Here is a 57,671-nt window from a genome sequence, read left to right on the forward strand (position 1 = left end):
GGTTTCAGGTGCCGGTAAGCCATCAAGCGGTTTGGCACTGCCATCCAAGACCCGACCTAATAACTCGGGGCCAAGGGGTAATTGTTTACTGGCAGATGCGCCGCCCGTGGTGACTCTGGCATACACTCTGGCACCGGGGACGATACCTTCCACATCTTCTAAAGGCATAAGAAACAGATGCTGACCGTTAAAACCGACCACTTCGCTTTCGACTTCCTGCACTTCACCGCCATTATGGCGCTCAATCAGGCAGGTCGCCCCTAAAGGCAATTGCAGGCCGGTGGCTTCCAGCACTAAACCAGTGGCGCGGGTCAAGCGGCCATAACGGCGGATTGTTGTCGATTGGTTGATACGCTCTTCAAATTTATCTAAAGAGGTGAGCCAGCGGCCGAGGCGGGTGGTCATCACAGTTCTCCCGGCGCGGCCAGACGGCACAGCTCATGCCAACGGGTCGCCAGACTGGCATCCAGATCGCCTTCTTCCGCGCTGACTTTACAGCCGCCAGCATGAATCTGGCTGTCGCCCAATAAGCGCCAGCCATGCAAGCTCAGGGTGGAACCTAAGCGCTGCTCAACAATGGCTAAATCATCTGGGTTTACCCGTAACTGCGGTTTGCCAGCAAACATGGGTTCTTGCTGGATCATCTGCTGGATTTGCGTCAATAGGGCCGTGCCATCACAAATCGCAGGCTGTCCGAGAATTTGTTTCGCCGCGGCCAGCGCTATTTGCACTAAGCGTGAGGCAATGACGCTATCCAAGGTATCGAGCGTATTTTGAAAATCGGTCACCATAACTTGCCAGTGGGCGGTCATTGGTGCTAATTGTTGCTGCGCATCGGCCAACGCTTGCTGGTGGCCTTCTTCCAGCCCGGTTTGGTAACCCTTATCCAACCCTTCTTGTAAGCCTTTGGCAAACCCCTGCTGGCGGCCCTGTTTTTCGGCTTCCAATTGCAGGTTTACCAACACCTGTTGCTCATCAACGGCGGTTGGGGTTGCCAAAGGTTCATCAGTAAATAACAGACTGATATCCGGCATAGACTCGGACAGAGGTGCCTCGGACTGGCTGGCAAAATCTTTCAATGACCAAGGTTGCCAGGGCAGGGCGTTAATCCGATCAGACATAGATATCCTCGCCGCCGCCAATCACAATTTCGCCGCTTTCGGCCAAACGACGAACGATAAGCAAGATGGCTTTCTGTTCGTTTTCGACCAGTGACATCCGCACCGGCCCACGGGTGGCCAGATCGTCGCGTAGAATTTCTGCTGCCCGCAGGGACATATTGCTGAGGAAGCGCTCGCGCAAGGCCTGATCGGCCCCTTTCAAGGCAATCAGCAACGATTCGTTGTCGATCTCTTGCAGCAAACGCTGAATGCTGCGGTCATCAACACTGACCAAATTCTCGAACAGGAACATTTCATCGATGATTTTCTGCGCCAATTCACCATCGTATTCACGTACCGCATCCATAACGGTTTCTTCCTGTTGTGTTTTCATCAGGTTAATAATCTCTGCCGCTGTACGGATCCCGCCCATTTTGCTGCGTTTGAGATTTTGGCCATCAAGCAGGTTATTTAACACTTCGGTCAATTCAGCCAGTGCGGCGGGCTGAACACCGCCAAAGGTGGCGATACGCAGCATGACATCGTTACGCAGGCGCTCATCGAACAGGGCCAGAATATCGGCGGCTTGAGCACGTTTTAGATGAACCAATATGGTGGCGATAATCTGTGGATGCTCGTCGCGGATCAGATCCGCCGCCATCTGCGGTTCCATAAAGTTGAGGGTTTCCATCCCACTGGTGGTTTCGCGAGATTCGAGAATGTCTTCCAACAAACTGGAGGCTCGCTCTTCTCCCAGTGCTTTTATCAATACGCTACGCAGATAGTCGCTGGCGTTAACACTCAATGCAGCATATTGCTCTGCATCATCTTCAAACTCAGCCAAGACATCGACCAATTGCTGATGAGAAACCTGACGCATGCTGGCCATAGTGGTACTGAGTTGCTGTACCTCACGGGAGGAGAGGTGCTTGAAAACCTCAGCGGCGTGGTCTTCACCCAACGTCATCAGCATAATGGCGCTCTTTTCAGTTCCGGTCAGACTCATTGGTCATTACTCATCCATTGACGGATCACCAACGCCACAACACGTGGGTCTTTATCCGCAAGTTCGCGTATACGCTGGGCCTGAACTTCAGCACTTACCCGCTGCTGATTCTTCTTACGTAGGGCCAGCTCTTCTTTACTTTGTTTTACCGTCTCAGCCGCTTGTGCGGTTTGAACTATGTCATTCACTGAGGCGGCGGCTTTATCTGCGACCTGTTTTTTGGCGAGCATTGGGCGCACCATTTTGCGCCACAAAATCCAGGCGACCAGTAGGATCAGCAGGTAGCGGCCTGCATTCAGCAACTGATCAAAGAAAGATTGCTGTTGCCAGAATGGTAGGCTGCTACCACTGGTGTCGTCACTGGCCGTAAAGGGAGTATTGACTACGTTCAGCGTGTCACCACGAACGGTAGAGAAGCCCATAGCTTCACGCGTCAGTGACTCCACCTGGGCTAACTGATCTTTGCTCAGTGCAATCGGCTTACCGGCTTTATCACTGGTGTAGTTCACCACTACCGCGACGGATAAACGCTGCACCATACCTGCTTGCTGTTGGGTATGGCGGATGGTGCGGTCCACTTCGAAGTTTGTCGTTTGGTCGTGGCGACTATTGCTGGAACTGGCTTTCGCAGCGGTCGAAGTTGCCGCTGTGGTTGCGTTCGCTGGAGCGGCATTATTGGCCGCGGCTCCCGCAGGTTGTGGGGTTTCAATCGGAGCTATCGGTGCTACTGGCGGTTGGTTCGATAACGCACCCGGCACACCGCCTACGTTAGTTCCGCCCAGTTGTTCGCTGGTACTCACCTGTTGAGAGCGGACAGCGCCTTGGTTGGCGGCCTGATTCGGCTTGTACTCTTCATCTGTTTGTTCACGGCTGGCAAAATCAACCTGCGCAGTCACCTGAGCATGAACATTACCGTTGCCGACCATCGGTGCCAAAATATTCTCAATACGGCGCTGATAGCGGTTTTCAACTTCGCTGGTGAATTTCAATTGCGAAGCATTTAAATCGCGGCCTGCACTGTCTGATTGCGTCAACAGACGGCCCGTTTGGTCAACTACGGTGACGTTACCCGGCGGTAAGCCTGCCACGCTACTGGAAACCATATAAACGATGGCGTTGATCTGACCATCATCTAATGCGCGACCCGGTTGTAAGGCTAGCGTGACCGATGCGGTCGGGGATTTTTGTTCACGGACAAATAACGAGGGTTTGGGCATCGCCAAATGCACTCGTACATTCAACACTGGCCCAAGTGTGCCGATGGTCCGGGATAATTCGCCTTCCAATGCCCGTTGGTAATTTATTTGCTCACTGAATTGACTGATGCCGAATTTTTCCTGATCCAGCAATTCAAAACCCACAGCGCCGCCTTTTGGTAACCCTTGTTGTGCCAACCGCAGGCGGGTTTCATGCACTTTCTCCGCGGGGATCAACAATGCGCCACCATTATCAGCGAAACGATAAGGGATATTCAGTTGTGTCAGTTGGGTGACGATATCACCACCGTCACGATCACTAAGATTGCTGTAAAGAACGCGATAATCCGGGCTTTTAGCCCAGAGCATCAATGCGACAATGATGGCAATAGCGGCAGCGGCAGCAATCAGCAGGGGAATTTTAGGGTTCGCGCGCAGGCGTGCCAATGTCATCGTAAAAGCGTTCTCACGATTTTCACCGCCAGTTATCGAGGCGTTCATACACGTCCTTGCCCAATCTGAACAACGTTTGAGTTAATATTCTTCATATAAATAGTGTGTTGAAACAAAACAGACTCCCAGGTGCTGTGAGCGGTACCGCATCAATAGCTGTTCATCCCTTATTATGGGCATGCCATTATTTGCTGGAAGTGAACAATTCGATGGCTCAATAAGCCGGTACTTTTGTATCTAATTAGCCGCTTTAGCGCAAAAATGATGTGTTAGGGTGTCATCCTGAAAAGAGTGATACGTGTGTGCTTGTGGTTAAGAATGAGGGTGTTTAAACACCTTCGTGAATAAAAACCGCCCAGACGTCTGCATTGATCGCAGTGTTTATATCCTGAGGGTGAATATGTCTGTTCAAGGTATCGAAGGGGTTTTACAGCAGTTACAGGTGACCGCATTACAGGCCTCGGGGTCAGCAAAAACCCTGCCCGCAGAGGCGGGCTTCGCCAGCGAACTGAAAGCGGCGATCGGCAAAATCAGTGAAAACCAACAAGTTGCCCGGACATCAGCACAGAATTTTGAACTGGGTGTTCCCGGTGTCGGTTTGAATGATGTGATGGTTAATGCGCAAAAGTCATCGGTTTCGTTACAGCTTGGTATTCAGGTGCGTAATAAGCTGGTTGCCGCCTACCAAGAAGTGATGAATATGGGCGTGTGAGTCAGTCAGGTTATTAATTTTAATGAAAAATATGATAATCCTTTTTTCTATGGGGCATGGGTGGGGCAGATGGCGATAACTTTGCGTTCAGTAAAGCTATTCATATGCCGTAGTAGTCATTCCTGACTCACCACATCCCAAAACTCATTCGCTTTGGTTGTTTTGCACTTTTCAGCGCCGTTATCTTAAAGAGCATGGTATCCGTTTCGTACTGCTTTGGCGTCCGGCTGTATTGATGGAGTGAGAATGCAAGAAATATTGCATGCTCGATAAAGCACGATTGCCACGGATAGCGGCGTTATAAAAACAAAATTTTGTCTTTTCCGGAAAAATGACTAGATTCATCTCTAACGGTAGTAATTGCATCCGTTGAGTTGGTAAACAAGAATTCAAAGCCTTGGTTAATCGCTGGGGCTTTTGCATTTCTACATTCGCATGGGTACTGAAAGAACCTAAATCTTGCCATCCTCCGAGGTCTGGACGAGGCAGCACCCAGCCGAATGTGGTAGGCGGAGCAATTAAAGGTTGCATGTTGCGACATATTGTTTCATATTGTCAGTGCGCTATCGCTATCGCTATCGCTATCGCTATCGCTATCGCTATCGCTATCGCCAGCGCATGCGTTTCATGTCGCATGAAATACAAATCCCGAGAGAGGTTCGCACAATGGCTACCAGTATTCGTTTAGACGACGACTTTGTTAGCGACGTAAAGGTTCATGCTGATGCTGCAAGCCGCAGTGTTCCAAAGCAGATTGAACATTGGGCGAGGATAGGGCGTATCGCTGAAGATAACCCTGACTTGCCTTACAGTTTCATTCTAGAATCTCTACTGGCGCAAAGCGAGGTCGATAACCACAAGGTTACGCGCTATGTCAGAAGAACAGCACGGAAGTGAGATTGACGTTTATGAAACCCGTCGATTCACAAAGGCATTAGCAAAACTACCAGAGGCTCACTTGGTGATGGTGGAAGATGAAATCGAAAAGATTATCAAGAATCCCATTATAGGTGAGCAGAAAAAGGGGGATCTCAGTTATCTCCGCGTCCATAAGTTTCAGTTTAATAACCAACTTACTTTGCTGGGATATAGCTGGGTAGAAGATAAAATCGAGCTTTACTTATTAAGTTTAGGATCGCACGAAAACTTCTATCAGGCACAAAAGCAGCAACGCCAAGCCGATCTCAAGTTAATTAGCTAGTCGGCATAAAATTTTAAGGCTCACTTCGATGGGCCTTTTCTATTTTGAACTATGCCAATCATAGACAAGACACCTTGCGGTAATGCACTGCCATACGTGAAGTTACTAGCACTTACGCGAATTTAAAACCGACCACAGCACATGATGAATATGGGCGTGTGATCAAGGACGGCGATAAAATACAGAGCCGGGCTTTCTTACCCGGAGTAAACAAGATCTCCTATCACGGTTTAAACCTACCTCGCTCTTTCGACTGACTCATAACCATTCGACCGTATGTTCATAATGGTATAAAGGGTTTGCCAAATGTGGTGAATGGATAATCGCCGTTTAATCGGATGGATAATCGACGCAGGCAACGCCAAGGTACAGCAAGGTTTCCGGGGGGAGAGGTAGGGCAAAGAATTACCGTTGATTAATTCGAACGTAAACTTGTTAATCAGATGTATGGTTTACTACGTAATTTATTGGTCCTTCATAGGTTCGTGTGACAACGCCCATAAATAAAGAGAGGCAGTTGTTCCGTATGGGGTATATCGGCGGCGATAGCGCTCAAAACGCTCACGGGGCAGGGTTTTATGGCGATATAAATTCATCATACCGCGGCGGATGGCTAAATCTCCCCAACTGACAATATCGGGCCGTGACAATGAGGAGATCAACAGCATTTCCGCTGTCCAAACCCCTACGCCATCAAGATGTGAAAGCTGTGTAATAACCTCGTTATCAGGCAATTGCGCAATAACAGATAAATTCAGTGAACCATTAATGACCGCATTGGCTGCCCCTTTAATATAGCCAGCTTTCCTCATGGTCATACCACAGCGTTGAATCGCCCCGGCTGAGGTTGCAGCAACGCTGGTGGGTGTGACGATACCCAATAATAGGGTTAAGCGTGTATTGACGGTGTGCGCCGCTTTAACTGAAATTTGCTGATCAACAATATTTCTGATCAACGCGGCGAATAAGTCCGGCGATGATGGGCGCTCTAACATCCCCAAGCGCTCAATAGCCGCGGCCATTTTTTTATCCCGCCGTTTCAGATGATTTATTTCTGTTTCGCCGTAGGTATAGAACACCAGCCCACTCCTTCCTGCAACTTGAATGATGACGGATATATTTAGGCCAATTCAGACAGCGGGATAGCTTGATAACCCACTCTTTGTAGTAGAATAGTGATATCAATACTATCAACTTTCTCGGCGTGTAAATAAGCTGCAGCATAGTCACGCCAGATACCTGATTGCAGAAATAAGATAAACAGATCCCGATCCAGATGGCTTTCATTCACCATATTCACCATGATATTAAGGGCTTCTGATAACATTTTTCCTGGTTTATAAGGCCGGTCGGCTGCGGTGAGAGCCTCGAAAACATCAGCTATTGCCATCATACGGACAGGAATACTCATTTGGCTACGGGTGAGCTGATAAGGATAACCTTTACCATCCATACGCTCATGATGGCCGCCAGCAATAACCGGGACATTCGCCATAGAGCGAGGGAACGGCAGCTTTTTGAGCATCACGATGGTCTGCATAATATGTTCATTAATCTTATAGCGATCTTCTTCGGTAAGTGTGCCGCGCCGGATACTGAGGTTGTAAATTTCTCCTCGGTTATAAAGGAAGGTCGGTTCTTTAACTTTAAAATCATCATATTCTGAACGTTTATTTTTATTATCTCGATAAATAATATGTTCTTCTTTATCCGCTAACATGGGTTCTTGCACCGGTAAGGCACTGATTGGCTGCCTGTCTTTACGTACCCGTTCTTCATTCGAAATGCCTGCGGTATCATCCAATGTTCTGGTCCAATTATAGTGGGCAATATGCTGGATCCGGGCTATCGCCTCATCAGACATAAATTCGCCACCGACATTGCAGTGAGCGATAAAATAGAAATCATCATCTAATTGTTGTAATTCATCAGCCAGTTGTTGTTGCTCCGCCTCATTGGCAATAACCGTGCTATAACGACGTAAGAAAGCAATTTCTTTTTCACGCTTTAGCACTTCAAACCTCATGCGTATTTCGTGAATACGGTCATAGATTAACTCCAATTTAGTCGATTTATCGACGACAAACTCTGGCGTGGTTATTTTTCCGCAGTCATGTAACCAGCAGGCGGTATGCAGTTCTTCCCACTCACTCTCAGATAAATTAAAGTCGGAGAATGGCCCCTCTTTACTCTCCACCGCTGCTCTGGCGAGCATTTTTGTTATTTCAGGCACGCGCTGGCAGTGTCCTCCGGTATAGGCACTCTTGGCATCTATTGCTCCGGCAATAAGCTCAATAAAGGCATTAAGTAGATTTTTTTGTTCTTGCAGCAAGCGCTGAGTTTCTACTGAAATAGATAAGCTGCCCACTAAAGCATTAACCAGTTGAATTTTTGAACGCTCACGTGCTGCATTTAACTCATAAGGGTTGAATAACAGCAAGAAACCTAACAATTGATCATCATGGGTTCGCATGGGAACGGCGACAAAGCGTAGTGGTAAGTAAGGGTGTAAAAAATCGCGCAATTGGCTGAGTATATTTTCTTTATTTAACGTTCCCGTAATGGTATTTCCTTCCAGTACAGGGTTAAAAATGTTGAAGTTATCTTCATTAACCTGCAACGATGACATTCCTGATACTGGGATATTTTCACTGTTCCAACGAAAGGCGGTTGGGGTAAATGTCCCCACCTCTTTATCGGCCAAAAATATAATTCCCCCAGTCATGGAGGCGATTTCGGTTGTCTCACTCAGCAGTCCCTGCATTTGACGGAAAAAATTGCTTTCTGCGGTCAGCATATTGCCCATTGAAATAAATTGCTTCAGGGTCAGTTTCATTTTAGACATTGATTTATGTAACTCATCAACTTCTTCAATAGCTGAGTGTTCTAATTCATTCTCCTCAAAATGCAGATGACTGATGGCATCAGCATCTTGTCGTAAGCGAATAAGAGGTTTAGATATTCTTAGTGAGAAATACCAGATAATAGGCAAACTGAGCATTAATAGAATAAAAGCAATTAATGTTGAGCGGTTACGGATAGCATTTGCATCCGCCGTCAGATAGGCTGCTGGAGTCGCAATAACGAGTTGATATTGATTACCATTATTATTGATATCAACAATAGATCCATACCAAGACTGATTCTGTGCCTCAAATATAACACTGTTATTATGGCCTTTAGTATGAGGCTCATCGGAGGGGGGGGCCGGAGAGTCTATCAATACCTGTAGTATCGGTACTTTTTTGCCCGTAATAGGACTTTGTGCCGCCTCATTTTTTTCCTTCGGTAGACTGGCGATCACTTCATCGTGGGAGTTAATAATAATTGCCTGACTACCTGGTGGTAGGTTTTGTTTGGTCAAAAATTGGGATAACGAGGCTAAAGAAACGTCCAATCCAATGATCGCCTGCTTATTCTCCGCGCGACGACTATAGGTAAAGCCTATTTCTCCTGTCCCTTTGAAAATATAGGTCGGTGAGGTATTCAGTGACGCATTCTGTGACGCTAAAATAAACCAATCTCGCTGTCGGGGGTCGTAGCTATCATTATCTCGCGGCATGACAGCAATAATCTTTTGGTCACGATTGAGATAAATAAATCGCTTCTCAGGCATGCTATCGAGATAGCGATTACTTTGAATCATCCACTCTGCGTTTTCAGGCGCATGAAATAACACACGGTTAGCCTCGGTCATTGGCCGCAACATAAAAAAATCCCCATTGGGGTAAGCGCTGTATACGGCACTGGCGTAGCTATTCTGCTGTAGGATCTCAATAAACTTATCGATAAAAGTAATGCGTTGCTCAAGGGTCGGTAATTCGGTGATTTGCATACTGGCAAGAATATTGACTGACATCATCATCGGGCGGGTAACGGCATCTAACTCGGCAGCAATGGCCTCGCCGGTTTTTTGGTACTGTTGATGAGTGCTAATTTCAGTGAGTTTAGTCAACTGGTTGTGGTTATAAATAATAATAACCGTACCGATTGAGACAATCAGTAGCGTAAAGAGAACGGCAATTTGAATGTGCAAAGGATAGCGGCTTTTTAATCCTAACCAGTTACTGAACATAATAGCAGTCCCAGCAGTCTATTTTTTAATCGTGCTTAATAATAGGCGGTGCCACGATAATTGCTATATCTCTCTAAATTTCAGTAATTTATACTTAACATTATGATTTAAAATGTTTTAATCGATAGCGCGCAAATATTACCGGATGAATACGCTAATGGCGGCCTTAAAAAGAATGCTTTAAAGTGCAAAATATCTAAAAGCAGTATTTAGCAGCCCTCAATGTTGCTGGCAAGGTAGGGGATGGCCGGGTTTATGGGGATGAATTACATAAGCTACATGAATTAAGGGGGATTGAGTTGTGGAATAAATGAGCATTCAGACAACATTCAAACGCCTTCTGTCGTAATAAGTCAGGAATATGAGGGCTTAAGATAACGATTAACTGGGTTTATCAGTGGTTCACTCTCTACCGGTTGCAAGCGATGATGGCCGCGAATAGCGGTTGGCGCAAAACCAAAGCGCTTACGAAAACGTTCGGCAAAACGTGATGAACTTTCATAACCGATTTGATTGGCAATTAATGAGATCGGCCAATCCGTACCTTGTAATAGGCGAAGTGCACTGGTCATGCGGACATCGATCATTAAATCACGTAAGAGTATATTTTCTGCTGCTAACTTTCGCCGTAATACCACTTCACTCATTATCATATGATCGGCCACTTCAGAAGCGGACCATATTCTGTGTGGATCGTTGGCCAAGCATCGGCGCACTTTTTCACTCAAGCTGTTACCGTCATTTAATATAAATTTAACATCACGCTGCGCCAGCCAAAGTAATAACTCAAGCATACGGTGCTTGATGATTACCGTTGGAATATCACTATTTTCTGATATTGCGTTAAATATATTGCCAAACGTATTGATGAATTCAGGTGCTAAGTTACGTATTGCCATCACGCCGGGAATAAACCCCAACTCTGCTGAAGTAGGGTGATTAGCAAAGGTCGCGATCAAACTCGGGTCACAATGAAGTTGTTGGCTGAAGAACAGGTCATCATTAGATAGCCCATTAATAACATCAATAGTTTGCCCGCTATTTATAGCTGCAATTTCGCCCGGCAGGATAACGCACTCCTGGCTATCCCAACGGATAATTTTATACCCACGATTAACCATAATGAGCAACGGGTGCTCAATATAGACTGAAGTGAGAAGCAACTCGGAATGTTGAATAATATGCGCTGTGCTACCCACACCGGGACAGACGCTGATTTTATGTTTCATCAATATTTATTTCATAGTTTGACTTGATAATATTTTTACGCTTTGAATAGCAGGCTGGCAAACTATTTTAATAGAAAACTTACCATAGCATGCTACTCCGACTATAAAGCAAGCTATTTCGATGATAAAAAAACATCAGAGCGATAATACCATTCAATACGGCATGAGTGAACGCTATTAACACAATGGCAACATTCAGCGGAGCGGATATATACCCTAAATAATTCGAGTTATTGAATGTGGTCAACGCACATGCAGCTTGCAGTATGACGGGTATAACATGACGTTGATAACCCGTGTTCTATTGTGTTTCACCCAGCAGCAGTGCCCGATCGGGGAACTGACCATAAGTACGATTAACCGCCCGTTGGCGGGTAGATTGCCCCACCAACTCACTTAATTTATCTAAACGGTGTTGCAGTAATCGCTTAACTTCTATCTCATTCTCCAATATAGATCTTAATTTTTGGCGCAGTAATTCTTGCAATACTGGCGATGAACAAGAGGAAATAGTGATATTGGCTGTGTTTTCAACGGCTTTGAGATAAGTCATTTCCAGATCAACCAACGCATCCCAGTCTTCCTCAGTAGCCAACAGAAGCATTTGCTCGCTGAGAGTTAGGATTTGTTGATATTCGGACAAAAGATGCTGGTGACGTTCCATTAAATGGGTCCTAATTGGGTTGATAATTCGGGCCGATCTGCCGCCACGCATCTGCAATATTTTCGAGCAAGGCAGACACTTCATTAATTGCCTGCTCGTCATTATGCAAATTAGCATACAGTAAGCGCCGCGACATATAGTCATATAAGGCTGATAAATTTTCAGCCATTTCGCCGCCTTTCTCCAAATCAAGCCCTGCACTCAGGCCGTTATTAATAATATCGATTGCTTTGGATATTGCGGCACCTTTAGCGGGAACATTACCTTGGCTCATCAAAATACGTGCACGAATCAGGGCGCTATGCGCCCCGTCGAATAGCATCACGATCAATTGGTGTGGACTGGCACTCATTACGCCACTTTCCAGACCTACCTGTTCGTAAGCCTGACTTCCAGATCGCTTATACATGTCCTATCCCTTATGAAGAAAATTGTTGCGTTAAGAAACTGGAAGTGTTGTTTAACGAACTCATCATCTTATCCAGTTGGGTAAATTGGGTTTTATAACGCTCAATATTGGCATTAATACTGTTAGTGGTGGAAATAACCTGCTTATCCAGACTTTTTAAGGTGTTATTGATACCGTCAGTCACTGTTTTTAATGTGCCCGATGTTGTATCCAGTGCGGTATTGAGTAATTTTTCAGTCTGAGTGGCAAAACCAGAGTTTTTCCCGTCACCCACAAGAAATGCAGTGACGCTATTAGGTTTATCCTTTAATGCTGCATCTAATTTAATGGAATCTACAACCAGCTTACCGTCGAGATCTTGTGTGATCCCCATGCTGGCTAAGGTTTTTAAATCTCCTGGCTGAGCCGCAGCTAATTGACTTTTTAATTGTGTTTGAATAGTCCGTAATGTGCCATCCCCGACCAATGCACCATTGCTACCGGATTGATCGCTGCCTGATTCTACGGCGGTATATTTGGTCAGTGAACCGAAAGTTGTCTGTAATGAGTTATAGGCATCAACAAAGTTTTGGATCGCCGCTTTTGATGCGCTGCTGTCACGGACAATGGTTAATTGCTCTGGTGTATCCGCTTTAGTCACTGCTTTCAGATTGATGGTGACACCCTGAGGTGCATCGGTAATGGTATTGCTTTGGCGCGTAATCGCGACACCATTGACGGCCAGTTCAGCATTTTCCGCTTTGACTTTCTGCGTCATTGCACCACTACCACCAGTGCTGCTGGGGGTGTAGTTCAGAAAATCATTTAAGGTTTCATCACCGCTGACGCTGATGGTCATTTCTGACTGAGTGCCTGTATCTCGGGCTGTTAATGCTAAATAGTAGGTATCATCACTCGCCTTCATAATACTGGCATTGACGTTTCCTTCTTTTTTATTGATGGCATCCCGGATATCGGCTAATGAGGTTTGCTCATTGGTTAACGTCACTTCCAACGGTTTTTCTTGCCCTGGCTGGCTGATAGTAATGATGCGGGTCGCATTATCATTACCTAATTTGTCTGTCGCATTAGGCACATCTTTAGATAATAAAGACTGTGCTTTAGCCAAATTGGTGACTTCAATCGAATAACTGCCTGCCGTCGCTTTACTGTCGGTGGTGGCGCTAAATGCCGTATTAGCACCACTGACAGCCGTTGAATTTAATGTGTCGGCTTTTTTGAGTGTCGCAGAGGCAGTTTCTAATTTTGCCAGAGCACTTTGCAACACACTAAATGCGGTTAATTTACTTTTATAACTGGACTGTTGATTAGTCAGCGGAGTTAAGCGTGTCATCTCTGATGCAGTGAGTTTACCCAGTACATCGTTTAAATCCAGGCCTGAACCACTCCCCAGAGAACTAATACTTGCCATGTTTAATCCTTAATATTCAAGTGTCGTTACCGGGTTATCGGCCTGAGGGAGGAAAAGTTTACACATAGAGTAGAAATAATGATGGCTGGAATAACAGGGGGCTATTTGCTCTATTGAATGGAATGGTAATTAAAAGAAGAGATAAGAATAATTTTCAGCGAGTTTTAAAAATTATTTCGTTGAATGGCTAAAGGTTCATTAAAAAACGCCGATACAAGTTGGGACGGTGATGAAGCCGTGGGCAGTAAGCCCAAATCATAACCCAACAGTATTTGAGGAATAACACTATGGCGGTAATTAACACAAACAGCTTGTCCCTGCTGACTCAGAACAACCTGAACAAATCTCAGTCTTCTTTAGGCACCGCCATTGAGCGTTTGTCTTCCGGTCTGCGTATCAACAGCGCGAAAGATGATGCTGCTGGTCAAGCAATCGCTAACCGTTTCACCTCTAACATCCGTGGCCTGACCCAGGCAGCACGTAACGCCAACGACGGTATCTCTATCGCTCAGACCACTGAAGGCGCACTGAACGAAATCAACAACAACTTGCAACGTGTGCGTGAGTTGACTGTTCAGGCCTCTTCTGAAGGCAACAAACAAACTGACTTAGATTCAATCCAAGACGAAATTCAACAGCGTTTAGATGAAATCGACCGTGTATCCAGCCAAACCCAGTTTAACGGCGTGAAAGTGTTGGCTTCAACAGACAGCCTGAAAATTCAGGTTGGCGCTAACGACGGCGAAACAATCTCTCTGGACCTGAAAGAAATTAACTCGAAGACTTTGGGTCTTGATGGTTTCAATGTCAACGGTAAAGGCGGCGTAACGAATACTGCGGCTTCTGCGGCTGATTTGAAAACTGCTGGTTTTGTACAGCAAACGGGTACAAACGAATACCAGGGTTCAGCTGGCTTGAAAGATGCCACCGGCGCTAATGTGTTAGCTAATTTGGCTGACACTGCGGTTGTTACGAGTACTGCGCCTATTGATGCAGGCTTTGGGGCAACATCTACAGCAACAAGTTTTACTTATAACAAAGCAAGCAATTCATTTACCTTTGGTGCCACCGGGGTTGCATCTGCTGATGTGGCTAATTATCTGAACCCTAAAGCCGGTGACTCCACTAAAGCCTCTGTTGACATTGGTGGTACTAAGCAAGATGTTCTTATTGCTAAAGATGGTTCAATCACTGCGGCAGATGATGGCGCAGCCCTGTATTTGGATACAACCGGTAACCTGACTAAAAACAGTGCGGGTGGCCCAGCTGCTGCGACACTTGATGGGTTAATGACCAACGGCGCTGGTACTCCGATCTCTGCGACTATCACTACTGCGGATGGCGTGACGCTGACTGCTGCTGGTGGTACTACGGGTAAATTCGACGTAGCTGGTGCGACTATCAGTGCTGATGCGCTGAATGCTGCCACTAAAGCTGCAGGATTCACTACCACGACTCAAACTGTTGCCGCTGACGGTAAAGTGACTGTAACTGCGGGGGGCGCAGAGTCATTTGTTGCTAAAGACGGCACGTTAACGACTAACAATAAAGTGAGTTATTTCGCACAAGCGGATGGCTCTATCACCAACGGCTCAGGTAAAGCTGTCTTTAAACAAGCTGATGGCACCATCACTACTGATGCTAAAACAGCAACAGCTAAAACGGCTGACCCATTAGCCACGCTGGATGGCGCGGTTAACAAAATTGACTCCCTGCGTAGCTCATTGGGTGCGATTCAAAACCGTTTCAACTCCACCATCACCAACTTGAATAACACAGTAAACAACCTGACCGAAGCCCGTAGCCGTATCGAAGATGCTGATTACGCGACTGAAGTGTCTAACATGAGCCGTGCTCAGATCCTGCAACAAGCCGGGACTTCTGTATTGTCTCAAGCTAACCAGGTTCCACAGACTGTTCTGTCTTTGCTACGTTAATTCGACTGCACTAATACCCTTATTCCAACCCCGCTTTGGCGGGGTTTTTATCGCTAGTGCATTTGAGATTTTGCTGGTGTTAGCGGTTTTCACATCGATAGTGCTGGGGATATATCACCCTATGGAAATGATTTCGGGGTTATTTCCATAGGGAACAGATAAAAATCAGACGCTGAGAATGCGCTTCAATGGTGTCTCAGCCAATTTATCGCTCTATCGACAATGGGTTAACAGTAAAAATCATGGCATAAGCCAAATAGCCACCCTTTTATAGGTCTATTCCGGCGATTGGCTGACTTACCTGACAGGATAATGGGACGACTCTCTTACCCTTAGGTGCCTGTCTCGTGAGTGATTTGTATACCGCCGAAGGCGTGATGGATAAGAATTCCCTCTGGAAACGCTATGTTCCTTTGGTTCGCCATGAAGCATTGCGTCTACAGGTGCGTTTACCCGCCAGTGTGGAGTTGGACGATTTGTTGCAGGCCGGGGGTATTGGCCTGCTGAATGCTGTCGAGCGCTATGATGCTTTACAAGGCACCGCGTTTACTACGTATGCGGTACAGCGGATACGGGGGGCGATGTTGGATGAACTGCGTAGCCGTGATTGGGCACCTCGCAGTGTGCGCCGTAATGCACGGGAAGTAGCCAGTGCCATGCAGCAAGTCGAACAGCGAGTGGGACGCCCGGCGACTGAACAGGAAGTCGCGCAGGTTCTTGATATTGGCTTGGTTGAGTACCGCCAGATCCTATTGGACACCAACAATAGCCAACTTTTCTCCTACGACGAATGGCGTGAAGAGCACGGTGAAAATGTCGAACCCCTGCTGGAAGGGCATGAAGATGCCAATCCACTAAAACACTTGTTGGACGGTAATCTGCGTCAGCGCGTAATTGAAGCGATAGAGGCATTGCCAGAACGTGAAAAAATGGTGCTTACGTTGTATTACCAGGAAGAACTGAATTTGAAAGAAATTGGCGCGGTGCTTGAAGTTGGGGAATCCCGCGTTAGTCAACTTCACAGCCAAGCGATAAAACGCTTACGTGCCCGCCTGAATAATGACGCTTAATTCACGTTCAATCTGTTCTCGACGGATTCATTCACCCGAATGACTGACGTGTCGTTAGCGTTACTTGGATAGGTTCATTGGGACGATGAACCTATCTAGAGGCTCACCCATTTGTTGTTGGCTTGTTACCTACAACGCCAATGATTTGGGGCATACATTACGTTGTCTTACTTTATTAATGCAGGTCTTCTAATGTCAGGACTCCAGTTAAAAAAGCGGCCGCTGAGCCGTTACTTAAAAGATTATAAACACAGCCAAACGCATTGCTCACATTGTCATAAACAGCTTGATCGCATGGTATTAGTTTTTCGTGGGCAAATCATCAATAAAGAGACCATCGCTGGCATGGACCAACCTATCGACGATCCGCTCTGGTCGAAACTTCAGGATGAACTAACGGCATTATGCCGTTTTTGTAGTGAAATATACTGTAATAATTCGCTCGGCTATTTCGATATCATGCCGTTTAAACAGTATTTATTTGAGCAAACGGAGATGAGTCACAGCACCGTTCGTGAATATGTTGTGCGTTTACGCCGTTTAGATGAAATGCTTGTCGCCACTAATTATCCTGCCGAAAAGTTTGCCAGTGAAGCGTTGTACCAGCGCATTATTGATGATATTCCCAATGCGGTTCATAACAACTACCGCATTGCTTTGCGTAAATATGATCAATATCTGGCATGGCAGAAGAACTACTGAGTATGGCTGTAACTCGAATTATTTAGGGTATATACCCGGCATCCTTCGAGATGCTGGGGGTTAGTTGTCCTTGCTCACGCCAGTCACTTAGTTATCTAAGCTTCTGGTGATTTACCCGGTTACCGCCTACCTATATCTCGAAGTAACTTGGGTATAGGGAGTCAATCTCTTATCCAAATGTACGTCTGAACAATAACCATTATTGCTTCACGCCTGGCAAGTTCTCTCTTCGCCGGGCGTTTACGCTCTCCTGCTGTCAAATGATTCTCGTTAAGTTATCCCCTGCGATATTGGTCACTGACATCACTCATAAAATCAGTGATTATTAATGCCACATCTGATAAATCTATGTAAAAGCCATAATTCATCAATTCCTTGGGGGGCACGTGACGCTTCAACAAAAACTGACGCAATTCCCGCGTCTGGATCTGGTCGGTAATGCGACGCCATTAGAGAAGTTGTCTCGCCTATCTGATTATCTGGGACGTGAAATTTACATTAAACGTGATGATGTTACGCCTGTGGCTCTTGGAGGGAATAAACTGCGCAAGCTAGAATTTTTAGCCGCAGATGCCTTGAGACAGGGAGCCGATACGCTGATTACGGCTGGCGCTATTCAATCTAATCATGTCCGCCAAACCGCCGCTGTAGCCGCAAAACTGGGTCTGCATTGCGTTGCACTGTTGGAGAACCCCATCGCTACTGAGCAGGCGAATTATCTGACTAACGGTAATCGGCTGTTACTGGATCTATTCAATGTTGATGTTGTGATGTGTGAGGCATTGCACGATCCAAATCAGCAATTAGCAGAATTGGCTACCCGCGTGGAAGCGCAGGGCTTCCGCCCATACGTAGTACCAATTGGCGGTTCTAATGCCTTGGGGGCGCTGGGTTATGTGCAGTGCTCACTGGAAATTGCTGCTCAAGCCGCGAGCAATGTTGCGTTCAGCTCTGTCGTCGTGGCCTCTGGTAGTGCGGGAACACATGCAGGACTGGCGGTTGGCCTACAGCAGTTGCTACCCGATGCGGAATTAATCGGTGTGACGGTATCACGTAGCGCCGATGAACAGCGGTCCAAAGTGACACATATTCAACGAGCATTGGCGACATTATTAGGGATGAAGGACCCATTGGCAAAAATCACCTTGTGGGATGGCTATTTTTCTCCGCAATACGGGATGCCAAACGAAGAGGGGATAGCGGCTATTAAGCTCTTGGCAAGACTAGAAGGAATATTGTTGGACCCTGTGTATACCGGTAAGGCGATGGCGGGTTTACTTGATGGTATTGAACAAAAAAAATTCTGTGACAAAGGGCCAATTTTATTTATCCACACTGGTGGGGCGCCTGCATTATTTGCTTATCATCCGCAGGTGTAGCCTAAGCTTTTATTATTACTTATTCCATTTTTAACTATATTTATCATTTTATATTTCTTCACTTCATTAATAACACTGGTAAAGTGTTGAATATCAAAAATAAACATGACAGTCGGAGTCTTTATGAGTTTTTCAATTGTACGTCGCCACATTGTTCTGGGCATGGTGGCGGTCGCACTGGCAACCGGCTTGAACGTGAAGTCTTACGCTGCTGGTGACCTGTTGGATCAGGTAAAACAACGCGGCACCCTGATTGTTGGGTTAGAGGGGACTTATCCGCCATTCAGTTTTCAGGGCGAAGATGGCAAACTCACTGGTTTTGAAGTGGATTTTGCCAACGCATTGGCAGAACACATGGGGGTCAAAGCTAAAATCACCCCAACCAAATGGGATGGGATGCTGGCCTCGCTGGAGTCTAAACGTATCGATGTGGCAATTAACCAGGTCACTATCTCAGATGAACGTAAGAAAAAATATGATTTCTCAACACCTTACACCATTTCTGGTATTCAGGTACTGACTAAAAAAGGTAACGAAGGCCAGTTTACTAAGCCAGAAGATTTACAAGGTAAGAAGGTTGGCGTGGGTTTAGGCAGTAACTACGAACAGTGGTTACGTGAAAACCTGAAAGGCGTTGATATTCGCACCTATGATGATGATCCAACGAAATATCAGGATCTGCGTGTTGGCCGTACCGACGCCATTTTGGTTGATCGCTTAGCGGCATTGGATTTGGTGAAGAAAACTAACGATGCACTTGCGGTTGCAGGCCCCGCGTTTGCCCGCCAAGAGTCGGGTGTGGCGATGCGCAAAAATAACCCTGAATTGTTAGCCGCAGTCAATAATGCCATCGCTGAGATGCAAAAAGATGGCACGCTAGCCAAGATCTCTGATAAATACTTTGGTGCGGACGTAACTAAATAATGCCAGAAAGTATGCAATTGGTGCTGGATTCAGCACCATTTTTATTGAAGGGAGCTTGGCTAACTCTCCAGCTTAGTCTTGGGGGGATGTTTTTCGGGCTGCTCTTAGGGTTTATGCTAGCGATGATGCGGTTATCGCACTTCTTGCCTTTTTCACTTATTTCCCGCTTTTATGTCTCTATCTTCCGTGGTACGCCACTGATTGCTCAGTTATTCATGATTTACTATGGCCTGCCTCAGTTTGGCATTGAACTGGATCCGATGCCTGCGGCCTTGATTGGTTTATCGCTGAATACTGCCGCTTATACCTCAGAAACATTGCGGGCGGCGATTTCATCTATTGAGAAAGGGCAGTGGGAAGCGGCAGCCAGTATCGGCATGACACGCTGGCAGGCACTGTATCGTGTTATTTTGCCACAGGCAGGGCGCACCGCCTTGCCCCCACTGGGCAACAGCTTTATTGGCTTGGTAAAGGATACCTCTCTGGCAGCGACCATCCAGGTACCGGAACTTTTCCGTCAAGCACAGTTGATCACATCGCGTACGATGGAAGTTTTCACTATGTATCTGGCGGCATCATTGATTTACTGGATAATTGCAACACTGTTATCGGCATTACAAAATCGGCTGGAAGCACATGTTAACCGCCAGGATCAGGAGTAACCATGAGTACCATTGATATTAAAAAATTGACCAAGCAGTTTAAGGGTCAACAGGTGCTGCACGGTATCGATCTTGAAGTGAATAGCGGTGAAGTGGTGGCGATTATTGGCCCCAGTGGGTCAGGGAAAACCACTTTATTGCGTTGTATCAATCTACTGGAGATCCCCGATTCAGGGATAATTCGGGTAGGCAATATGGAGATTAATGGCAGTATCCACATCAGTAAGCAGCAACGTCAGGTCCGTGCCTTGCGGCAACAAGTGGGATTTGTTTTTCAGGGTTTCAATTTATTCCCTCATCGCACAGTGCTGGAAAATATCATTGAAGGGCCAGTGATTGTTAAGGGGGAAGATCGGGGTTCGGCAGAAAAACGCGGCCGTGAGTTACTGGCAAAGGTAGGATTAAGTGGTAAAGAGGATACCTATCCGCGTCGTTTATCTGGTGGGCAACAACAACGGGTGGCAATAGCGCGTGCGTTGGCCATGCAGCCTCAGGTTATCCTGTTTGATGAACCCACCTCTGCATTGGATCCCGAGCTGGTGGGGGAGGTACTCAGTACCATACGTGCGTTAGCCGAAGAGAAACGCACAATGGTTATTGTGACCCATGAAATGAGCTTTGCCCGCGATGTGGCAGACAGGGCTATTTTTATGGATCACGGGCAGATTGTCGAGCAAGGCCCTGCGAAAGCACTGTTTTCGCACCCGCAGCATGACCGTACCAAACAGTTCCTTGATAAGTTCCTGAATAACCACTGATCCAGCGTTTTTAGGTAGCAAAATTTAATATATTGAGGTTTTTTAATATATTGAAACCTTTTAATCTGCCAGGTGGAATTTTTAATATGTTGGGGGCCACTGTATAGCCCCCAATTTGCTAGATAATTTTACAAAAAGGCTTCAAGCTTGAGGCGATGCGCTATTGTTCTTACTTCTTTCATGCGGCCATGCCCAGGTAATATTTTTTGCTCAACAGTGACTAGCCCGGCTTTCTTTAGAATAGCGACATCACGGGTTACCGTGCTGCGATCCCGCTTTAACCGGGTAGACAGTGACGTAATAGAGCCCGGATACATTTTTACTGTCCGTAGCAGAATAATACGTGCAGCACTTAATACCCTGACCATCTCCAGAGGGTCTTCAAAGGTGATGATGTGTTCTTCTGGCAGTGATTTCCCCGCATCTGCGAGCGTTGCGAGTTGTTGACCCCGTGTAAAAAAATCATCTTCTGTTGCCGTTTTGATAACTAACTTGCTCATTAACTTCTCCTTAGCGCAGTCCAATCCTTCTGAAAGCAACTCTCTATATGTTCAAAGCTGATAAAATCAATCGCTTCAACCCCCCCGAGATAATGGCGGTGATGGAAGCCATGTGCATTGTCATAACCGATCACTCGCCCGTTATCACCTTTTGATAAGTGGTGATTGATATAAGCCAAATTATAACGGGTAATTATTCCGCATGAGTTGGCCCAGATTTCACGGCGTAACTGGCCGTTACCTCGCCGGTTAGCAATTTTATGGACTTCATCGATAATTTTTTTATCAGCCATGGTTATTATTACCACCTCTGTTGGTTGTTGTACACAGTTCATTCACTAAGAAAAAATCCAAGAGTAAAAAAGGTATTTATTTCTGTTGAATTAATAATGGGTTAGCCATAAACGCTGGGCAAGCACTCAACATAAGCTCTGAGGGAGGCGACTAAAAGAGATGGGTGATACCGACAGAATTACATTTGATAATGCGAAGCATCTCGAGGGGATGAACGCTTGTCTGATTTTCACTTTACATCTCGGTGCTGGGGCAAGAGACTACGGCCCAAGGTTGGGGACTGATAAGCAAATCAGTTCATGAACAAATCGATTCAGGAACAAATCGACTTATAAACAAGGCAAGGGTGATTATAAGAGCGAGTGATCAAGATAAGGCGGTGTCATTGCCATCAGGGGGTATTGGCAAAAAATAAGGCCCGAAGGGCCTCAGACTGCTGACAAACCCCGATGACGCGATCTTGAACGGTGAGGATAGGCAGAGGAGTAAAGAGTCCGCGCCAAGGATGGCGCGGCTCGAGCCTACATGGATGTATTTACGGCGTCTTTACGATCTGCCTGTTCTCTCCGTCGCGGGCACTTTGTCAATAACCTCAGGCCCCGAAGGGCCTTAACCGAAAGTCGTTGTGTGGCATGGCCTTTTTTGACAGAAATAAATCTAGCCGATAGTCATCAGACTGGCGTTTCCGCCGGCGGCAGCTGTATTGATACTCAATGAGTGCTCAATCAATAAGCGTTCCAGCAGGATGTTGGTTTCACCACGAGCGAAGCCTTGTACAGAGACAATGGGGCCGTCAATTTGGGCTACCTGCTCGCATAGCGTGCGTAGTTGATCAGCATCGCCGTGATAGATAACGGCATCGAAGGCGATGTCAGCGGTTTGCCAATCATGGGTAAGGGTGATCCGCGATTGCACTTCAGTAGGTAATTGAGATAACAGTGCTTTCTGTACGTCATTCTCCGGCCATAGAACTTGGCTCCCGGTCGCCAGCACCGCAGCCAACTGCGTAAGGATGTCGCTTTCGGTATCGGCAAGACAAAGAACTCGCTCACGAGGCAGGAGGGCATAGGTATTGCGCTCACCAGTTGGCCCCGGTAATAACCGCACGGTTCCACCTTGTGCCAGCGAGACATAGCGCTGGCAAAGCGCGGCCAGCGTATCGTGTTGCTGTTCCGTGGCCCATTGAGTGAACGCGCGGTGAGCGGTCAGCAGCGGTTCACGACCTGCAACATTCTGTTGCTGCTCGCCATCCTGATGCGCCAGTGTATTGACCAGTGCATCATCTGGGCGGCTACTCAGTAAGCGATACAAATACAATGGGCCGCCAGCTTTGGGACCGGTACCTGATAACCCCTCGCCACCAAAAGGTTGTACACCGACAACGGCTCCGACCATATTACGGTTAACATAGAGGTTGCCTACTTTTGCTTTTTCAGTGACGCGGGCAATAGTTTCATCAATACGGGTGTGAATACCCAGGGTTAAGCCATAGCCAGATGCATTAATTTGATCGACTAACTCATTAAGATGCTGACGTTGGAAGCGTACGACATGCAGCACTGGGCCAAAGACTTCTTTTTGCAACTCATCAAAACTGTCCAATTCAATCAAGGTCGGTTTGATAAATGTTCCACGTTGCCACTCTTTTTCATCCAAGCTATTGGTACGGACTGCCTGATAAACCTTACGCCCTTTGGCACGCATCGCTTGAATATGGCGCTCAATGCCCGTTTTTGCTTCAGCGTCGATAACGGGGCCAATATCCGTAGACAGACGTTCTGGATTACCCATCCGGCATTCCGCCATGGCACCACGTAACATTTGCAGCGTATGTTCGGCGACATCATCCTGAATACAGAGAATACGCAGGGCAGAACAACGCTGGCCTGCACTGTCAAAGGCAGAGGCGACAACATCGGTCACGACTTGTTCAGTCAGTGCCGAAGAGTCAACAATCATCGCATTCAGGCCACCGGTTTCAGCGATCAGCGGTGTTGGACGTCCTTGTGGATCGAGGCGGCCTGCGATACTGCGTTGTAAAATAGTCGCTACCTCGGTAGAGCCGGTAAACATCACTGCGCGTACACGGGCATCATTAACCAGTAGTGCGCCAACACTGTCACCGCGGCCCGGTAATAATTGCAGAACCCCCTGTGGGATGCCTGCATCTAGCAGAATGCGCACGGCCTGTGCGGCAATTAACGGTGTCTGTTCTGCTGGTTTTGCCAGAACGCTGTTGCCAGCCGCCAACGCGGCGGCAACCTGACCGGTAAAGATTGCCAGTGGGAAGTTCCACGGGCTGATACAAACAACCGGGCCAAGTGGGCGATGACTATCATTGGTGAAGTTATCCCTGACGATCCCTGCATAATAGTGCAAGAAGTCAACAGCTTCACGGACTTCAGCAATGGCATTACTGAAGGTTTTACCCGCTTCACGTACCAGTATTCCCATCAGCGTTTGCATCTGATTTTCCATCAACTCAGCGGCGCGGATTAAGATAGCGGCCCGTTCAGCGGGGGGAGTAGCAAACCAGATAGCTCCGGCACGGGCGGCAGCATCCAAGGCACGGCTAACTTCACCTTCGGTTGCCTCGCGAACATAGCCGACCACATCGGCAGGTTCTGCCGGGTTGATAACCGGTAGGGCGTCACCGTTGTCCAGCTCTGCATTGATGACGGGTTCAGCACGCCATATCTGGCTGGCACTGGTCAGTAGTGCGCTAGAGAGCGACGCGAGGCGATGTTCGTTAGCAAGATCCAACCCGCTGGAGTTGGCGCGAACTTTACCAAACAGGTCACGCGGTAAGGGGATCCGCGGATGAGGTAAGCCAAGTTGACCTTCAGCCGCCGCCATGGCTTCTACCGCACTGACCGGGTCCGCAACCAGTTCATCAAGGGGTAATGTGGCATCAGCGATACGATTAACAAACGAGGTGTTGGCACCGTTTTCCAACAGACGGCGCACAAGGTAAGCCAGTAATGTTTCATGGGTACCGACCGGAGCATAAATACGGCATGGGCGGTTGAGTTTACCCTCGGCCACTTTCCCGACCACTTGCTCATACAGTGGCTCCCCCATGCCGTGTAGGCATTGGAACTCATACTGGCCGGGGTAGTAATTCTGCCCGGCAAGGTGGTAAATCGCTGACAGAGTATGCGCATTATGCGTCGCAAATTGCGGATAGATCAGGTTTGGAACAGCCAATAATTTGCGGGCGCAGGCCAGGTAGGACACATCGGTATAAACCTTACGAGTATAAACCGGGTATCCTTCCAGCCCGTCAATTTGGGCGCGTTTAATTTCGCTGTCCCAATAGGCCCCTTTGACGAGGCGAATCATCAGGCGGCGGCGGCTACGTTGTGCCATATCAATCACGGCATCAATAGTGGCAGGGCAACGCTTTTGGTATGCCTGAATAACAAAACCAATACCATTCCAACCCGCCAATTTAGGTTCGAAGCACAGCCTCTCCAACAGGTCGAGAGAGATTTCCAGACGGTCGGCTTCCTCGGCATCAATGTTGATACCGATATCGTACTGACGGGCTTGTAACGTTAGCGATAACAGGCGCGGATATAACTCGTCCATCACTCGCTCATATTGCGCACGGCTATAGCGGGGGTGTAGGGCGGAAAGTTTGATTGAAATCCCCGGCCCTTCGTAAATACCCCGGCCATTTGAGGCCTTACCAATGGCATGAATTGCCTGTTGATAAGAGAGCAGGTAAGCCTGTGCATCTACTTCGGTTAACGCCGCTTCGCCCAACATATCGTAAGAGTAGCGGAACCCTTTATCTTCTAATTTACGGGCATTTGCCAATGCTTCCGAAATGGTTTCACCGGTGACAAATTGTTCGCCCATCAAGCGCATCGCCATATCGACGCCTTTGCGAATCAAGGGTTCGCCCCCTTTACCGATAATCCGGTTCAGCGAGCCGGAGAGTTTGGCTTCGTTATGGGTAGAGACTAGGCGGCCAGTAAACAGCAGGCCCCAAGTGGCAGCATTGACAAACATTGATGGGCTACGGCCCAGATGGGAATGCCAGTTGCCGTTGCTAATTTTATCGCGGATCAGCGCATCGCGGGTTGGCTTGTCAGGAATACGTAGCAGCGCTTCAGCCAGACACATCAATGCCACGCCTTCTTGTGAAGAGAGTGAGAACTCTTGCAGCAACCCCTGAACCATGCCCGCGCGGCCATGGGCACTTTTTTGATTACGCAGTTTTTCAGCAATGGAATAGGCCAGTTTATGTGTTGCTTGCGCTAAATCTGCGGGTAAGCGCGCTTGTTCCAATAACATGGGGATCGCTTCGGTTTCCGGGCGACGATAGGCCGCAGTAATGGCGGCACGAGTAACCGACTGCGGGAGCACGTGTTCCGCAAAATCCAAGAATGGCTGATGAGTGTTTTCAGTGAGTTGCGGTATAGCATCTTCTGTGTCTTGCAGAGAGAGTGAACTTGTTGTTGCCAGTTCTGGCAATTCACTGTTACTTTCCAGCCTTTCTAAGTAGTTGAAAATAGCCTGTTTAATGAGCCAATGTGGTGTGCGATCAATACGTTGTGCTGCACTCTTGATGCGATCTCGTGTTGCTTCATCAAGCTTTACGCCCATTGTGGTACTCGCCATGTCGCCCGTCTCCTTTGGTAAGGGGAATTATGATTTTATTCCTGACAATATCAGGTATGTTGCAACTTTGTGCAACCACGTTAAATCAGGCGGTGATTGAAGTGTGAATTCAGTCTGATTTTTTAACAATTTCGGTAAGGATAATTCAGGGTTAACAATTATGTGCAATAGCTTCAAACCCTAACAAATATAGGGTTTATAACGAATTTACCTTAGGTGCAACTCACTTTACATTGCTAGGTGTAACTGCATCTCAGCATTTAATGTGATGCGGCGTGAGTTTTTTGTAAATTTTTTGTTGAAATTGTTGTGACTAAAGAAAAGACTCATCTAGGATAGCAACCATGAGACAGTCGTCGATTAGTCAATGGGGGGCTGGTGGTTCATCTGTTACTGACGGGTATTTCATCTTTTGCTAATGGTTATCTTTGGTGCAACCCATTGTCTCGTTCCGACAATGGGCAGAGAAAAAGCATAGAGAAGCAATCGCTGAATGTCTTAAAAATGACGAAATGTATTAAAGATGGCGAAATATATTAAAACGATAATATGCACAATGGAGACGTAGCATGACCATGAATACGCCGATGCTGGTGACATTTTTAGTTTACATTTTGGGGATGATATTAATCGGTTTGATCGCCTATCGGGCGACCAATAACTTCGATGACTACATCTTGGGGGGCCGGCGCTTAGGCAGTGTCGTCACCGCGTTATCCGCGGGTGCTTCCGATATGAGTGGCTGGCTATTAATGGGCCTGCCAGGTGCGATTTTCTTGTCCGGTATTTCCGAAAGTTGGATAGCCATAGGCCTGACGATCGGGGCTTATCTCAATTGGAAATGGGTGGCAGGCCGTTTACGGGTTCATACCGAAGCCAATAATAATGCCCTGACATTACCCGATTATTTCACCAGTCGCTTTGAAGATAAAAGTAAATTACTGCGGGTCATATCCGCTGTGGTTATCTTAGTCTTCTTTACTATTTACTGTGCTTCAGGGATTGTGGCCGGTGCGCGTTTGTTCGAAAGTACTTTCGGTATGGACTACGGAACCGCATTATGGGCAGGGGCTGCCGCGACCATCGTCTATACCTTTATTGGGGGGTTCCTGGCCGTAAGCTGGACAGATACCGTACAGGCAACATTAATGATTTTCGCCCTGATCCTGACACCGATTATCGTGATTCTTGCCGTTGGGGGGATAGATACCTCAATGATGGTGATTGCGGCGAAAAACCCCGCTAACATTGATATGTTCAAAGGGTTGAATCTGGTGGCGATCCTCTCGCTGCTAGGATGGGGGTTGGGCTACTTTGGTCAGCCTCATATTTTGGCTCGCTTCATGGCGGCAGACTCTCACCGTACTATTCGTAGTGCACGTCGTATCAGTATGACCTGGATGATTCTTTGTCTGGCGGGGACTATCGCCGTAGGCTTCTTTGGCATTGCTTATTTTGAAAATAACCCTGAGCAAGCAGGGAATGTGAGCCAAAATGGTGAGCGGGTATTTATCGAATTAGCTAAGCTGCTGTTCAACCCGTGGATTGCCGGTATCCTGTTGTCAGCCATTCTGGCTGCGGTTATGAGTACCTTGAGTTGTCAATTATTGGTGTGCTCTAGCGCACTAACCGAAGATTTATATAAAGCGTTCTTGCGTAAAAAAGCCAGCCAGAAAGAACTCGTCTGGGTGGGCCGTGCCATGGTGTTATTGGTCGCATTGATAGCTATTACACTGGCGTCAGATCCTGATAATCGGGTCCTCGGGTTAGTCAGCTATGCATGGGCAGGCTTCGGTGCAGCCTTTGGGCCAGTCGTCCTTATCTCGGTGCTGTGGCCACGAATGACACGTAATGGTGCGTTGGTGGGAATGTTGGTCGGTGCCATCACGGTACTTGTCTGGAAACAGTATGGCTGGTTGGATCTGTATGAAATTATTCCAGGCTTTTTGTTTGCCAGTTTGGCTATTTTTGTTGTCAGCCTGATGGGCCGCGAGCCAAGTAATGCCATCACCGAACGTTTCCACAAAGCCGAGGCGGAGTTTAAAACAGTTTAATCGCCTGGTGTTCTGACCTATCAATACGTTTTACTACACATAGCCTCCTGCCATAACAGGGGGCTATCTTGTATGTAAAAACATCTTTGTATATAAAAAAATTGATGCTCCCTTGTATGCCATTGCGGCATTAAAAATTACTATCCTAATGAATTAACTTGTTATTTAACTCGGTAGAAACAACTTGCCACAGTTTGCTTAACAATAATCTTGTTATACCTCTTGAATTTCTTTTTATCAGAATGATAATCACAATCATTTTACTTTTCTTTACGAAAACTGACATGGTCCGCATTTATAAATTTAATTACCCACATTAGGGGTGTTTAGCATGTTCGTCCCATTTCTTATTATGTTTCGTGAAGGGCTGGAGGCGGCACTGATTGTCAGCCTGATTGCCAGTTACCTCAAGCGTACTCAACGCGGTCAGTGGATGGGCGCAGTCTGGATTGGTGTGGTGGTGGCAGCGGCGCTTTGCCTCGCTATTGGCATCTTTATCAATGAAACTACCGGTGAGTTTCCACAGAAACAGCAAGAACTGTTCGAAGGCATTATCGCTGTAGCCGCGGTTTGCATATTAACTTATATGGTTTTCTGGATGCGTAAAGTCTCCAAGTCCGTCAAAGTTCACTTGGAAGGGGCGATTGATAATGCGCTTAACTCTGGGCGCGGCCAAGGTTGGGCATTAGTAGCTATGGTCTTCTTTGCAGTGGCCCGAGAAGGTCTTGAATCTGTCTTCTTCTTGTTAGCCGCCTTTCAACAGGATGTCGGTATCGGGGCGCCTATTGGCGCGATACTCGGGTTGGTCTGCGCTATTTTGGTCGGAATGGCCATCTATTGGGGTGGTGTTAAATTACATTTAGCCAAATTTTTCAAATGGACTAGCCTGTTTATTCTGTTCGTTGCCGCAGGGCTTGCTGCCGGTGCTATCAGAGCCTTTCACGACGCTGGCTTATGGAACCATTTCCAAGACATTGCTTTTGACCTGACCGATGTGCTCTCTACTCACTCATTACTGGGGACGTTCCTTGAAGGGATGTTTGGCTATCAAGAAGCACCAACGGTGAGTGAAGTGGCTGTCTACTTTATCTATCTTATTCCGGCGTTGATTCTGTTTTTTCTTCCACCACGATCCACTGTGGATTCAACTATCGCTGTGGCTCGGAAAATTAATCCATAACTAAAATGATCAGTTCAGGGAGTTATTACATGTCTATTCGGTTCTTCCGTCGCACAGCGTTACACGCCGCACTGTTGGCACTGCCTGCTTTCGCTATCAGCGCACAGGCTGCTGATATTCCACAGGTTAAAATCACTGTCAATGATAAACAATGTGAGCCGATGGCGCTGACGGTTCCTGCCGGTAAAACACAGTTTATTGTGCATAATGTTAGCCAGAAAGGGCTGGAGTGGGAGATTTTAAAAGGGGTGATGGTGGTGGAAGAGCGAGAGAATATCGCGCCAGGCTTTACCCAAAAAATGACGGCGAATCTGGAACCTGGTGAATATGACATGACCTGCGGCTTGTTAAGTAATCCAAAAGGTAAATTAACCGTAACTGCGGCAGCCGGTGAACAGGCTTCGGTGAAACCCGATGCGATGGCATTAGTCGGGCCGATTGCTGAATATAAGGTTTATGTCACACAAGAAGTGGCTCAGTTAGTCAGCCAAACCAAAGCTTTCACCGATGCAGTGAAGGCAGGGGATCTGGCACTGGCACGTAAATTGTATGCGCCGACACGCCAGCATTATGAGCGTATCGAGCCGATTGCCGAACTGTTCTCTGATTTGGACGGCAGTATTGATGCTCGTGAAGATGATTTTGAACAGAAATCGGCAGACCCTAAATTTACCGGCTTCCACCGTTTAGAAAAAATCTTGTTCGGTGATAACACAACCAAGGGGGCAGATAAGTTTGCAGACCTGCTGTATCAGGACACATTGGAACTGCAAAAACGCATTACTGGTCTGATATTTGCGCCTAATAAAGTCGTGGGCGGGGCGGCAGGGTTAATTGAGGAAGTTGCAGCCAGTAAAATTAGCGGGGAAGAAGACCGCTATAGCCGTACTGATTTGTGGGACTTTCAAGCCAACGTCGATGGCGCACAGAAAATTGTCAATCTGCTGCGACCCTTGCTGGAAAAATCAGATAAGCCATTACTGCAAAAAATTGATGCGAATTTTAAAACGGTTGATAGCGTGCTGGCGAAATATCGTACCAAAGAGGGTTATGAATCCTACGAGAAGCTAACCGATGCGGATCGTAATGCGATGAAAGGGCCGATCACTACACTGGCGGAAGACCTTGCTCAACTGCGTGGTGTATTAGGTCTGGATTGAGGTTGTTAACATGGGTGACAAAACCGGTCCGAAATTCGGGCCGTATCAACAGGATGATGAGGCGGTGTCGCCGTCACGTCGGCGTTTAATTTTAGGTATGGGCATGGTGAGTGGTGCTCTGGTATTGGGCGGGGCGAAAATTGCCCAAGCCGCAGATTGTCCAACACCTGATGTTGCTGCAACCCAAGATGAGCGTTGGCAAAAACAGCCGTTTTATGGTCAACATCAAGCGGGGGTGTTAACGCCACAACAAGCGGCAATGATATTGGTGGCTTTTGATGTACTGGCTACTGATAAAGCGTCATTAATTCGGTTATTCAAATTACTGACCGAACGGCTGGCCTTTCTGACGACAGGCGGGCGGGCGCCGTCAGTGAATGCCAAACTACCACCACTAGATTCGGGGATCATGGGGCCTGAAATTTATCCTGATAATCTGACCGTTACTGTTTCTGTCGGTGATGCATTATTTGATGAGCGCTTTGGTTTACAGGGGCAGAAACCGCTGCGACTACAGCGAATGGCCCGCTTTCCTAATGACTCTTTGGATGCGAGGCTATGTCATGGTGATGTGATGTTGCAAATCTGCGCCAATACCAATGAAACAGTGATCCATGCGCTGCGCGATATTATTAAGCACACACCCGATCTACTCAGTGTCCGTTGGAAGCGTGAGGGATTTATTTCTGCCCATGCGGCTCGCAGCAAAGGTCAGGAAACCCCCATTAACTTATTGGGTTTTAAAGATGGGACCGCGAATCCAAAAGTCAGTAATAAACCGCTGATCAATAGTGTGGTCTGGGTATCAAATAATGCAGGCGAACCCACATGGGCGGTAGGAGGAAGCTATCAGGTGGTGCGGATAATCCGCTTCAAAGTGGAGTTCTGGGATCGCACACCGTTGCAAGAACAGCAAACCATTTTTGGCCGTGATAAGAACAGTGGCGCACCTTTGGGGATGCAACATGAGCATGATGAACCCAATTACGCCAAAGATCCTGAAGGGAAGGTTATCCCGATGGATGCCCATATTAGGTTAGCCAATCCACGAACAATCGAAACGCAGCGTAACCTAATGTTGCGCCGTGGGTACAGCTACTCATTGGGGGTCTCAAACTCCGGGCAACTGGATATGGGGTTACTGTTTGTTTGCTATCAGTCGGATTTGGCGCAAGCGTTCTTAACGGTACAAGCGCGCCTAAATGGTGAAGCGTTGGAAGAGTATGTCAAACCGATTGGTGGGGGGTATTTCTTTACCTTACCCGGTGTTGCAGATGCTAATCACTATTTGGCACAAAGCCTACTTGAAGCTTGAAATACAGCACCGCGATCATCGCGCGGTGCTTTTTATGACATCTACGTTCTTTTATGGCGTCTATGTTCGTTGTAATTTCTTTATGTTGAACTCTTCAGCTTGGCCGTAATTTTTGCCACATGTTCACCTTGGAAACGGGCTATCGCCAATTCTTCAGCGCTTGGCTGACGGGAGCCGTCGCCTCCGGCAATCGTCGTTGCGCCATAAGGCGTACCACCGCGAGTCTGCGAGATATCAAATAACTCTTTGGCACCATAACCGATAGGTACAATGATAAAACCGTGATGGGCCAGAGTGGTCCAGGTTGAGGTGATGGTGTGTTCTTGTCCGCCACCTGTCCCGGTGGAGGCGAATACGCTGGCCACTTTGCCATACAGCGCACCCGATGCCCATAACCCGCCCGTTTGATCGAGGAAGGTCCGCATCTGCCCAGACATATTGCCAAAGCGAGTAGGTGTACCGAAAATAATGCCATCATAATCGGCCAGCTCTTGTGGTGTTGCGACTGGCGCTTGTTGGTTTGTTTTACCACCGGCTTTAGCGAAAGCTTCGGCTGGCATGGTTTCAGGTACTCGTTTTATGGTGACTTCAACGCCACTGACTTTTTTGGCACCTTCGGCAATCGCACCGGCAAGCGTTTCGATATGCCCATACATGGAATAATAGAGTACTAAAATTTTCGCCATCTCGCGTTGCTCCAATCAAATTTATTGAATAAGGCTGATGATGTCATTAATAGTTGCGGCTAATGACACCTATTAACCATAAGCTAATCAGCACAGGCTGCAACTTTTAATCCACGAAAGGCAAAATAAGGCAGGTGACCAGGCTCGGGCTAACCGCAATTCACGAATACGATAAAGATTTATCGTCGATTCCCCATAGGGATGGAAGATGGATGAGCAAATGTATACGCAGGTGGTTAAGGCTGCCGCGGCAGCAACCAGACAGTAGAATGATATCTGCCTGGCACCTTGCCGACAGTATTATTGATGTGATTTTTCTAATAGCATAATGTACTTTTCGGATAAAAGTCTGATGATTTCAGCCTTAAATATAAATCATGCTTCTGGGTGTTTATCACCGTTGTTTATCAATCCATATTGACAGCATGTGACGCAGTTAATATCTTCAATGACACTATGACTCCATAATTAATTTATTAGTGGAGCTTTACTCTTTTTAGAAGCTATGCTGCCAACATTATGGTTCCACCACGATGAATTAATGAGGAACACTGCTGATGACCCAGTCATACCCACAATATAAGAAACAATTGACCACAAAAATAGTACTGTTTAGTGCGTTATCTCTATTGATGATGGCATCGCTACCCAATACCTATGCGGAGCAATATCCTGACGTTCCGGTACCATTTAAACACGGCACGGGTGGCAAAGTGGATAACAGCTTATATGTGGGGCTGGGGAGTGCAGGTGTGTCGTGGTTCCGTCTGGATACAGATAAAACGGGGGCTGGGTGGCAGAAAGTGGCTAATTTCCCAGGCCAGCCTCGTGAACAGGCCGTGACGGTGGTATTGGCAGGGAAACTGTACGTGTTCGGTGGGGTGGGGAAAACGAACGCCAACGATACCCAAGTACGGGCGCTGGATGATGTGTATCGTTTCGATCCACAAACTAATCAATGGCAGCAACTGGCTACCCGCGCTCCTCGAGGTCTGGTGGGGACCGTGGCCACAGCACTGGATGGTTCTCAGGCAGTACTGTTAGGCGGTGTAAATAAAGCAATTTTTGACGGTTATTTTACTGATCTGGCGTCAGCCGGAAGTGATGAAGCACACAAGAGTGCGGTAATAAACGCCTATTTTAATCAGGCTCCGGCTGATTATTTCTACAACCGCGATGTCCTTATCTATGAGCCGCAAAAAAATCAGTGGAAAAGCGGCGGTTTGTTGCCATTTTTAGGAACAGCCGGGTCAGCCATCAGCCGCATGGATAATCGCTTGATATTAATCAATGGTGAAATTAAACCCGGTTTACGCACCGCGGCTGTATGGCAGGGGCTAATGCGGGGGAATGTACTGGAGTGGCAGCCACAACCGAACTTAATCGGGGCTGAAACGGGACCCGTGCAGGAAGGATTGGCTGGCGCATTTTCTGGCATCAGTCACAAAACAGTATTAGTCGCCGGAGGCGCTAATTTCCCTGGTGCCTGGAAGCAATTTAATAGTGGTCACCTATATGCTCACCAAGGGCTGGAAAAACAGTGGCATCAGCAGGTCTATGCGTTGGTCGATAATCAGTGGAGAATCGTCGGGAAGTTGCCTCAACCGCTGGGTTATGGTGTTTCTATCCAAGGGCCAGATAAAGTCATTTTGATTGGTGGCGAAACCATCGGGGGTACGGCCATTTCAGCAGTTACACAGCTATCCTGGCAGGGAGGGCAACTGCACATTGAGTAAATTGAGGTTGAAATAAATGAAAGAACTTCATTCAGTAGCGGGTTATCGGCGTTATGGAGGAAGTGATTAGAGGGGGAAAGAAACGGTACCAGAACACCTCTGGCACCGTTTTATCACATCGTGGTTATTTACTGTTGTACAAATTATTTACTGTTGTACAAACGGGCTCTGCGTTTTTTCAGGAAGATATAGCTGGCAGTCAAAATGACAAACCATAGCGGTGTAACAATTAACGCCTGACGGGTATCACTTTCCAATGTCAGCAGTACTAGAACAAAGGCGAAGAACGCCATGCAAACCCATGACATAAAAATACCGGCTGGCATTTTGTAGATGGATTTTTTATGTAGCGCTGGGCGTCTTTTGCGATACACCAAATAAGAGCAAAGGATGATGCTCCAGACGAACATAAACAGAATGGCCGAAACAGTGGTAACCAAGGTAAAGACCGTCATCACGTTCGGGATAAGATAAATCAGCACCACCCCACCTAACAGACAGATACAAGAGAATGTCAGGCCAGTGGCAGGCACTGAACGGCGTGATAGCTTGCCAAATTGCTTGGGCGCATCGCCTTCTTTCGCCAACCCGAACAACATCCGGCTGGTGGAGAACACACCACTGTTAGCCGAGGAGGCCGCAGAGGTTAATACCACAAAGTTAATGACACTGGCCGCTGCGGGCAGCCCGACCAAGACGAATAACTCAACAAACGGGCTTTTATCCGCGACGACTGAACTCCATGGCGTTACCGACATAATCATAATTAACGAGAAAACATAAAACATGATTATGCGAATCGGAATGGAGTTAATGGCTCGTGGTAAAACCACTTCTGGGTCTTTGGTTTCTGCCGCGGTGGTCCCAACCAGTTCAATACCTACGAAGGAAAAAACGGCAATTTGGAAGCCAGCAAAGAATCCACCGATCCCTTTCGGGAACATACCTCCGTCACTCCATAAATGAGTAAATGAAGCAGTGGTACCGGATGGTGACTGATAGCTGACTAAGACCATGGTTAGGCCGGCAAAAATTAGCGCCACGATAGCCACGATTTTAATCATGGCAAACCAGAACTCCATCTCACCAAACATTTTTACTGTGGCCAAATTCAGTGACAGCAACAGTAAAACGACTAATAGCGAGGCAACCCATTGAGAGAAATCGGGGAACCAGAACTGTGCATAAGCGGTGATGGCCACTACATCAGCAATACCGGTGATGACCCAACAAAACCAGTAAGTCCAACCGGTGAAAAAACCAGCCCAAGGGCCAAGTAAGTCAGCGGAGAAATCACTGAATGATTTATAGTTCAGATTCGATAGCAACAGTTCACCCATTGCCCGCATCACGAAAAACAACATAAAACCAATGATCATATAAACGAAAATGATCGACGGCCCGGCAAGGCTGATGGTTTTGCCCGATCCCATAAACAACCCGGTACCTATGGCACCGCCAATGGCGATGAGCTGGATATGCCGGTTGGAGAGACTTCGTTGGAGGTGTTCATCAGGTTCCTGTAACGGTTTTGCCACTATTTTGGATTGGTCTACCATCTTTCCCATTACCTCTTCCTGTATTTGTGAAGTTATTGAGCTCTAGATTGGCTCTTTGGTTTTATCTATCTGACCTGTCTGTCTGTTTTTTATGCACTAAAGATAATTTGCGAACAAATTAACATTATCGCAACAATAATCACACATCACTCTCTATTTTCCACTGTTTATATTTCACACTCTTATTTTTGTTAAGTACATCACAGTGTTTGGAATTACAACATGAAGTCACATAACTAACAATAATCGTAAGTACCGTATGAATAATTAATCTTCTCTCGTGGGTATAGAGTGGTATAAAGACAAACACTCAATGAAATGTTTGACAGGCGGGGTTAACAGGAGAATAATTATTTTCGTTGGGTCGTTAGCTCAGTTGGTAGAGCAGTTGACTCTTAATCAATTGGTCGCAGGTTCGAACCCTGCACGACCCACCAACTAAATCAATGAGTTATATTATACCTCCTCATTATTTAATCATTCCTTTTGTCATATTCGTGCCATCTCGATTCAGTATAAAATTTATTTTTCTTGTATGTTAAATTAAATTAATTGATATGGATTGTTCATATTGTGCCATCGCCTAAACTGGTTTCAATATGTTCATTTATCATGAGTGGTAATAGATATTTCTGACGGAGCTCTTATCCTCAGACATAGTTACTTTCATTTCTTATTCCTTATCTCTATTGTTGTCCATTGTCACGCCATGCATAAAATGATAAGAGGCTTAGTGATTTGGTTAATGGTAATACCCTATACATATCCAAGATAGCAGAGAGAATAGCCGTGAATAATTAACTTTTTATTATTATCCTCTCGATTTGATATGCGCCTATTTTTTTGTTTTTTAATAACTAATTCTTATTTGTTGTAATGTTTATTATTTCGAAATCAAACGTTTTCTTTTGTTTTTACTCTGCTTAATTTGAACCTATTCCATTCTCAGTATATTATTTTCGTGAGTATTTTCTATGACACATGAAATTATGTTTTGTGATGGACTACTGATCGAATATTAGTGACCAATGCGACGATACCATAATCAAAGATAATTATTTAAGGATGGAAATTTAATGAAGAATAAAATCACATTGGCTGCATTTATAACTGCAACCTTATTAAGCAGTTCCGCGGCCTATGCAGCAGGGGATCGCACCATCTCATTGGGGTATGCTCAAGGGGATGTAAGGCTCGGTGATGGAAATCGAAAAGACATTAGATTAAACGATGATCCTCAAGGGATTAATGTTAAATATCACCATAAACTGAGTGAGATGTTCGGTACGATAGGTTCTTTTACTTACACGAATTTAAATTATGACTATCTAGATAATAATAATGTCAAAGTTGGGGATGCATCCTTTGATTATTATTCACTGATGGTTGGGCCAAGCGTACATTTTAATGAGTTGTTCAGCATGTATGCATTATTGGGCGTCGGGCATGGGAAAGCGAAAGCATCTGTATTAGGATACGGTAAAAAAGAGGAGCAAGAGTCTTTGGCATATGGTGTTGGGATGCAATTTAATCCACTTAACAATATTGCCATTGATGCTTCATACGAGTACACAAAACTTAAAAATGCCAACATCGGGACATGGGCTTTAGGCATTGGCTATCGTTTTTAATAAAATACTTTCTATATAACCATAACAGCCGTATTAGTGCACTGTACGGCTGTTTTTTTCATCAGCTACAAAAACTCATCAACGATAAAAAATTGAGTCCCTGACGCGGTTAATGAACCATGTGTTTTAGCCTTACACGTCATCATGATAAATCATGCTGTATTTTAATGTAACAATCTGACCAGCACCAAGTTTAGTATAGGGTCCATTCTTAGAGGGCAATAAAGTCTGTTTTTTAGGAAGGCCAGTGATTGATCATCTCACCAATATTTTTTTGATGTTACTTAATCGTTTTTAAGGTATGTGTTAAGCTACAAACTATTAAAATTTAGGTGGTCAATCATGGTATTCGTCGTTCTATGGTTCGCGATTGCAGGATTAGGTGAGTATCTCGTGTGGGGCTATCCATTGCTAGCCGTTGCCTTGGCTCTTTTTTTTGTCATTCTTGGTGGCTATTGGGTTTATAAAATTAGGAAGATTCAGGTGACCGAGGCGATATCTGCTGAAAAAAGATCAAGATCTATAAATAATATTAATTTAACCTTCGCAGTCGCGATGTTGGCTGTTCATGCACTGATCTTGTTACTATTACGTTGACTTGATATGTGCCTTTGGTGCAACTCCTCACTGGCTCCAGACTGATATCAATATCCATGCGGCAATAACCCAACATAAAACAGCAGAAGCCAAGGCTAGTGGTAAACGTATATACCCAATAAAAAAGTAAAGTGATACCAGATAGACAAAATAAGGAATTGTGGCCCACAAACCGAATTTAATTGTTATACGCCAAGCACCAATACTACGTTCAGTACCCACAATACAGTGAGTGATAAAGGCAAAAGTAGGAAAAGTAGTATTAAGTCAGCAATATAATAGTGACGAGTTTTCGACAGTAGTGTGACCATCAGCACCATTCTTTTACCAATCAATACATTAAGTAACAATCCCATCGTGTTCTTTGATTATCAGGGGATAAGCTGCTTATACATAATATTTCAATGGCAAACAGTGAAGCTCTACTATTATGTCAATTGGTAGCCCGAATAGGTGAAGGGGCCACTATGTTGGCCCTGGATAGCTATTGGCGGTAGCCGTTCTTGATTTGAGCAAGTGTATTTGTGAAGACTTCAGCTTGAGCAGCGTCTTCTATACCGGCAATAGAACGCTCGATATTTAAGATTACTTTCCCAGCATCGGCTTGACCGATTGCTTTCAGTAACAGGGTCAGAGTTGCTTTCAAACATGCGACTTCATTGGCTAAGATTGTTGGGTCAGCAGAAGTCGTAAAGTCTGGATTACTCATTTTCTCTCCTGAGGGTAGAGTCGGTAATGAACATTTGTGGCATTATTAAACAGTTAAAAGATTATATCATAGAATGATGAGACACGTTGTAAAAAAAGAGGGCTGGAAGGAAATCGAGACATTCATCATCTAAGTATTTTCCTAATTAAGCGAATATTCGCATAAAGCATATGTTTTTTTTAGGAATTAAATAATTTGTATCAAAATTAGTGCACACTCCGAGTGAATAAAATACAAACAGTCAATAAAAAATATAGGAATAGTTCCTATGCTTATGGATTGGCTTGATTTTTTAATCTCTATTTATATCAATGAATTGTGTTTTTCTTCATAAGAACTAACTTATCTAATGCTAATAATTAGTTTTTTGAATGTATGAAGATGTAAACCAAGAAGTATCTTAAAAATACGTTTCTTTTTTATCGTGTTGTAAACTCAATATGTTTGAGATTTTATGTACATAACTAAAACAATGATAAAAATAATATCTGTCAAACAATATAGATATGATTTTGCAATTATTCTGTATTCATTCTTTGGTCGAAAACAAGTAATATCATTACGGTAAACAAAGCATGGTTAGTCTACTCCCTTTATTTCTGGAGAAATTTCTTTGATCAGCGTTCTTCTTGTTGATGACCACGAATTGGTGCGCGCAGGGATACGACGCATTCTTGACGACATCAAAGGTATCAAAGTCGCGGGTGAGATGCAGTGTGGTGAAGATGCGGTAAAATGGTGCCGTAGCCATGTTGTAGACATCGTCCTGATGGATATGAATATGCCCGGTATCGGCGGGTTGGAAGCAACACGTAAAATTTTACGTTTTTCGCCGGATACTAAAGTTATAATGCTAACCATTCATACGGAGAATCCATTACCGGCAAAAGTCATGCAAGCGGGGGCAGGGGGGTATCTCAGTAAAGGAGCTGCTCCGCAGGATGTCATAACTGCTATCCGCATGGTACATGCTGGGCAACGTTACATAGCTTCTGATATTGCACAACAAATGGCACTGAGCCAGCTTGAGCCTCCAACAGAAACACCTTTTAGCTGTTTGTCGGAGCGTGAGTTGCAAATTATGATAATGATAACGAAAGGCCAAAAGGTGAATGAGATATCAGAACAGCTTCATCTGAGTCCAAAAACGGTTAATAGTTATCGCTACCGTATGTTCAGCAAACTCAATATTAGTGGTGACGTTGAATTAACCCATCTGGCTATTCGCCACGGTTTATTTAACGCGGAGACGTTATCAAATAGTGACTGATCTTTTTGATTCTAAAGAATTTTTGAAAACTGTCACCAGTCAGCCTGGTGTTTATCGGATGTACGATGCGGCAGGGACAGTTATTTATGTCGGTAAAGCAAAAGATCTCAAAAAGCGTCTGACGAGCTATTTTCGTGCTCAGGTCGCCAGCCGCAAAACTGAAACGTTAGTTAAGAATATTGCTCATATTGATGTCACCGTTACGCATACTGAAACGGAAGCACTGTTGCTTGAGCACAATTACATCAAGCTTTATCAGCCACGTTACAATGTGTTGCTACGTGATGATAAGTCATATCCGCTTATTTTCTTGAGTGCGGACGAGCATCCGCGCCTTGCTGTACACCGTGGCGCAAAACATGAGAAAGGGGAGTATTTTGGGCCGTTTCCAAACTCTCATGCGGTGCGTGAAACGTTGGCATTATTACAGAAGCTTTTTCCAGTGAGGCAATGTGAGAATAGTGTTTACCGCAATCGCTCACGGCCTTGCCTACAATATCAGATTGGGCGTTGTTCCGGGCCTTGCGTGAAGGGGTTGGTAAGTGAAAAAGAGTATCAGCGCCAAGTTGATTACGTTCGTTTGTTCCTCTCAGGTAAAGATCAGCAAGTCTTGACGCAGTTAATCACCCGTATGGAGGAGGCTAGCCAGCAACTGCATTTTGAAGATGCAGCACGTATTCGCGATCAAATCCAAGCTGTGCGTCGAGTAACTGAACAACAGTTTGTTTCTGGTGACAGTGAAGATCTTGATGTTATCGGTGTGGCATTTGATGCGGGGCTTGCTTGTGTTCATGTACTGTTTATCAGATTAGGGAAAGTATTAGGTAGTCGGAGTTATTTCCCTAAAGTTCCCACTGGTACTGAGTTGAGCGAAGTCGTTCAGACTTTTGTTGGGCAGTTTTACTTACAAGGAAGCCAAGGGCGTACATTGCCTGGTGAAATTTTACTGGATTTTACCCTCACAGAAAAAGATCTGTTGGCATCTTCTCTTTCTGAACTGGCTGGGCGAAAAATTCAGATACAAAGCCGCCCTCGAGGAGATCGCGCACGTTACCTCAAGTTAGCACGTACCAATGCTTCAACCGCATTGATAACCCGCTTATCTCAGCAATCGACTATTCATCAACGCATGAAGGAATTAGCCAAGATCCTTAAGCTTGATGAAATTAATCGTATGGAATGTTTTGATATCAGCCATACGATGGGGGAACAAACCGTAGCCTCTTGTGTAGTATTTGATGCGAATGGTCCTGTACGATCTGAATATCGGCGCTACAATATTAGTGGCATCACGCCGGGTGATGATTATGCGGCGATGGCTCAAGTACTAAAACGTCGATATGGGAAAGCATTAGATGATCAAAAAATTCCTGATGTCATATTTATTGACGGTGGGAAGGGGCAGTTGTCACAGGCCTTTGATGTTTTTGCCTCGTTGAATGTTCCGTGGGATAAGCAAAAACCGTTGCTAGTCGGTGTTGCTAAAGGTAGTGATCGCAAAGCGGGCCTGGAAACATTATTCTTGGCATCAGAAGGTGAGGGTTTTTCTTTGCCCCCAGATTCACCAGCATTACATTTGATCCAGCATATTCGTGATGATTCTCATAATCATGCAATAACCGGGCACCGGCAGCGGCGATCTAAAGTAAAAAATACCAGTGCGTTAGAAATGATAGAAGGTGTTGGCCCCAAACGACGGCAAGTTTTGTTGAGATATATGGGGGGACTACAACCTTTGTTTAACGCAAGCGTCGAGGAAATTGCAAAAGTGCCGGGTATTTCACAAGCATTGGCAGAAAAAATCCACAATGCATTGAAACACTGAAGCTAATGTTGCACCATACTCATAATGTCCACACCAGCCAGATAGTTATCGTAGCATTATGCAATTGAATATACCGACTTGGCTTACCTTGTTCCGTGTTGTGCTCATCCCATTTTTCGTTCTGGCGTTTTATTTGCCGTTCGTCTGGGCTCCGATGGTTTGCGCCATCATATTTGTGTTTGCTGCGGCAACCGATTGGTTTGATGGCTTTTTAGCTCGACGTTGGAAACAGACAACCCGTTTTGGTGCTTTCCTTGATCCTGTAGCGGATAAAGTTATGGTAGCCGTTGCATTAGTACTGGTTGCTGAACATTACCACTCCTGGTGGATTACATTACCGGCAGCAACGATGATCGCCCGGGAAATTATCATTTCGTCTCTTAGAGAATGGATGGCAGAAATTGGTAAACGCAGCAGCGTTGCGGTTTCATGGGTCGGTAAAGTAAAGACGATGGCGCAAATGGGGTCACTTGTTGGGTTGCTTTGGCGTCCTGACCACAATGTTGAACTTGCTAGCTTCGTTTTACTTTATATTGCAGCTGTACTGACATTCTGGTCAATGTTCCAATATTTGAACGCGGCCTGGAGTGATTTGCTCGAACCTTGATCGAAGCGCCGTAAAAAGCAGCAAACGAACGAATAATTCAGATAATTTTATTGACTCATTGCGTCAGGTAAGTAGAATGCATCGCATCAGACGGCAGCAACGAAATGTCGAAAGATAGCAAAAGAATCAGTAGGTTCTGATATTGCGGGAATAGCTCAGTTGGTAGAGCACGACCTTGCCAAGGTCGGGGTCGCGAGTTCGAGTCTCGTTTCCCGCTCCAAATTAATAGGTTGGCATTAGCGAACCTTAGCTGTAAAGGCAAAGAAGAATAAGGCGCGTTGGCAGAGTGGCCATGCTACGGATTGCAAATCCGTCTACCTCGGTTCGACTCCGGGACGCGCCTCCAGTTTTCCAGAGCCCGGGTGGTGAAATCGGTAGACACAAGGGATTTAAAATCCCTCGGCTTATGGCTGTGCGGGTTCAAGTCCCGCCCCGGGCACCATGGAAAATAGTCTAAGTAAAACAAAGTAGTACGAGTATGTCGTTAACCGCCGAGAGGCGGTTTTTTTGTGATTGAAATCCCACTTCACCATTGTTTCGCCATATCACTTCGCCATATCTTGACCTCCCACCACCGGAACTACATTAATCTTTCTATCATATCGCGCTGTCTGTGATGCGTTTTTGTGTCCTGAGATTGCCTGCTTGTCATATAGCGAACCAGTTAGGTCTGAGATGCCTTTTGCTTTTAGATCGTGGAACGTAAAATTAAATTCCAGTTCGGGATACTTCATAGTTGCTGCCTTTTTTGCTTTCATCCAGTGGGCATTAAAACTATCACGGGTGAAACGTGACCCTGATTGCTGGTGTAACAAGTAGATGCTCACAACGCCCCTGTTTAAGGGGAGGGTGCTTGCTAGTCGTATAACCTCATGCAACCGAGGTATCCAAGCTTTAATTTGGGCAACGCCAGTTTTGCTTTGTTGTATAAGTATGCCGCTCTCCAGTAACTGCCCTTTCTTCATGTCCAAAATATCCGCTTGCCTGGTACAGCATAAGTAAGCCAACTCCATGGCCACTTTTACGACCGATGGGGCGGTATCGTAAAGGGCGGTGTATTCTTCATCGGTTATATAACGAGTTCTAACTTTTTCTTTAAATTGCTTGACCCCCTGGCAAGGATTTAACTTTACTTTCCCGCGCTCATATCCCCAGCGAAAAACCCTCGACATGAAGGATTTTTCCCTGTTTGCTTGAACCCTGCTTTTTGCTCCACGCTTATCCATATACTTTCGAATATGCTCTGGTCTTATATTGTCGGGAGACATTTTCCCAAACACTGCAATTATTTTTGATGAGTATTTGTGGTAATCCTTTTGCGTTTCGGAGGCCAGTTCGCAGAAATCACCTGACAATAGAAACTCATTAATCAAACCAGTAAATGTCGAATCCTCTTTTTGGTTGATCATTAATTTCTCAAAAGCAACCCAGACATCAGCCTGACTGCATTCAAAATTAGATAGACGGATTGTTCTCCCGTCTATTGCCCTGAATTCATATGCAGACTTGCCTTTACGAACCCGTGGAGGCATCCAGTTATCTGCAGGGTTCTTGCGTGGACGTGACATTAAATAGCCCCATAATTAGGTTGGTCTTCAGGCATGTTATGAATGATATTGCGGGAAGAGATAGGGTGCTCAACATGCGCCCATGTTGTGCTAGGTCTACCATCTTTACGCTCGATGAAAAAAATGCCACTTTCACGTAAGCATTCACACTGTTTCTTGGGTTGTACAAAACCAGTGATCTCTTCTAATTCAGTGCGAGTCAGTATTTTGGTCATTGGTCTTTCCTCAGTAGGAAAGGACGCAACGATGCTGCGCCCTATTATGGTCGTTTGGTCTGTGGTGGTAAGGGGCTATGTTTTAGTGATACATCTATTGAATATTAATACAGCGGCGTGGTGTCAATCGTGCCGAATTCGTAACGGCTCTTTACTCAGCATCTGCATTAGTTAATTTGTTCATTTACACTTCAAGCCCCAGTTGCACAGCAAAGTTGTCACGTTTTTCGCAATAATCGAGAGTGCCAGAGCCGTTATGGGCCTCGATTCTTTCAACTAAAATAGATGCTCTGGTTTCTTTTGATTCTGGCTGATAAGTTCCTTTCCATTTTTTATCTAAGCCAATATTTCTTGCTACATTAGTGCTGTCAGCTGATGATAATGGGAGCCTTGTAAAAATGGTTGGATTTAGCATCCGAAGACCGTGAAGTTTTGTTATTGGCTGACCGTGAATATCAACCACATGTCGAATTATGTCCTTTAATCTAGCGACAGCTTTAAGCGGCGATTTTACGTCGTACTCGCCACAACTGCCTATCGCTACGCGTGGATACTCATGACATAAACGGATAAATCTTTCGTCACTTTCATTCATGTGCCAAACAGGAACTCCTATTGATTTTCCATGAGGCCACTCAGATAAGAGGGCGTCATTCTCCTCGGGTCCGCCATCAATCACATCTGGTATTATCACAAAGTCCACGCCTGGGTGATTCTTCTATCTTTCGATAAATGCGTAATAATCTGACCAGTCAATTTTGTTCTTACCTGCAGCTTTCCATGCTGTAAATGCACCATTATCAATAGAGAAACTTTGGCAAATCTCGCTGGCTAACTCTATCTGTCCAGCATGCGCAAAGGATATAAATGCATGGCGTCCTTTCCATGCTCTGATTGCGCAGGAATCTGGCGTGATTGGCCCTCCATGATAATGAATCACTGTGTCCCCCTATTATCGGGCAATAAAAAACCCCGCATTTAGCGAGGCTCATTGAGTGGTGGCGTAACTATTCTATGGCTTTAGGTTTAGGCCTAACTGCTCTAAGTCGGTCGTCCAAATTGGTACCTTCCGCCTCAGGTGCTATTGCGAAAAGATAATATTTGCCATCATCCGCCTTGTGCTTAATTACGTTGTAGATTTCAAATCCGTCTGCAACATAATTATCGTGCTGAGTCCCTCCGGGGCCCACAGCTATAATTTGAGGGCGATGAACAAACCGAACCGTATCTTGAGCTAAATCTCCCTTTTTAACTTCTCCATCCCAGCTACCGCCAATAACCAGATATTCAGCAACTTCCATTATATTCTCCTTATTTACGTTCAGGAGGATTATAGCACGGTTACCGATACACTTCGCCGCACGTCAGTACAACGTCGGTCCTGCGCTCTTTAATCAGCGCTGAAATTGTTAAGCATTCGGATTGAGTGGGGTAGATATATTCGGTGACGGGTAGCGCGTCGCAACTATCGTTAAAGCAGGAAGTAATGAGAAGAACAAAGCCGATTAGCATCACTCCCCCTCTACCGCAAAACCGTCGGCTTTGAGTGCGAATTTACACTCTCGTATACCTGCGTTTCTGCCATTATTGTACGGATCACTTGCCCAGCCAGAGCCTTCAGCCAACACAGCAGGCTTACTCAGCTTCTCGTTTGCCGCTGATAACTCGGCTTCTGCTGCAATCAATTCAATGCGAAGCTTCTCGCTCACGCGATAGTGCAGATCACGATCACGTTGTGCTGCTTCCAGTTGTGCTATCAGTGCGCTCAAATCAGAAACAGTGACTGTCAATTCATCAGGACCAACTAAATCTGATAACGCTACGCTGGCCTTGAGGAATTTAATTCTCTCTTCGATGTTATTCATCAGCTGTTACTCCCTTCGCCACATATGCAGGATAAAACGCCGTTGCCGGATAGTGTCCATAGCCATCACATACCATTCCTGCTAGTAAATGAGGTTCATATTTGACGGCTACAATGGCGTGCGATTGCAGATGATCTGGAAGCTGCCAGCGCCACTCTATTGGCACTTTGAATAACCAAACATCAGTCCAAGGTTTTGACCGACTAAGTTTGTAGGGCATACCAAGCAGCCGCTTTGCTTCACGATTTGATTTCATGGGAACCCCTCAGGTTGGCGGCGAACTGTATTAAGTCAGCTTTGATATATAAAAGAGACTTGATCACTCCATCCTCTTCAATTGCAGAGAATACCGACTTGTGGAATCCATCCGCTGCCAGCTCAACTCCTTGCGCCTGATATTCATTAATTACCTGCGCCGTTTCTGGTATTTGTTGCTTAATAATTTTCAGTGCTTGAGTGTGGGTTAAATACCCCTCTTGCTGACTTTTGGCCCATTCATTTAATTGTGTGTCTGATTGATAGGTAGGAATATCAATATCTATACCCTCCATATTTTCCAGCAACCAATCCTTTGCGCTGGTAAATTGCCCGGCGTGAATAAGTGAAATTGCTGCGATTGAACCAACAACTAGGCGGTTCATGATCCACGCTCCGGATAATTCCCGCGCCGCTTTTTCTTGCAACACCATGTTTTCAATAGCCAACATTTGATTCTTTTTTTCCAGATCTGCAATAGTATTTTTAGCCTCGTGATAACCCTCAAATACCACTGGTAATAGCTCTGATTCCGTCAGAAGAGCATTAAATTTAGGATGTGTGGCAACGTGGTCAGCATCTGGATCTTGGAAATTATAGATTAGGGTCTCATAAGCGCCGATGAAGCGCCCAAATCCACCGTGGCCTTGTACCAGGGAATCCCACGCAACGGCAATAAATGTGCGCTCCTCGTCACTGATTTCTTGATCGTCAAAGCGTTCTAAAAATTGCGCGGATGATTCTCTGTGCCAGCGGTCTTCTGCTGCTTCAGTGGCGTGAAAGAGTTGCCACAGAGATTTCACTTCATCTTCACTGGGCCTTGCCATTTTTACCGATATTATTTTGCTCATTGCTTTATCCTCGCCATTAAAACGCCTTCAACTGGCAAACAAACATATTCAGGCGGCAAACCTTCTTGCTGGATGTCAGCAAGGCAATTACTTTGGTCAGGATATATATATCCCTGTGATTCATATTTGCAGGGCTGAAATGTAAAACAGACGTATAGAAACAATCCAAACATGGGATTACTCCTTGATTGAATAAATAAATCCCAGACTGTGGGGTGATATATAATGAGTAATGACTGGGAGTTGAGAGGGTGGAATTATTTAAATCGCTTAAACCAAGTATTTACTTTATTAACCTGCTTTTTAACAGTAATAACATTTGGGTGCTTTAACTTAGAACCTTTATTCACGTTCCCTTCTTAGCGCTATGAGCGCCAGTTATTGGATTGATAACCACATCACTTTCTAATGGCCTGATACGGATATATTTACGGGGTTTATTTTTGAGGTAGGTCAGCTTACCGGGGGTGAAAATGGCAATATCATCAATATCAAATAATGCTGCAATCTTCCTGATGGTTTCCTGCATATTGGCCTCGGCAGCGTGTTCCCATACCGCCGCCCGGCCTTTTGCGATTTTCATGGTATTGGCTCAATATCGCCACCATGCTCTTCTATTGCTTTTTGGTTTGGAGTAACGGTATTGCTTGGCTCCATGGGACCGTTAATGCGTGCTCAATAGCACGATACAGGCCTATGGCATCACATTCCCATCCGTTGGCTGTATCTTCCCACCCACTAAGCTCATCTACTTCATTTTCCAGATAATCAATGCGGGCGGTGAATTCGCTACGAACTTCCGCTTCTACCTCTTCTTGTAAATGAAACTTTATTATTTCTACCACCTCTTCTGTAGGGAGTATGCCCAGTAATTGCTCTGGACCTGCGTTGCTAAATTTCAAAGCCAGTTCCTGAGACATACTCATTTCCTGATTAATAGCGGTCGGGATAATAAACTTCATCAGCATCAGACTCGTCTAACACGAGCAAGCTATCGCCGTAGTACAGTGCTCCAACTAGCTTTTCAAATTCACCACGGAACATGATTACTTTTTTGCCTAATGCATCGCCGTCTACTTGACCTGAATACAGCTCATAGACAGGGAAACCATCAACTTCTTGCATAATTTTGTCCATGCGACCTTTAGAATCAACATACTCACCCTTGCGCATGAAATAGAAATTGTCCGTGAATTCGAATGCGTGCGTTTTTTTATTGTTGCGTGATGAGCTGTACAGTGATGAACTTTCACTGGCTGGTTCTTTCTCGATCCCCACTCTGAATACGTCGCCCTCACCCATGTCCATCAGCACTTCTGGCCGCTCCCAGCCCTCGTGGGCCGCTTCTTCTTTGTGTTCCTCGATATAGGCTTTCCAGAGATCGGAGGCTTTGATGTATTTCGGCGTCTCGTCTGCCTTGACGAAATCCAGCACCATCTTCTGCATACCTGCTGTTAGGCGCTCCCCAACAGCATTGAGCGCCCAGCTTTCTTCCAGCTTTTTAGCCATGAGGATGTTGTAACGCGGCAGATCGACCATCTGTGAGATGTTGGCTGGCAGAGCTTCCTCTAGCGCTTTCTTTACGGCGCGGGGGAAGTCACCCCACTCGAAGGTTTCTTTGATCGCCTTGTCGTACAGGCTGGAAACGTGCCGCTGAATCATTGCCGAGTATTCCGGCGACTGTTCGAACGCCAGACAGTGCGCTGCGATATCGGTAGCCAGGCTGGTGGCCTTTGGTTGAGTTGTTGCGGCAATTGCCGCCAGTTTTTCGTTGGTCATTGGTCAATCCTCAGTTTATTGTTTTGAAATCGATTACCCACACCCATGGGTTAGCTTCAAAGGTGTTATCTGGATAAATGCCATCCCATAATTCACGGAACCACCGCCACGCATCCAGGTGACAACCAGTTGCTGAACGCTCTGCTAGATAACCTTCTGCCATAGCATCGCCAGTGCTGATTGTATTTAGGCGCTCAACACGAACGCCTGTAATCTCAAGTGTTATTCGGGAAGCCTCACGGGGCATATGCAAAGATGGCGTCCAGCGCTTAACCTGACAGTGCGCACCATCATCTTTGTCAGCACGATACACAATTCGAACTCCACAATTTCCGAATGTCTCGCGCACCCAGAGTTGATCGCCATCTGCACCAAGTGGGCAGATGTAACCGTCTTCCTCGTTAGCTACACCGAAGACATCTTTCTTTGCTGGTTGCAGGTATCCGTCTTTATCCACCACTCCCGGACAATACCAACGAGCATCAAAATCGATTTCACCTGTACAGCTAAGCGGATAAAAATCATTTGATGGCTGAATCTTCATGATCCGCCGCGTCTGCGTCTTGCGACCATCTAAAATGGCCTTAACCATGTCACTATTAAATAAAATCGGCCTTTCTTTGCATTGACCGGTCATAACTAAACCTCCCGTATTAATCGGTTGATAATGTCTCGTTTGGAGGGGATGCGAAGCTGGTGCGCCAGTTGCCATGCTTTGCGCTGGTTTTGGGTTTTGTGCTCCAGCATTTTGCGGATAGTGGTCACCGGAATACCGGTATCGCTGGCAATCAAGTTTTCATTGTGGCCAGCGCGGTGAAACTGATAAATAGCCAACAAAATTTCCAATGAGTAGCGCTTACGAATACCGATATCGACCGTATCCACCTGGGGTAAGCCGCGCCATCGTTCATCACTGGGATAAATCGGTTTTGGCATTGGCAGGTAGGGATTCCCGCTGCGGATCTCTGCGCGGCTGCGCATTAACCAGATTATGCAAGCGGTGTGGTCTCCTCTGTCATCTTCCTTAAAATAACAGCCGGTGCTCAGGTTTAGTTCCTCATCCATCATGCGGCTTCCTTCTGTTTCTGCTCTGATTCCCACTCTTTTACGATTCGGGTGCATTGAGCATGCACTTGGCGAGCGCTTGCGATCCCGAAACCTTTGACTGCATTAGCCAACATGTCAGGCGTTCGGCGAACAACATCAAACAATGAATGGATCCCAGAGCGGGCCAGCAGTTCTAAATACTGCTCTTTCAAGAGGAGAGTTTCGGTAAGCACAGACTCTGCCCATTCCGCCCGCTTAACCAGGTGCGGGTGAGTTGGTTCAAGCAGGTCACGAATGCGCTGTGTAACAGCAGGCGTTAGGCCATCCGGCCAGTTCCGTTTGAAGTCATCAACCATGGGGTAGACCGGCAATGCCCACTCATTAACAGAGACGATCAGGCCAATACCCGTGGTGGAACGGATTTCAATATGCCAGTCAATATCGTTAATAAGCTGCATATCATAATCACCAGAGCGGAGCTTCAACCCCCACTGAAAGGTGTAAAAGTAAAACTCAGTGCCATCATTACCACGGTAATAAGTGGGCTCGACGTCCCCATCCATGCGCTGGATCCGTGCGGTAAGGTCTGAAACAGTATTAGCCAGTTGGTTGTTAACATTGACCATGGCCGCCAGTTTGCTGGTTCTTTCTGCCGCCTCTTTTTTATACCGCCGGATTTCCGTCAATTGCTGGTTTAACAGCGTGCGCTTGTTGTCCAGTTCATCTTTCAGCCGCACGATTTGGATTTTCATTTTTTCAGGGTTAAGTGATTTCAACCGATTCACTTCAGTGGCCAACACGCGTTGATCAGAAATTGAAAGGTTGTATTTGGCTGAAATACTGTCTCTCTGGGCATTCGCTTCAGCGGCTACCAGGTCAGCGCTTTCTATGCGTTCCTGTACATGCGTTAATGCCAAGGATTTCGTGGTTAGGTCGTTCTCAGCTTTCTCTAAACGGTCGAATAAAAGGTTGTATTCGTCAGTCTCGATATTGAGTTGTTCAATACATAGGGACTGTGTTTGGTTGAGTAAAACAGTAGCGCTCTCGATAGAGCGCTGTGCGGTGCCGGTAGTCTGCTCAATGGCAAGGTCTAACTGCGCCCGAACTGGACGCAGGGATGACTCCAGCACACTGGCAGTGGTGGCCTGTGTTGTCATGATTAATTACCTGTGAATTGCCTGTCGAGGCAGGTGATGAAAGGTTACTGCGTGATAGAGAAATAGCGGATCCGGCCAGCTTTTACCGCCTGGTACAGGCGGTAAACTGTTTCAGTAGTAAGATCAATGCCTGCCGTAACCAAATCAGCATTAATCTGTGCAATCAGGTCAACTGGCGTTGCTATTTTTGTTTCATTTGTCGTTTTACCCAGTTGTTCAGGGAAACTCACTGCTCCCGCGGGGTGCAACGGCTGATGGGCAGTTGTAGCAGTGCTTACAGCGACGATTTCAGTTGTGACCGCTGCGGCGGCCAGTTGCCGTTTTTTCAATTCTTCCTGTTGTTGCTCTGCTTGCTGTCTCTGCTGTTCCTCTATCTGTTTTTGCCTGGTAATGCGTTGCTCAATCATCAGCGCTAAATGTTCATGCTCAAGGCCGATTATTTGGTTGATGTCAGCAAACAGGTTTTTATAAGCCGGTTCAATATCAGTAAATAGCGTTAAATTGGCCTGATATTTTTCACTCACTTGATTAGCGGCTATCTTGGCTCGGGCCAGTTCATCGTTGGCGGCACTTTGCAAAGACGTGAGGGTTTTCTTGCCTTTGATGGCCGTGGCAAAGTCAGCCGGGATAGTGGGTAGAGTGACAATCGCCAACTGTTTATTGATACTGGAAATGTGCTCGGCAAGAGCGGTTTTTGCCTTGTTCAGTATCTCAAGGCGAATAGCCTCTTTGCGCAACTTAACCAGTTTCGACAGGTCCAGCCGCTTGTTACGCATTTCATCACGCAAGGTATCAATGGTGCGGAACAGCAGATCAATCTGCTCAGTTTTAGACAGCGCCTGCTGCTTAATCAGATCCAGTTCTTTCTCGGCCTTTTCACAAAACTTAACCGTTTCTTCTGCGTCAGCGAAGTCCTGATCGGTCACCAGATTAGTATTGATAGATTGAATAAAGGCCAGTGCCTGATTCTGGTAGACCGCCAAGTTTGACTCTTTTACTGCGCCTTCGATTTCTACCAATAAAGCGGGGAGGCGCATCAAGGCTTTGCCTTGCGGGATATCTTTGATCTCAGGGGCTGTGTAACCGTTTAAATCCTGCTCAAATTGCTGCCAACCTGCCATCAATTCCTTGCGCCGCCCGCGTACTGGTAAATATTCCATCCAGACAAAGTTTTCTTTGGTGCCATCCGATACTCGGTGCCGATAATGGATTCTACGATTACCCGCGCAGTGGCTTCCTGCGCGTGGCCCTTATCAAACAAGTTTGTTTGTACCCAATCGCTGATCTCCCGTTCTGATCCGGTGGCCTTCATGTTCAGCAATTCATCGCGGCGCATTTTGCTGGAGGCGGCCATCATTACCGGGGCTTCGCTGGCGGTGAAATGGCGACTGCGCAAGGCGTGCCATTCAGGCGTGCCTTGTTGGACATTAATGATTTGCATCTTCTGCCTCCAGATGTTCGATAGTTTTGATTTGTGCCGAGGTGAGGGTGTATTTGCTTTCGATGGTGTTGATGATTTGCACGGCGGTTTTCTTGCCTTTATTGATCAGTGTTGTCCAGTCAGCCAGCGCGCGTTGAAATTGTTCCGCGCTGTATTCTGGTAGTGCCTGCGGCTGACTTGGTGTCTGGTTGCCTTGCCTGTGTTCTTTAGTTTCAGTCACATCAAGACTTTTACCCTCCATTTCTTCCGCTGTCGGCTGCTGACCAATTTCTGGCCACCCTTTACGCAATGCCTGCGCTTCGGCACATTTGGCTAATTGCCCATAAGGCCGCTTTTTCCACATAGCATTGGGTGCCTGGGTATCACGACCCGCGGTGGCATAGTTTTCCAGCCAGTACTCTTTTGCGCTGAATTCCACGATAGTGCCGTTAGGCATGAGTTTGCTCAGTGTGTATTTGCACCACTGAGGGAAAGTGATTTCTACTCCATTAAAGGCTTGCGTCAGATCTGGGCCAAATTCTGGCTCTTGCGCTCCGGCATAGTTACCGGAGCGGTCAGCCTGTATGCGATATAACCCAACGCCGGGCATCACCACATCGCGCGTTTCATATTTACCGGTTAGCGCATCTTTCACACTCATAGGTACTAAATGAACGGGTTTCATCAGCGGATCTAATTGGCGAGCGCGGCAATAACTGACGGCCATGATGACTGAATCATCTTTAGCTCCAGGGTAAATACTGTTTTTCAGCGCGTTCCACGTGGGTTCGTCAATATTCAACCCAACCACGGCGGGTGGAAGATTGGTTGTTACTGCTTGAGTGGTCATTGGTCAGTCCTCAAATTTTGACAGCGATAGCAAGAAACATGAACGCGCCTAAAACGCATGCGAAGAAGAATTTCAGGCCAGATTGGCGGGGATACTGGTTAATGTCGTCACCAGTCACACGATGGCGATACTGGAGTGTCTTGATGAATTCAATAGGCATGGTATGCTTTCCCATGGTTGGGTTTGGTCACTCAACCACGCTGATAATAATCCTCGTGGTTATTGTTCAGTCCTCAGTAGGTTTGCGGTTGGTCCCGCACTCCTGGGATAGCCCCGGTTTAATCGCTGGGGCTTTTCTCTTTATTGGAGGTAGGTGGTCTTTCTCAGCGTCTAATTCCATTGCTCGCTCGGCCTTGGCAACCCGGAGAAATATTTCCTCCTGTACCTCATCCAGATAAAGTTCCATAGCGGCAGTTTCGGTAAGTAACTCAAGGTGGCCGGTACTCGCTCCAGCAACAAAACAGCTATTTTGGACAGCGGATTTAAAGGCGTTGAGCATTTTTGAATGGCGGCGTAAAAACTCAATCCGTTTGCCTAACTCCTCTTGCTCATCCGGATCCGAAATTAATAGGCGGTCATACTGTTCCAGCGATTGCTCAACCATTCGCTGATAGTTGTATTCATTCACGATGCACCTCATAGATCAGGTTGGGGAGTGGCCTTCACATATCTGCTTCGCTTGCTGGCACTGCTTAATATCAAACCAACCAAAGTGACACTGCTCTGTGGGGATCTCCATTTTCGCCGCTAACCAACCGTATGCTTGAGAGCGAGACATATGCCCTGAGCGCCAGATATTTTCAAACGGGGTTTTACATGATTTTCTGGCCTGTCGGGTTGCCTTATCTGCCAGAGTCCCTAAAGGAATAGCAGTGAATGGATGTAGGCCCACATACGCACCACAGCCTTGGCATAAATAGACGTAAGGCCAGTCGCTGTAGTCGCGGCCATAGACTTGCTGGTGCGTGGCGACGTGAACGCTACCTGAACAAAAATGGCAATTAGTAGGAGCAGGAAGGGGGTTTTTCACTCGGGCAGTTGCGGTTCTACTTGGGTTGGTTGGAGTCTTAACTTTTAATGTGTCCAATATACTTTCCTCAATGGTCTTCATCTTTTCCGTTACGGGGAATATCTCTATTAACAGATACAAATCCCTATCATTGCGTACGACAATCCAGATGGAGCATCTAGCGGATTTACTTCATTTAGGCTTTTCTGGCATAAAGTGCCTCTATAGTTAATTGACACTTTGTCACCATCAATAAAGATAATATTACCGGTTACGGACGACATGCGAACTGACCGACCATTACTTGATATTTTGGTGAATTCAACCTTGTCGCCAACTTTCAGCATCGACCGATCAAATTGCTTAAATTTATTGCACTTTTCGCATCGATACTTACTGGTGCTCATAGTCTTATTCCTTATCGGTAGTGAACTTGCCGAAGCCCCCGCGTACAGGGGCAGCGGTAAAACCACTTATTCGCCGTCTTTCTTTTCGTTAATGCGTTGGAACGGATAACGATCGGTATCCGCTTTAATATTGCGGTAGAAGTGGGAGCCAATTGATTCGGCACCAGAGAACGCTGCGTATTCATCAGCGGATACATTTTTGTAGTGATAGAGCGCAGCAGGTTCACCTTTCGACTTAAAGCGAATCGCCAGAGTGTTACTTACCGAGTCATGGCCGATGCTATGGATCTGGGAAGATTCAATCTGCTGCATGTTAATTGCTGATAATTTGCTCATTTTGGTTCCTTAAAGGTAAAAAAAAGAGCCACAGCCTAAGCTGTAGCTCCGATGGTTTGATTTTGCTTTCTTGATAGTTAACGCCTAACGCACGCCGCGAGGTAACTGACTGCAACCACGCATCTTCTGGCGGGCAACTGCTGCAATGCGTTTCTCTGGATCTGCTGAAGTGCGGGACTTGTTGGTGATGGCTGGCATATCCGGTATCAGTTTACTCCGCACCATCACTAATACTGCTCTTTCAACACGGTTAGTTCCCCGATTTGCCAGTGCCTGGATATGGGCATTACGTTTTTTTGCCATACGTTTTTGACGAGATGTGGTGGCCATTGGTCAGTCCTCAGTTGTGTCTATCACCGCTATACCCTCATGGAAGGCACACTGGTAATTCGTGGTTTAGCTGAGCCGTGACCGGTACACGCGGACCGTTTTGTGTCACTTAACCTGTTTGTTAAAGAGCGTACCCATCGTTTCGGGTGGTAGTCCTATTCTTGAATCTGAATGTAACTATAGTTTCGGATTGCGTCAAGCAAGTTCTGATACTTTAGTTTCCGTATTGGTCGTGAAAAACCATTACATGTGGTTTTTCTGGAGGATGGGGGAAATGTTAACGGACTGGGCAGTCTGATTTGTTAAAGGTGGCGGTCAATGTCTTTGTTGGAAACTGGTAAATATAGTTAGCTGAGCCTTGATGTTTATCGATAAGAATGTTGCTACAAAGCGCATGGGTAAAACTTTCTTTTGCAATGGTTTTAACATGGACTACTGTTTCGTAATCAGGTGTCATATCATTGATTTTATAAACATAATTTACACTTTTATCTTGAATGAACATATCAGTAATCACTGTATTGTCATCCAAACGCTTAGGAATGCCGAGTTTGATTTTTTCTTCAATAAATGCTGGTACGGCTTTTTCCCAGATTGAAGCATTATCTGATTTATCTGTTAGCGCGCGACCCAGATCTTTATAAAGGACAGCAAAAATAGTGGCAACAATGAGAATAATGGCCCTTGTGCCCCATTTTTTAATAAAATCCATAAAGCCATTTTCTGTTGTTGCAATGGGTTTTGCCAGGCTTAGTTGACTGACTTGGGTTCCGCAGGATGAACAATACTTGCTATGGGGCTCAATTGATGCGCTGCATTTCATACAATACATTGTTTTTTCCTTATAAATTTTCCCATTTAGCCTCAACAACAACACCGATAATTCGGCAGTTACCATTGATTTCTATCATTGGGTACTGGGGGTTCAGAGGCTTGAGATATTTATTGCCAGCATCTTCAATGTAGCGTTTGAATGTCGCCTCATTACCATCGGTTAGTTTGGCGATAACTAATTTACCTGAGGTGGGTTCAACATCTGGGTTGACTAATATAGACATACCTTCAGGAATGGTTAAGCCCACAGGAGAGGTCATTGAATCCCCTTTAACATCAAGCCAAAAGGCATTATGTCCAGCATACTTAGTGGTGGTTACCCACTCGTCTATTTCATCAAGACTATAAGGCTCAATGGCTTCTGACCAATTTCCCGCGCTAACCCAACTGATTTTGGGATACTCATAGGATTGTAATGGGTGCGAGTCTTTATTTTCTTTTACATTCGCATCCCAATTAGCGCTGGATGTGGATTGTAATTCAGGATTTCCCTTTCCCGTCTGAAGCCATTCTGGATTGCATAAAAGAGCACGGGCAATATTAAAGAGCGTATTGCCATTAAAGTTTTTTGTCAGCCCTAACTCAGCTTTACTTATAGCTACTCTAGACACGCCTGATTTCCTTGCCAACTCTTCCTGACTAAGATTCAACGCTGACCTTCTTTCGCTGACCCTTTCAGCTAAAGTACTTGCCATTGATTCCTCTGAATTATATCCAGCTAAAAATTGACACCAAAGTAACACTATCTTTGGAAACTTTGTTTTCGTTATGCTCTTGCTTGAATCTGATACTTTGGTTACGATTAGTGAGGAGGTATCCATGAAACTGTATGATATTTTGAAAACTGAAATTGGAAGCAATGCGGAAATTGGCCGCCGATTTCCTGCAAAAGGTAAGTCACGAACCGGGCAGGCAGTGGGTAAGTGGCGATCTCAAGGAGTGCCCGAAGATATTGCTCTGTTGTGTCATTTATCTTCTAACATCCCATACATCTACAACCCGGCCGACTATGGCCGCAACCCGGAAAATCTTAGCCTGGTTCTGACCAAACCAGCTCATCAGTAAAGATAGAGGACTGACCAATGACCACAATTTATCAACCTGCCGC

Annotated in this window: 59 protein-coding genes, 4 tRNA genes and 3 pseudogenes (2 of these 66 cut by a window edge); 27 read left to right on the top strand and 39 right to left on the bottom strand. The window is 46.0% G+C overall.

Going from position 1 to position 57,671, the window contains the following annotated elements; all coding sequences use genetic code 11:
- The 4 genes in view from fliI to fliF are tightly spaced (each overlapping or abutting the next) and all read right to left on the bottom strand, a layout consistent with a single transcriptional unit that may run on beyond the window.
- Positions 1–405 carry the start of a flagellar protein export ATPase FliI gene (gene fliI, locus AC971_RS02645; RefSeq protein ID WP_025383577.1) on the bottom strand. The gene continues 960 nt to the left of window position 1, outside the view, so 405 of the gene's 1,365 nt are visible here — the first part of the coding sequence; its start codon is at positions 403–405; the stop codon falls past the left edge of the window.
- The gene (fliH, locus tag AC971_RS02650; RefSeq protein WP_025383578.1) at positions 405–1,121 is read right to left on the bottom strand and encodes a flagellar assembly protein FliH; all 717 of its coding nucleotides are present in this window, start codon (positions 1,119–1,121) and stop codon (positions 405–407) included. Before fliH ends, fliI begins: the two co-directional genes overlap by 1 nt.
- A complete protein-coding gene (gene fliG, locus AC971_RS02655) occupies positions 1,114–2,106 on the bottom strand; it encodes a flagellar motor switch protein FliG (RefSeq protein ID WP_025383579.1) in 993 nt (330 codons plus the stop codon). The genes fliH and fliG overlap by 8 nt, the downstream gene beginning before the upstream one ends.
- Positions 2,103–3,803, bottom strand: coding sequence for a flagellar basal-body MS-ring/collar protein FliF (gene fliF / locus AC971_RS02660; protein ID WP_025383580.1), 1,701 nt, complete (start codon positions 3,801–3,803; stop codon positions 2,103–2,105). The genes fliG and fliF overlap by 4 nt, the downstream gene beginning before the upstream one ends.
- Positions 3,804–4,155: 352 nt before the next feature.
- Here fliF and fliE point away from each other — a divergent pair, with 352 nt between their 5' ends.
- The 3 genes from fliE (at position 4,156) to AC971_RS02675 (ending at position 5,668) form a co-directional block, all read left to right on the top strand.
- Entirely contained in the window at positions 4,156–4,467 is a 312-nt protein-coding gene (gene fliE, locus AC971_RS02665) for a flagellar hook-basal body complex protein FliE (protein WP_002211144.1), read from the top strand.
- Between the two features lie 666 nt (positions 4,468–5,133).
- Positions 5,134–5,364, top strand: coding sequence for a ParD-like family protein (locus AC971_RS02670; RefSeq protein WP_038402210.1), 231 nt, complete (start codon positions 5,134–5,136; stop codon positions 5,362–5,364).
- Positions 5,339–5,668 carry a type II toxin-antitoxin system RelE/ParE family toxin gene (locus AC971_RS02675; RefSeq protein ID WP_025383582.1) on the top strand — a complete coding sequence of 110 codons (330 nt, stop codon included), beginning with the start codon at positions 5,339–5,341 and terminating at the stop codon, positions 5,666–5,668. The genes AC971_RS02670 and AC971_RS02675 overlap by 26 nt, the downstream gene beginning before the upstream one ends.
- 464 nt (positions 5,669–6,132) lie before the next feature.
- On the opposite strand, the gene AC971_RS02680 is transcribed toward AC971_RS02675, so the two are convergent.
- The 6 genes from AC971_RS02680 to fliD all read right to left on the bottom strand — a co-directional run bounded on the left by AC971_RS02680 (position 6,133) and on the right by fliD (position 13,456).
- Entirely contained in the window at positions 6,133–6,747 is a 615-nt protein-coding gene (locus tag AC971_RS02680) for a DNA-3-methyladenine glycosylase family protein (RefSeq protein WP_025383583.1), read from the bottom strand.
- 41 nt (positions 6,748–6,788) lie between these two features.
- Complete coding sequence (locus AC971_RS02685; RefSeq protein ID WP_025383584.1) at positions 6,789–9,743, bottom strand: HD domain-containing phosphohydrolase; 2,955 nt, start codon at positions 9,741–9,743, stop codon at positions 6,789–6,791.
- A gap of 353 nt (positions 9,744–10,096) precedes the next feature.
- Positions 10,097–10,972 carry a helix-turn-helix transcriptional regulator gene (locus tag AC971_RS02690; protein ID WP_025383585.1) on the bottom strand — a complete coding sequence of 292 codons (876 nt, stop codon included), beginning with the start codon at positions 10,970–10,972 and terminating at the stop codon, positions 10,097–10,099.
- A gap of 301 nt (positions 10,973–11,273) precedes the next feature.
- The gene (fliT, locus tag AC971_RS02695) at positions 11,274–11,636 is read right to left on the bottom strand and encodes a flagella biosynthesis regulatory protein FliT (RefSeq protein ID WP_025383586.1); all 363 of its coding nucleotides are present in this window, start codon (positions 11,634–11,636) and stop codon (positions 11,274–11,276) included.
- A gap of 10 nt (positions 11,637–11,646) precedes the next feature.
- The gene (gene fliS / locus AC971_RS02700) at positions 11,647–12,045 is read right to left on the bottom strand and encodes a flagellar export chaperone FliS (RefSeq protein ID WP_025383587.1); all 399 of its coding nucleotides are present in this window, start codon (positions 12,043–12,045) and stop codon (positions 11,647–11,649) included.
- 10 nt (positions 12,046–12,055) lie between these two features.
- Positions 12,056–13,456, bottom strand: coding sequence for a flagellar filament capping protein FliD (gene fliD, locus AC971_RS02705; protein WP_025383588.1), 1,401 nt, complete (start codon positions 13,454–13,456; stop codon positions 12,056–12,058).
- 287 nt (positions 13,457–13,743) lie between these two features.
- Between fliD and AC971_RS02710 the strand changes: the two genes are divergently transcribed.
- From AC971_RS02710 to tcyN, 7 genes are all read left to right on the top strand, one after another.
- The gene (locus tag AC971_RS02710; RefSeq protein WP_025383589.1) at positions 13,744–15,393 is read left to right on the top strand and encodes a FliC/FljB family flagellin; all 1,650 of its coding nucleotides are present in this window, start codon (positions 13,744–13,746) and stop codon (positions 15,391–15,393) included.
- 347 nt (positions 15,394–15,740) lie between these two features.
- Positions 15,741–16,463: an RNA polymerase sigma factor FliA gene (locus AC971_RS02715; RefSeq protein ID WP_025383590.1), complete on the top strand. Its 723-nt coding sequence runs from the start codon at positions 15,741–15,743 to the stop codon at positions 16,461–16,463.
- A 192-nt stretch (positions 16,464–16,655) separates the two neighbouring features.
- On the top strand, positions 16,656–17,165 hold the full coding sequence (gene fliZ, locus AC971_RS02720; protein ID WP_025383591.1) for a flagella biosynthesis regulatory protein FliZ: 510 nt from the start codon (positions 16,656–16,658) through the stop codon (positions 17,163–17,165).
- 386 nt (positions 17,166–17,551) lie between these two features.
- Entirely contained in the window at positions 17,552–18,544 is a 993-nt protein-coding gene (locus AC971_RS02725; RefSeq protein WP_025383592.1) for a D-cysteine desulfhydrase, read from the top strand.
- 123 nt (positions 18,545–18,667) lie between these two features.
- On the top strand, positions 18,668–19,468 hold the full coding sequence (gene tcyJ, locus AC971_RS02730; protein WP_025383593.1) for a cystine ABC transporter substrate-binding protein: 801 nt from the start codon (positions 18,668–18,670) through the stop codon (positions 19,466–19,468).
- The gene (gene tcyL / locus AC971_RS02735; protein WP_025383594.1) at positions 19,468–20,130 is read left to right on the top strand and encodes a cystine ABC transporter permease; all 663 of its coding nucleotides are present in this window, start codon (positions 19,468–19,470) and stop codon (positions 20,128–20,130) included. The genes tcyJ and tcyL overlap by 1 nt, the downstream gene beginning before the upstream one ends.
- Before the next feature lie 2 nt (positions 20,131–20,132).
- A complete protein-coding gene (tcyN, locus tag AC971_RS02740) occupies positions 20,133–20,888 on the top strand; it encodes an L-cystine ABC transporter ATP-binding protein TcyN (protein ID WP_025383595.1) in 756 nt (251 codons plus the stop codon).
- Positions 20,889–21,016: 128 nt separating this feature from the next.
- Here the strand turns inward: tcyN and AC971_RS02745 are convergent, their stop codons facing one another.
- The 3 genes from AC971_RS02745 to putA form a co-directional block, all read right to left on the bottom strand.
- Complete coding sequence (locus tag AC971_RS02745) at positions 21,017–21,388, bottom strand: HVO_A0114 family putative DNA-binding protein (RefSeq protein WP_025383596.1); 372 nt, start codon at positions 21,386–21,388, stop codon at positions 21,017–21,019.
- Positions 21,388–21,681: a toxin-antitoxin system TumE family protein gene (locus tag AC971_RS02750; protein ID WP_038402212.1), complete on the bottom strand. Its 294-nt coding sequence runs from the start codon at positions 21,679–21,681 to the stop codon at positions 21,388–21,390. The genes AC971_RS02745 and AC971_RS02750 overlap by 1 nt, the downstream gene beginning before the upstream one ends.
- Before the next feature lie 658 nt (positions 21,682–22,339).
- Positions 22,340–26,311, bottom strand: a complete 3,972-nt coding sequence (gene putA / locus AC971_RS02755) for a trifunctional transcriptional regulator/proline dehydrogenase/L-glutamate gamma-semialdehyde dehydrogenase (protein ID WP_025383598.1) — start codon at positions 26,309–26,311, stop codon at positions 22,340–22,342.
- A 344-nt stretch (positions 26,312–26,655) separates the two neighbouring features.
- On the opposite strand from putA, the pseudogene AC971_RS25565 reads away from it, so the two are divergent.
- The 5 genes and pseudogenes from AC971_RS25565 to efeB all read left to right on the top strand — a co-directional run bounded on the left by AC971_RS25565 (position 26,656) and on the right by efeB (position 32,020).
- A pseudogene (locus AC971_RS25565) lies at positions 26,656–26,851 on the top strand (hypothetical protein).
- A 29-nt stretch (positions 26,852–26,880) separates the two neighbouring features.
- The gene (putP, locus tag AC971_RS02760; protein ID WP_025383599.1) at positions 26,881–28,365 is read left to right on the top strand and encodes a sodium/proline symporter PutP; all 1,485 of its coding nucleotides are present in this window, start codon (positions 26,881–26,883) and stop codon (positions 28,363–28,365) included.
- A 331-nt stretch (positions 28,366–28,696) separates the two neighbouring features.
- A complete protein-coding gene (efeU, locus tag AC971_RS02765; protein WP_025383600.1) occupies positions 28,697–29,545 on the top strand; it encodes an iron uptake transporter permease EfeU in 849 nt (282 codons plus the stop codon).
- Positions 29,546–29,574: 29 nt separating this feature from the next.
- A complete protein-coding gene (gene efeO / locus AC971_RS02770; protein ID WP_025383601.1) occupies positions 29,575–30,705 on the top strand; it encodes an iron uptake system protein EfeO in 1,131 nt (376 codons plus the stop codon).
- A 10-nt stretch (positions 30,706–30,715) separates the two neighbouring features.
- On the top strand, positions 30,716–32,020 hold the full coding sequence (gene efeB / locus AC971_RS02775) for an iron uptake transporter deferrochelatase/peroxidase subunit (RefSeq protein WP_025383602.1): 1,305 nt from the start codon (positions 30,716–30,718) through the stop codon (positions 32,018–32,020).
- 80 nt (positions 32,021–32,100) lie between these two features.
- Here the strand turns inward: efeB and wrbA are convergent, their stop codons facing one another.
- Positions 32,101–32,706, bottom strand: coding sequence for an NAD(P)H:quinone oxidoreductase (gene wrbA, locus AC971_RS02780; protein ID WP_025383603.1), 606 nt, complete (start codon positions 32,704–32,706; stop codon positions 32,101–32,103).
- Positions 32,707–33,263: 557 nt separating this feature from the next.
- Between wrbA and AC971_RS02785 the strand changes: the two genes are divergently transcribed.
- Positions 33,264–34,442: an N-acetylneuraminate epimerase gene (locus AC971_RS02785; protein WP_025383604.1), complete on the top strand. Its 1,179-nt coding sequence runs from the start codon at positions 33,264–33,266 to the stop codon at positions 34,440–34,442.
- Between the two features lie 143 nt (positions 34,443–34,585).
- Here AC971_RS02785 and cycA read toward each other — a convergent pair whose 3' ends face one another.
- Positions 34,586–36,001 carry a D-serine/D-alanine/glycine transporter gene (cycA, locus tag AC971_RS02790; RefSeq protein WP_174407879.1) on the bottom strand — a complete coding sequence of 472 codons (1,416 nt, stop codon included), beginning with the start codon at positions 35,999–36,001 and terminating at the stop codon, positions 34,586–34,588.
- Between the two features lie 361 nt (positions 36,002–36,362).
- On the opposite strand from cycA, the gene AC971_RS02795 reads away from it, so the two are divergent.
- The 3 genes from AC971_RS02795 to AC971_RS02805 all read left to right on the top strand — a co-directional run bounded on the left by AC971_RS02795 (position 36,363) and on the right by AC971_RS02805 (position 38,229).
- Positions 36,363–36,438, top strand: a tRNA-Lys gene (locus AC971_RS02795).
- Between the two features lie 639 nt (positions 36,439–37,077).
- A complete protein-coding gene (locus AC971_RS02800) occupies positions 37,078–37,632 on the top strand; it encodes an Ail/Lom family outer membrane beta-barrel protein (RefSeq protein WP_025383606.1) in 555 nt (184 codons plus the stop codon).
- 342 nt (positions 37,633–37,974) lie between these two features.
- Positions 37,975–38,229 (top strand): hypothetical protein, encoded by a 255-nt coding sequence (locus AC971_RS02805; protein WP_025383607.1) that lies wholly within the window; start codon positions 37,975–37,977, stop codon positions 38,227–38,229.
- A 27-nt stretch (positions 38,230–38,256) separates the two neighbouring features.
- Here AC971_RS02805 and AC971_RS21685 read toward each other — a convergent pair.
- A pseudogene (locus tag AC971_RS21685) lies at positions 38,257–38,585 on the bottom strand (GlpM family protein).
- 128 nt (positions 38,586–38,713) lie between these two features.
- Complete coding sequence (locus tag AC971_RS02810) at positions 38,714–38,938, bottom strand: DUF2594 family protein (RefSeq protein WP_025383608.1); 225 nt, start codon at positions 38,936–38,938, stop codon at positions 38,714–38,716.
- 613 nt (positions 38,939–39,551) lie between these two features.
- On the opposite strand from AC971_RS02810, the gene uvrY reads away from it, so the two are divergent.
- The 6 genes from uvrY to AC971_RS02840 all read left to right on the top strand — a co-directional run bounded on the left by uvrY (position 39,552) and on the right by AC971_RS02840 (position 43,082).
- Positions 39,552–40,208: a UvrY/SirA/GacA family response regulator transcription factor gene (gene uvrY, locus AC971_RS02815; RefSeq protein WP_025383609.1), complete on the top strand. Its 657-nt coding sequence runs from the start codon at positions 39,552–39,554 to the stop codon at positions 40,206–40,208.
- Positions 40,201–42,033 carry an excinuclease ABC subunit UvrC gene (uvrC, locus tag AC971_RS02820; RefSeq protein WP_025383610.1) on the top strand — a complete coding sequence of 611 codons (1,833 nt, stop codon included), beginning with the start codon at positions 40,201–40,203 and terminating at the stop codon, positions 42,031–42,033. The genes uvrY and uvrC overlap by 8 nt, the downstream gene beginning before the upstream one ends.
- Before the next feature lie 58 nt (positions 42,034–42,091).
- Entirely contained in the window at positions 42,092–42,640 is a 549-nt protein-coding gene (gene pgsA / locus AC971_RS02825; RefSeq protein WP_002220475.1) for a CDP-diacylglycerol--glycerol-3-phosphate 3-phosphatidyltransferase, read from the top strand.
- A 144-nt stretch (positions 42,641–42,784) separates the two neighbouring features.
- Positions 42,785–42,860: transfer RNA gene (locus AC971_RS02830), tRNA-Gly, on the top strand.
- 52 nt (positions 42,861–42,912) lie between these two features.
- Positions 42,913–42,986: transfer RNA gene (locus AC971_RS02835), tRNA-Cys, on the top strand.
- A gap of 10 nt (positions 42,987–42,996) precedes the next feature.
- A tRNA-Leu gene (locus AC971_RS02840) sits at positions 42,997–43,082 on the top strand.
- Positions 43,083–43,185: 103 nt separating this feature from the next.
- Here AC971_RS02840 and AC971_RS02845 read toward each other — a convergent pair.
- The 22 genes and pseudogenes from AC971_RS02845 to AC971_RS02955 form a co-directional block, all read right to left on the bottom strand.
- Positions 43,186–44,208: a tyrosine-type recombinase/integrase gene (locus AC971_RS02845; protein WP_025383611.1), complete on the bottom strand. Its 1,023-nt coding sequence runs from the start codon at positions 44,206–44,208 to the stop codon at positions 43,186–43,188.
- Positions 44,208–44,423 carry a DUF4224 domain-containing protein gene (locus tag AC971_RS02850; RefSeq protein WP_025383612.1) on the bottom strand — a complete coding sequence of 72 codons (216 nt, stop codon included), beginning with the start codon at positions 44,421–44,423 and terminating at the stop codon, positions 44,208–44,210. The genes AC971_RS02845 and AC971_RS02850 overlap by 1 nt, the downstream gene beginning before the upstream one ends.
- Before the next feature lie 184 nt (positions 44,424–44,607).
- A pseudogene (locus tag AC971_RS02855) lies at positions 44,608–45,363 on the bottom strand (hypothetical protein).
- Positions 45,364–45,430: 67 nt separating this feature from the next.
- Positions 45,431–45,724 (bottom strand): hypothetical protein, encoded by a 294-nt coding sequence (locus tag AC971_RS02860; protein WP_025383613.1) that lies wholly within the window; start codon positions 45,722–45,724, stop codon positions 45,431–45,433.
- Positions 45,725–45,934: 210 nt separating this feature from the next.
- Complete coding sequence (locus AC971_RS02865; protein WP_025383614.1) at positions 45,935–46,288, bottom strand: hypothetical protein; 354 nt, start codon at positions 46,286–46,288, stop codon at positions 45,935–45,937.
- Entirely contained in the window at positions 46,281–46,544 is a 264-nt protein-coding gene (sra, locus tag AC971_RS02870; RefSeq protein WP_025383615.1) for a stationary-phase-induced ribosome-associated protein, read from the bottom strand. The genes AC971_RS02865 and sra overlap by 8 nt, the downstream gene beginning before the upstream one ends.
- On the bottom strand, positions 46,528–47,394 hold the full coding sequence (locus tag AC971_RS02875; protein ID WP_025383616.1) for a hypothetical protein: 867 nt from the start codon (positions 47,392–47,394) through the stop codon (positions 46,528–46,530). Before AC971_RS02875 ends, sra begins: the two co-directional genes overlap by 17 nt.
- A 346-nt stretch (positions 47,395–47,740) precedes the next feature.
- Positions 47,741–47,977 carry a hypothetical protein gene (locus AC971_RS02880; RefSeq protein ID WP_025383617.1) on the bottom strand — a complete coding sequence of 79 codons (237 nt, stop codon included), beginning with the start codon at positions 47,975–47,977 and terminating at the stop codon, positions 47,741–47,743.
- A gap of 31 nt (positions 47,978–48,008) precedes the next feature.
- Positions 48,009–48,314, bottom strand: coding sequence for a hypothetical protein (locus tag AC971_RS02885; RefSeq protein WP_025383618.1), 306 nt, complete (start codon positions 48,312–48,314; stop codon positions 48,009–48,011).
- 13 nt (positions 48,315–48,327) lie between these two features.
- Positions 48,328–49,173 carry a hypothetical protein gene (locus AC971_RS24595; RefSeq protein WP_025383619.1) on the bottom strand — a complete coding sequence of 282 codons (846 nt, stop codon included), beginning with the start codon at positions 49,171–49,173 and terminating at the stop codon, positions 48,328–48,330.
- A gap of 10 nt (positions 49,174–49,183) precedes the next feature.
- Positions 49,184–49,810, bottom strand: a complete 627-nt coding sequence (locus AC971_RS02895) for an ASCH domain-containing protein (protein WP_038402215.1) — start codon at positions 49,808–49,810, stop codon at positions 49,184–49,186.
- Positions 49,811–49,812: 2 nt separating this feature from the next.
- Positions 49,813–50,238 (bottom strand): hypothetical protein, encoded by a 426-nt coding sequence (locus AC971_RS02900; protein WP_231572988.1) that lies wholly within the window; start codon positions 50,236–50,238, stop codon positions 49,813–49,815.
- The gene (locus tag AC971_RS02905; RefSeq protein ID WP_025383622.1) at positions 50,238–51,377 is read right to left on the bottom strand and encodes a coiled-coil domain-containing protein; all 1,140 of its coding nucleotides are present in this window, start codon (positions 51,375–51,377) and stop codon (positions 50,238–50,240) included. The genes AC971_RS02900 and AC971_RS02905 overlap by 1 nt, the downstream gene beginning before the upstream one ends.
- A gap of 44 nt (positions 51,378–51,421) precedes the next feature.
- A complete protein-coding gene (locus tag AC971_RS02910; RefSeq protein ID WP_158499219.1) occupies positions 51,422–52,537 on the bottom strand; it encodes a hypothetical protein in 1,116 nt (371 codons plus the stop codon).
- Positions 52,498–52,818, bottom strand: coding sequence for a hypothetical protein (locus AC971_RS02915; RefSeq protein WP_048677291.1), 321 nt, complete (start codon positions 52,816–52,818; stop codon positions 52,498–52,500). Before AC971_RS02915 ends, AC971_RS02910 begins: the two co-directional genes overlap by 40 nt.
- Positions 52,805–53,647 (bottom strand): phage recombination protein Bet, encoded by an 843-nt coding sequence (gene bet, locus AC971_RS02920; protein WP_025383623.1) that lies wholly within the window; start codon positions 53,645–53,647, stop codon positions 52,805–52,807. Before bet ends, AC971_RS02915 begins: the two co-directional genes overlap by 14 nt.
- 226 nt (positions 53,648–53,873) lie before the next feature.
- Positions 53,874–54,275 carry a hypothetical protein gene (locus tag AC971_RS02925; RefSeq protein WP_144236088.1) on the bottom strand — a complete coding sequence of 134 codons (402 nt, stop codon included), beginning with the start codon at positions 54,273–54,275 and terminating at the stop codon, positions 53,874–53,876.
- 15 nt (positions 54,276–54,290) lie between these two features.
- The gene (locus AC971_RS02930; protein WP_025383625.1) at positions 54,291–54,758 is read right to left on the bottom strand and encodes a zinc-finger-containing protein; all 468 of its coding nucleotides are present in this window, start codon (positions 54,756–54,758) and stop codon (positions 54,291–54,293) included.
- 371 nt (positions 54,759–55,129) lie between these two features.
- Positions 55,130–55,399, bottom strand: a complete 270-nt coding sequence (locus AC971_RS02940; protein WP_025383627.1) for a KTSC domain-containing protein — start codon at positions 55,397–55,399, stop codon at positions 55,130–55,132.
- A gap of 84 nt (positions 55,400–55,483) precedes the next feature.
- Positions 55,484–55,729 carry a hypothetical protein gene (locus tag AC971_RS02945; RefSeq protein ID WP_011192248.1) on the bottom strand — a complete coding sequence of 82 codons (246 nt, stop codon included), beginning with the start codon at positions 55,727–55,729 and terminating at the stop codon, positions 55,484–55,486.
- 277 nt (positions 55,730–56,006) lie between these two features.
- Positions 56,007–56,561, bottom strand: coding sequence for a zinc ribbon domain-containing protein (locus tag AC971_RS02950; protein WP_025383628.1), 555 nt, complete (start codon positions 56,559–56,561; stop codon positions 56,007–56,009).
- A 10-nt stretch (positions 56,562–56,571) separates the two neighbouring features.
- On the bottom strand, positions 56,572–57,258 hold the full coding sequence (locus AC971_RS02955) for a LexA family protein (RefSeq protein WP_011192250.1): 687 nt from the start codon (positions 57,256–57,258) through the stop codon (positions 56,572–56,574).
- A gap of 124 nt (positions 57,259–57,382) precedes the next feature.
- On the opposite strand from AC971_RS02955, the gene AC971_RS02960 reads away from it, so the two are divergent.
- Together AC971_RS02960 and AC971_RS02965 are read left to right on the top strand one after the other, a co-directional pair.
- Positions 57,383–57,628, top strand: coding sequence for a hypothetical protein (locus AC971_RS02960; protein WP_025383629.1), 246 nt, complete (start codon positions 57,383–57,385; stop codon positions 57,626–57,628).
- 17 nt (positions 57,629–57,645) lie between these two features.
- Positions 57,646–57,671 carry the 5' end (the start) of a hypothetical protein gene (locus AC971_RS02965; protein WP_011192252.1) on the top strand. Its footprint extends 337 nt past the window's final position, so only the first 26 of its 363 coding nucleotides appear in the window; the start codon lies at positions 57,646–57,648; its stop codon lies beyond the right edge, outside the window.

This window comes from Yersinia similis, assembly GCF_001053095.1.
GTDB lineage: Bacteria > Pseudomonadota > Gammaproteobacteria > Enterobacterales > Enterobacteriaceae > Yersinia > Yersinia similis.

Coding starts and splice junctions, on each gene's coding strand:
- AC971_RS02710 (WP_025383589.1), top strand. CDS start 13,744: ATGGCGGTAATTAACACAAACAGCTTGTCCCTGCTGACTCAGAACAAC.
- AC971_RS02905 (WP_025383622.1), bottom strand. CDS start 51,377: ATGACAACACAGGCCACCACTGCCAGTGTGCTGGAGTCATCCCTGCGT.
- AC971_RS02675 (WP_025383582.1), top strand. CDS start 5,339: ATGTCAGAAGAACAGCACGGAAGTGAGATTGACGTTTATGAAACCCGT.
- putA (WP_025383598.1), bottom strand. CDS start 26,311: ATGGCGAGTACCACAATGGGCGTAAAGCTTGATGAAGCAACACGAGAT.
- AC971_RS02875 (WP_025383616.1), bottom strand. CDS start 47,394: ATGAGCAAAATAATATCGGTAAAAATGGCAAGGCCCAGTGAAGATGAA.
- AC971_RS02750 (WP_038402212.1), bottom strand. CDS start 21,681: ATGGCTGATAAAAAAATTATCGATGAAGTCCATAAAATTGCTAACCGG.
- AC971_RS02915 (WP_048677291.1), bottom strand. CDS start 52,818: ATGCAAATCATTAATGTCCAACAAGGCACGCCTGAATGGCACGCCTTG.
- bet (WP_025383623.1), bottom strand. CDS start 53,647: ATGACCACTCAAGCAGTAACAACCAATCTTCCACCCGCCGTGGTTGGG.
- efeO (WP_025383601.1), top strand. CDS start 29,575: ATGTCTATTCGGTTCTTCCGTCGCACAGCGTTACACGCCGCACTGTTG.
- fliZ (WP_025383591.1), top strand. CDS start 16,656: ATGTCAGGACTCCAGTTAAAAAAGCGGCCGCTGAGCCGTTACTTAAAA.
- AC971_RS02945 (WP_011192248.1), bottom strand. CDS start 55,729: ATGGCCACCACATCTCGTCAAAAACGTATGGCAAAAAAACGTAATGCC.
- AC971_RS02685 (WP_025383584.1), bottom strand. CDS start 9,743: ATGTTCAGTAACTGGTTAGGATTAAAAAGCCGCTATCCTTTGCACATT.
- AC971_RS02800 (WP_025383606.1), top strand. CDS start 37,078: ATGAAGAATAAAATCACATTGGCTGCATTTATAACTGCAACCTTATTA.
- AC971_RS24595 (WP_025383619.1), bottom strand. CDS start 49,173: ATGACCAACGAAAAACTGGCGGCAATTGCCGCAACAACTCAACCAAAG.
- efeU (WP_025383600.1), top strand. CDS start 28,697: ATGTTCGTCCCATTTCTTATTATGTTTCGTGAAGGGCTGGAGGCGGCA.
- fliF (WP_025383580.1), bottom strand. CDS start 3,803: ATGAACGCCTCGATAACTGGCGGTGAAAATCGTGAGAACGCTTTTACG.
- AC971_RS02845 (WP_025383611.1), bottom strand. CDS start 44,208: ATGTCACGTCCACGCAAGAACCCTGCAGATAACTGGATGCCTCCACGG.
- AC971_RS02690 (WP_025383585.1), bottom strand. CDS start 10,972: ATGAAACATAAAATCAGCGTCTGTCCCGGTGTGGGTAGCACAGCGCAT.
- cycA (WP_174407879.1), bottom strand. CDS start 36,001: ATGGTAGACCAATCCAAAATAGTGGCAAAACCGTTACAGGAACCTGAT.
- AC971_RS02860 (WP_025383613.1), bottom strand. CDS start 45,724: ATGGAAGTTGCTGAATATCTGGTTATTGGCGGTAGCTGGGATGGAGAA.
- AC971_RS02745 (WP_025383596.1), bottom strand. CDS start 21,388: ATGAGCAAGTTAGTTATCAAAACGGCAACAGAAGATGATTTTTTTACA.
- AC971_RS02955 (WP_011192250.1), bottom strand. CDS start 57,258: ATGGCAAGTACTTTAGCTGAAAGGGTCAGCGAAAGAAGGTCAGCGTTG.
- AC971_RS02865 (WP_025383614.1), bottom strand. CDS start 46,288: ATGAATAACATCGAAGAGAGAATTAAATTCCTCAAGGCCAGCGTAGCG.
- AC971_RS02785 (WP_025383604.1), top strand. CDS start 33,264: ATGACCCAGTCATACCCACAATATAAGAAACAATTGACCACAAAAATA.
- AC971_RS02895 (WP_038402215.1), bottom strand. CDS start 49,810: ATGACCGGTCAATGCAAAGAAAGGCCGATTTTATTTAATAGTGACATG.
- AC971_RS02950 (WP_025383628.1), bottom strand. CDS start 56,561: ATGTATTGTATGAAATGCAGCGCATCAATTGAGCCCCATAGCAAGTAT.
- AC971_RS02910 (WP_158499219.1), bottom strand. CDS start 52,537: ATGGAATATTTACCAGTACGCGGGCGGCGCAAGGAATTGATGGCAGGT.
- fliE (WP_002211144.1), top strand. CDS start 4,156: ATGTCTGTTCAAGGTATCGAAGGGGTTTTACAGCAGTTACAGGTGACC.
- tcyJ (WP_025383593.1), top strand. CDS start 18,668: ATGAGTTTTTCAATTGTACGTCGCCACATTGTTCTGGGCATGGTGGCG.
- fliS (WP_025383587.1), bottom strand. CDS start 12,045: ATGTATAAGCGATCTGGAAGTCAGGCTTACGAACAGGTAGGTCTGGAA.
- sra (WP_025383615.1), bottom strand. CDS start 46,544: ATGAAATCAAATCGTGAAGCAAAGCGGCTGCTTGGTATGCCCTACAAA.
- fliD (WP_025383588.1), bottom strand. CDS start 13,456: ATGGCAAGTATTAGTTCTCTGGGGAGTGGTTCAGGCCTGGATTTAAAC.
- AC971_RS02885 (WP_025383618.1), bottom strand. CDS start 48,314: ATGTCTCAGGAACTGGCTTTGAAATTTAGCAACGCAGGTCCAGAGCAA.
- AC971_RS02670 (WP_038402210.1), top strand. CDS start 5,134: ATGGCTACCAGTATTCGTTTAGACGACGACTTTGTTAGCGACGTAAAG.
- AC971_RS02940 (WP_025383627.1), bottom strand. CDS start 55,399: ATGAGCAAATTATCAGCAATTAACATGCAGCAGATTGAATCTTCCCAG.
- pgsA (WP_002220475.1), top strand. CDS start 42,092: ATGCAATTGAATATACCGACTTGGCTTACCTTGTTCCGTGTTGTGCTC.
- AC971_RS02900 (WP_231572988.1), bottom strand. CDS start 50,238: ATGGATGAGGAACTAAACCTGAGCACCGGCTGTTATTTTAAGGAAGAT.
- wrbA (WP_025383603.1), bottom strand. CDS start 32,706: ATGGCGAAAATTTTAGTACTCTATTATTCCATGTATGGGCATATCGAA.
- fliG (WP_025383579.1), bottom strand. CDS start 2,106: ATGAGTCTGACCGGAACTGAAAAGAGCGCCATTATGCTGATGACGTTG.
- fliH (WP_025383578.1), bottom strand. CDS start 1,121: ATGTCTGATCGGATTAACGCCCTGCCCTGGCAACCTTGGTCATTGAAA.
- AC971_RS02960 (WP_025383629.1), top strand. CDS start 57,383: ATGAAACTGTATGATATTTTGAAAACTGAAATTGGAAGCAATGCGGAA.
- AC971_RS02930 (WP_025383625.1), bottom strand. CDS start 54,758: ATGAAGACCATTGAGGAAAGTATATTGGACACATTAAAAGTTAAGACT.
- AC971_RS02880 (WP_025383617.1), bottom strand. CDS start 47,977: ATGAAAATCGCAAAAGGCCGGGCGGCGGTATGGGAACACGCTGCCGAG.
- putP (WP_025383599.1), top strand. CDS start 26,881: ATGACCATGAATACGCCGATGCTGGTGACATTTTTAGTTTACATTTTG.
- AC971_RS02810 (WP_025383608.1), bottom strand. CDS start 38,938: ATGAGTAATCCAGACTTTACGACTTCTGCTGACCCAACAATCTTAGCC.
- tcyN (WP_025383595.1), top strand. CDS start 20,133: ATGAGTACCATTGATATTAAAAAATTGACCAAGCAGTTTAAGGGTCAA.
- fliT (WP_025383586.1), bottom strand. CDS start 11,636: ATGGAACGTCACCAGCATCTTTTGTCCGAATATCAACAAATCCTAACT.
- tcyL (WP_025383594.1), top strand. CDS start 19,468: ATGCCAGAAAGTATGCAATTGGTGCTGGATTCAGCACCATTTTTATTG.
- efeB (WP_025383602.1), top strand. CDS start 30,716: ATGGGTGACAAAACCGGTCCGAAATTCGGGCCGTATCAACAGGATGAT.
- AC971_RS02850 (WP_025383612.1), bottom strand. CDS start 44,423: ATGACCAAAATACTGACTCGCACTGAATTAGAAGAGATCACTGGTTTT.
- AC971_RS02805 (WP_025383607.1), top strand. CDS start 37,975: ATGGTATTCGTCGTTCTATGGTTCGCGATTGCAGGATTAGGTGAGTAT.